Annotated in this window: 57 protein-coding genes and 1 tRNA gene (2 of these 58 cut by a window edge); 29 read left to right on the top strand and 29 right to left on the bottom strand. The window is 38.1% G+C overall.

Annotated elements, in window-relative coordinates; genetic code table 11:
- Window positions 1-556: the 3' portion of a glycerol-3-phosphate 1-O-acyltransferase PlsY gene (plsY, locus tag L2735_RS10555; protein ID WP_248984667.1), read on the top strand. Its footprint begins 62 nt before the window's first position; 556 of the gene's 618 nt are visible here — the last part of the coding sequence; its start codon lies beyond the left edge, outside the window; it ends in the stop codon at window positions 554-556.
- Window positions 557-676: 120 nt separating this feature from the next.
- Here the strand turns inward: plsY and tsaD are convergent, their stop codons facing one another.
- Complete coding sequence (gene tsaD / locus L2735_RS10550; RefSeq protein ID WP_248984666.1) at window positions 677-1,690, bottom strand: tRNA (adenosine(37)-N6)-threonylcarbamoyltransferase complex transferase subunit TsaD; 1,014 nt, start codon at window positions 1,688-1,690, stop codon at window positions 677-679.
- 239 nt (window positions 1,691-1,929) lie between these two features.
- Between tsaD and rpsU the strand changes: the two genes are divergently transcribed.
- From rpsU to L2735_RS10500, 10 genes are all read left to right on the top strand, one after another.
- Entirely contained in the window at window positions 1,930-2,145 is a 216-nt protein-coding gene (gene rpsU, locus L2735_RS10545) for a 30S ribosomal protein S21 (RefSeq protein ID WP_055024252.1), read from the top strand.
- Window positions 2,146-2,152: 7 nt separating this feature from the next.
- On the top strand, window positions 2,153-2,596 hold the full coding sequence (locus L2735_RS10540; protein WP_102529737.1) for a GatB/YqeY domain-containing protein: 444 nt from the start codon (window positions 2,153-2,155) through the stop codon (window positions 2,594-2,596).
- A gap of 83 nt (window positions 2,597-2,679) precedes the next feature.
- Entirely contained in the window at window positions 2,680-4,404 is a 1,725-nt protein-coding gene (gene dnaG / locus L2735_RS10535) for a DNA primase (RefSeq protein WP_248984665.1), read from the top strand.
- A gap of 150 nt (window positions 4,405-4,554) precedes the next feature.
- Window positions 4,555-6,384 carry an RNA polymerase sigma factor RpoD gene (gene rpoD, locus L2735_RS10530; RefSeq protein WP_248984664.1) on the top strand — a complete coding sequence of 610 codons (1,830 nt, stop codon included), beginning with the start codon at window positions 4,555-4,557 and terminating at the stop codon, window positions 6,382-6,384.
- A gap of 226 nt (window positions 6,385-6,610) precedes the next feature.
- Window positions 6,611-6,687, top strand: a tRNA-Ile gene (locus L2735_RS10525).
- Between the two features lie 175 nt (window positions 6,688-6,862).
- The gene (locus L2735_RS10520) at window positions 6,863-8,101 is read left to right on the top strand and encodes an integrase domain-containing protein (protein WP_248984663.1); all 1,239 of its coding nucleotides are present in this window, start codon (window positions 6,863-6,865) and stop codon (window positions 8,099-8,101) included.
- A gap of 95 nt (window positions 8,102-8,196) precedes the next feature.
- Window positions 8,197-9,417 (top strand): hypothetical protein, encoded by a 1,221-nt coding sequence (locus L2735_RS10515; RefSeq protein WP_248984662.1) that lies wholly within the window; start codon window positions 8,197-8,199, stop codon window positions 9,415-9,417.
- 102 nt (window positions 9,418-9,519) lie between these two features.
- Entirely contained in the window at window positions 9,520-9,783 is a 264-nt protein-coding gene (locus L2735_RS10510; protein ID WP_248984661.1) for a helix-turn-helix transcriptional regulator, read from the top strand.
- Window positions 9,780-10,214 (top strand): hypothetical protein, encoded by a 435-nt coding sequence (locus tag L2735_RS10505; protein ID WP_248984660.1) that lies wholly within the window; start codon window positions 9,780-9,782, stop codon window positions 10,212-10,214. Before L2735_RS10510 ends, L2735_RS10505 begins: the two co-directional genes overlap by 4 nt.
- Before the next feature lie 292 nt (window positions 10,215-10,506).
- A complete protein-coding gene (locus L2735_RS10500) occupies window positions 10,507-11,079 on the top strand; it encodes a YagK/YfjJ domain-containing protein (RefSeq protein ID WP_346348132.1) in 573 nt (190 codons plus the stop codon).
- 4 nt (window positions 11,080-11,083) lie between these two features.
- Here L2735_RS10500 and L2735_RS10495 read toward each other — a convergent pair whose 3' ends face one another.
- Entirely contained in the window at window positions 11,084-12,352 is a 1,269-nt protein-coding gene (locus tag L2735_RS10495; RefSeq protein WP_248984659.1) for a hypothetical protein, read from the bottom strand.
- 252 nt (window positions 12,353-12,604) lie between these two features.
- On the opposite strand from L2735_RS10495, the gene L2735_RS10490 reads away from it, so the two are divergent.
- The gene (locus L2735_RS10490) at window positions 12,605-13,219 is read left to right on the top strand and encodes a hypothetical protein (RefSeq protein ID WP_248984658.1); all 615 of its coding nucleotides are present in this window, start codon (window positions 12,605-12,607) and stop codon (window positions 13,217-13,219) included.
- Between the two features lie 737 nt (window positions 13,220-13,956).
- Here L2735_RS10490 and L2735_RS10485 read toward each other — a convergent pair.
- Window positions 13,957-15,948, bottom strand: a complete 1,992-nt coding sequence (locus L2735_RS10485; protein ID WP_248984657.1) for a tyrosine-type recombinase/integrase — start codon at window positions 15,946-15,948, stop codon at window positions 13,957-13,959.
- Between the two features lie 517 nt (window positions 15,949-16,465).
- Here L2735_RS10485 and L2735_RS10480 point away from each other — a divergent pair.
- The 3 genes from L2735_RS10480 to L2735_RS10470 all read left to right on the top strand — a co-directional run bounded on the left by L2735_RS10480 (window position 16,466) and on the right by L2735_RS10470 (window position 17,700).
- Window positions 16,466-16,702 (top strand): hypothetical protein, encoded by a 237-nt coding sequence (locus L2735_RS10480; protein ID WP_248984656.1) that lies wholly within the window; start codon window positions 16,466-16,468, stop codon window positions 16,700-16,702.
- Window positions 16,703-16,756: 54 nt separating this feature from the next.
- Complete coding sequence (locus L2735_RS10475; RefSeq protein WP_248984655.1) at window positions 16,757-17,161, top strand: hypothetical protein; 405 nt, start codon at window positions 16,757-16,759, stop codon at window positions 17,159-17,161.
- 155 nt (window positions 17,162-17,316) lie between these two features.
- Window positions 17,317-17,700, top strand: coding sequence for a hypothetical protein (locus L2735_RS10470; protein ID WP_248984654.1), 384 nt, complete (start codon window positions 17,317-17,319; stop codon window positions 17,698-17,700).
- Window positions 17,701-18,009: 309 nt separating this feature from the next.
- On the opposite strand, the gene L2735_RS10465 is transcribed toward L2735_RS10470, so the two are convergent.
- The 6 genes from L2735_RS10465 to L2735_RS10440 all read right to left on the bottom strand — a co-directional run bounded on the left by L2735_RS10465 (window position 18,010) and on the right by L2735_RS10440 (window position 23,124).
- Window positions 18,010-18,801: a DUF7225 domain-containing protein gene (locus L2735_RS10465; RefSeq protein ID WP_248984653.1), complete on the bottom strand. Its 792-nt coding sequence runs from the start codon at window positions 18,799-18,801 to the stop codon at window positions 18,010-18,012.
- Between the two features lie 18 nt (window positions 18,802-18,819).
- Window positions 18,820-19,422: a hypothetical protein gene (locus L2735_RS10460; protein WP_248984652.1), complete on the bottom strand. Its 603-nt coding sequence runs from the start codon at window positions 19,420-19,422 to the stop codon at window positions 18,820-18,822.
- 39 nt (window positions 19,423-19,461) lie between these two features.
- A complete protein-coding gene (locus L2735_RS10455) occupies window positions 19,462-20,748 on the bottom strand; it encodes a hypothetical protein (RefSeq protein ID WP_248984651.1) in 1,287 nt (428 codons plus the stop codon).
- Window positions 20,745-21,464, bottom strand: a complete 720-nt coding sequence (locus tag L2735_RS10450) for an SGNH/GDSL hydrolase family protein (RefSeq protein WP_248984650.1) — start codon at window positions 21,462-21,464, stop codon at window positions 20,745-20,747. The genes L2735_RS10455 and L2735_RS10450 overlap by 4 nt, the downstream gene beginning before the upstream one ends.
- 98 nt (window positions 21,465-21,562) lie before the next feature.
- Window positions 21,563-22,462, bottom strand: a complete 900-nt coding sequence (locus L2735_RS10445; RefSeq protein WP_248984649.1) for a helix-turn-helix transcriptional regulator — start codon at window positions 22,460-22,462, stop codon at window positions 21,563-21,565.
- Between the two features lie 14 nt (window positions 22,463-22,476).
- Complete coding sequence (locus tag L2735_RS10440) at window positions 22,477-23,124, bottom strand: HEPN domain-containing protein (protein ID WP_248984648.1); 648 nt, start codon at window positions 23,122-23,124, stop codon at window positions 22,477-22,479.
- Between the two features lie 216 nt (window positions 23,125-23,340).
- Here L2735_RS10440 and L2735_RS10435 point away from each other — a divergent pair, with 216 nt between their 5' ends.
- From L2735_RS10435 to L2735_RS10415, 5 genes are all read left to right on the top strand, one after another.
- The gene (locus tag L2735_RS10435) at window positions 23,341-23,928 is read left to right on the top strand and encodes a hypothetical protein (RefSeq protein ID WP_248984647.1); all 588 of its coding nucleotides are present in this window, start codon (window positions 23,341-23,343) and stop codon (window positions 23,926-23,928) included.
- A gap of 37 nt (window positions 23,929-23,965) precedes the next feature.
- Window positions 23,966-24,988 carry a restriction endonuclease subunit S domain-containing protein gene (locus tag L2735_RS10430; RefSeq protein ID WP_248984646.1) on the top strand — a complete coding sequence of 341 codons (1,023 nt, stop codon included), beginning with the start codon at window positions 23,966-23,968 and terminating at the stop codon, window positions 24,986-24,988.
- Window positions 24,989-25,084: 96 nt separating this feature from the next.
- On the top strand, window positions 25,085-25,303 hold the full coding sequence (locus L2735_RS10425) for a hypothetical protein (RefSeq protein WP_248984645.1): 219 nt from the start codon (window positions 25,085-25,087) through the stop codon (window positions 25,301-25,303).
- A gap of 96 nt (window positions 25,304-25,399) precedes the next feature.
- On the top strand, window positions 25,400-26,314 hold the full coding sequence (locus L2735_RS10420) for a metallophosphoesterase (protein WP_248984644.1): 915 nt from the start codon (window positions 25,400-25,402) through the stop codon (window positions 26,312-26,314).
- Between the two features lie 125 nt (window positions 26,315-26,439).
- Window positions 26,440-26,946 (top strand): YqiA/YcfP family alpha/beta fold hydrolase, encoded by a 507-nt coding sequence (locus L2735_RS10415; protein ID WP_248984643.1) that lies wholly within the window; start codon window positions 26,440-26,442, stop codon window positions 26,944-26,946.
- A 714-nt stretch (window positions 26,947-27,660) separates the two neighbouring features.
- Here the strand turns inward: L2735_RS10415 and L2735_RS10410 are convergent.
- Complete coding sequence (locus L2735_RS10410; RefSeq protein WP_248984642.1) at window positions 27,661-28,557, bottom strand: hypothetical protein; 897 nt, start codon at window positions 28,555-28,557, stop codon at window positions 27,661-27,663.
- A 797-nt stretch (window positions 28,558-29,354) separates the two neighbouring features.
- On the opposite strand from L2735_RS10410, the gene L2735_RS10405 reads away from it, so the two are divergent.
- Together L2735_RS10405 and L2735_RS10400 are read left to right on the top strand one after the other, a co-directional pair.
- On the top strand, window positions 29,355-29,570 hold the full coding sequence (locus tag L2735_RS10405) for a hypothetical protein (RefSeq protein ID WP_248984641.1): 216 nt from the start codon (window positions 29,355-29,357) through the stop codon (window positions 29,568-29,570).
- A 921-nt stretch (window positions 29,571-30,491) separates the two neighbouring features.
- Window positions 30,492-31,136, top strand: a complete 645-nt coding sequence (locus L2735_RS10400) for a GIY-YIG nuclease family protein (protein ID WP_248984640.1) — start codon at window positions 30,492-30,494, stop codon at window positions 31,134-31,136.
- A gap of 748 nt (window positions 31,137-31,884) precedes the next feature.
- On the opposite strand, the gene L2735_RS10395 is transcribed toward L2735_RS10400, so the two are convergent.
- The 3 genes from L2735_RS10395 to L2735_RS10385 all read right to left on the bottom strand — a co-directional run bounded on the left by L2735_RS10395 (window position 31,885) and on the right by L2735_RS10385 (window position 33,604).
- Window positions 31,885-32,091, bottom strand: coding sequence for a hypothetical protein (locus tag L2735_RS10395; protein ID WP_248984639.1), 207 nt, complete (start codon window positions 32,089-32,091; stop codon window positions 31,885-31,887).
- Window positions 32,092-32,285: 194 nt separating this feature from the next.
- On the bottom strand, window positions 32,286-32,747 hold the full coding sequence (locus L2735_RS20100) for a DUF4282 domain-containing protein (RefSeq protein WP_346348133.1): 462 nt from the start codon (window positions 32,745-32,747) through the stop codon (window positions 32,286-32,288).
- A gap of 191 nt (window positions 32,748-32,938) precedes the next feature.
- Window positions 32,939-33,604, bottom strand: a complete 666-nt coding sequence (locus L2735_RS10385; RefSeq protein ID WP_248984638.1) for a hypothetical protein — start codon at window positions 33,602-33,604, stop codon at window positions 32,939-32,941.
- A 272-nt stretch (window positions 33,605-33,876) separates the two neighbouring features.
- Between L2735_RS10385 and L2735_RS10380 the strand changes: the two genes are divergently transcribed.
- Complete coding sequence (locus L2735_RS10380) at window positions 33,877-35,778, top strand: winged helix-turn-helix domain-containing protein (RefSeq protein WP_248984637.1); 1,902 nt, start codon at window positions 33,877-33,879, stop codon at window positions 35,776-35,778.
- A gap of 120 nt (window positions 35,779-35,898) precedes the next feature.
- Here L2735_RS10380 and L2735_RS10375 read toward each other — a convergent pair whose 3' ends face one another.
- From L2735_RS10375 to L2735_RS10365, 3 genes are all read right to left on the bottom strand, one after another.
- Window positions 35,899-37,089, bottom strand: coding sequence for a site-specific integrase (locus tag L2735_RS10375; RefSeq protein WP_248984636.1), 1,191 nt, complete (start codon window positions 37,087-37,089; stop codon window positions 35,899-35,901).
- Window positions 37,090-37,295: 206 nt separating this feature from the next.
- Window positions 37,296-38,027, bottom strand: a complete 732-nt coding sequence (locus L2735_RS10370; protein ID WP_248984635.1) for a DUF599 domain-containing protein — start codon at window positions 38,025-38,027, stop codon at window positions 37,296-37,298.
- A gap of 118 nt (window positions 38,028-38,145) precedes the next feature.
- Complete coding sequence (locus L2735_RS10365) at window positions 38,146-39,594, bottom strand: NAD-dependent succinate-semialdehyde dehydrogenase (protein ID WP_248984697.1); 1,449 nt, start codon at window positions 39,592-39,594, stop codon at window positions 38,146-38,148.
- A gap of 306 nt (window positions 39,595-39,900) precedes the next feature.
- On the opposite strand from L2735_RS10365, the gene L2735_RS10360 reads away from it, so the two are divergent.
- Window positions 39,901-40,245 (top strand): DUF3634 family protein, encoded by a 345-nt coding sequence (locus tag L2735_RS10360; protein WP_153913625.1) that lies wholly within the window; start codon window positions 39,901-39,903, stop codon window positions 40,243-40,245.
- 153 nt (window positions 40,246-40,398) lie between these two features.
- On the opposite strand, the gene L2735_RS10355 is transcribed toward L2735_RS10360, so the two are convergent.
- The 13 genes from L2735_RS10355 to L2735_RS10295 all read right to left on the bottom strand — a co-directional run bounded on the left by L2735_RS10355 (window position 40,399) and on the right by L2735_RS10295 (window position 54,023).
- Window positions 40,399-40,944 carry a DUF3833 domain-containing protein gene (locus L2735_RS10355; protein ID WP_248984634.1) on the bottom strand — a complete coding sequence of 182 codons (546 nt, stop codon included), beginning with the start codon at window positions 40,942-40,944 and terminating at the stop codon, window positions 40,399-40,401.
- On the bottom strand, window positions 40,944-41,618 hold the full coding sequence (locus tag L2735_RS10350) for a chalcone isomerase family protein (protein WP_248984633.1): 675 nt from the start codon (window positions 41,616-41,618) through the stop codon (window positions 40,944-40,946). Before L2735_RS10350 ends, L2735_RS10355 begins: the two co-directional genes overlap by 1 nt.
- A gap of 24 nt (window positions 41,619-41,642) precedes the next feature.
- Window positions 41,643-42,167: a DUF2878 domain-containing protein gene (locus tag L2735_RS10345; protein ID WP_248984632.1), complete on the bottom strand. Its 525-nt coding sequence runs from the start codon at window positions 42,165-42,167 to the stop codon at window positions 41,643-41,645.
- A gap of 3 nt (window positions 42,168-42,170) precedes the next feature.
- Window positions 42,171-43,442 carry an SAM-dependent methyltransferase gene (locus L2735_RS10340; RefSeq protein ID WP_248984631.1) on the bottom strand — a complete coding sequence of 424 codons (1,272 nt, stop codon included), beginning with the start codon at window positions 43,440-43,442 and terminating at the stop codon, window positions 42,171-42,173.
- A 112-nt stretch (window positions 43,443-43,554) separates the two neighbouring features.
- The gene (locus tag L2735_RS10335) at window positions 43,555-44,385 is read right to left on the bottom strand and encodes a DUF1365 domain-containing protein (protein WP_248984630.1); all 831 of its coding nucleotides are present in this window, start codon (window positions 44,383-44,385) and stop codon (window positions 43,555-43,557) included.
- A 10-nt stretch (window positions 44,386-44,395) separates the two neighbouring features.
- The gene (locus tag L2735_RS10330) at window positions 44,396-45,664 is read right to left on the bottom strand and encodes an NAD(P)/FAD-dependent oxidoreductase (RefSeq protein ID WP_248984629.1); all 1,269 of its coding nucleotides are present in this window, start codon (window positions 45,662-45,664) and stop codon (window positions 44,396-44,398) included.
- 171 nt (window positions 45,665-45,835) lie between these two features.
- On the bottom strand, window positions 45,836-46,630 hold the full coding sequence (locus L2735_RS10325) for an SDR family NAD(P)-dependent oxidoreductase (protein WP_248984628.1): 795 nt from the start codon (window positions 46,628-46,630) through the stop codon (window positions 45,836-45,838).
- Window positions 46,627-47,199 (bottom strand): nuclear transport factor 2 family protein, encoded by a 573-nt coding sequence (locus tag L2735_RS10320; RefSeq protein WP_248984627.1) that lies wholly within the window; start codon window positions 47,197-47,199, stop codon window positions 46,627-46,629. Before L2735_RS10320 ends, L2735_RS10325 begins: the two co-directional genes overlap by 4 nt.
- Before the next feature lie 334 nt (window positions 47,200-47,533).
- Window positions 47,534-48,934 carry an ammonia-forming cytochrome c nitrite reductase subunit c552 gene (locus L2735_RS10315; RefSeq protein ID WP_248984696.1) on the bottom strand — a complete coding sequence of 467 codons (1,401 nt, stop codon included), beginning with the start codon at window positions 48,932-48,934 and terminating at the stop codon, window positions 47,534-47,536.
- Window positions 48,935-48,992: 58 nt separating this feature from the next.
- A complete protein-coding gene (locus tag L2735_RS10310) occupies window positions 48,993-50,204 on the bottom strand; it encodes an NnrS family protein (RefSeq protein ID WP_248984626.1) in 1,212 nt (403 codons plus the stop codon).
- A 202-nt stretch (window positions 50,205-50,406) separates the two neighbouring features.
- On the bottom strand, window positions 50,407-51,882 hold the full coding sequence (locus tag L2735_RS10305; RefSeq protein WP_248984625.1) for a cryptochrome/photolyase family protein: 1,476 nt from the start codon (window positions 51,880-51,882) through the stop codon (window positions 50,407-50,409).
- Between the two features lie 24 nt (window positions 51,883-51,906).
- Entirely contained in the window at window positions 51,907-52,866 is a 960-nt protein-coding gene (locus tag L2735_RS10300) for a YbgA family protein (RefSeq protein WP_428848304.1), read from the bottom strand.
- Between the two features lie 230 nt (window positions 52,867-53,096).
- Window positions 53,097-54,023: a polyprenyl-phosphate transporter gene (locus L2735_RS10295; protein WP_248984624.1), complete on the bottom strand. Its 927-nt coding sequence runs from the start codon at window positions 54,021-54,023 to the stop codon at window positions 53,097-53,099.
- 255 nt (window positions 54,024-54,278) lie between these two features.
- On the opposite strand from L2735_RS10295, the gene L2735_RS10290 reads away from it, so the two are divergent.
- The 5 genes from L2735_RS10290 to bamJ form a co-directional block, all read left to right on the top strand.
- On the top strand, window positions 54,279-54,761 hold the full coding sequence (locus L2735_RS10290; protein ID WP_248984623.1) for a hotdog fold domain-containing protein: 483 nt from the start codon (window positions 54,279-54,281) through the stop codon (window positions 54,759-54,761).
- Between the two features lie 113 nt (window positions 54,762-54,874).
- Window positions 54,875-56,164, top strand: a complete 1,290-nt coding sequence (locus L2735_RS10285) for a DUF418 domain-containing protein (RefSeq protein ID WP_248984622.1) — start codon at window positions 54,875-54,877, stop codon at window positions 56,162-56,164.
- A 33-nt stretch (window positions 56,165-56,197) separates the two neighbouring features.
- Window positions 56,198-56,812: a YceI family protein gene (locus tag L2735_RS10280; protein ID WP_248984621.1), complete on the top strand. Its 615-nt coding sequence runs from the start codon at window positions 56,198-56,200 to the stop codon at window positions 56,810-56,812.
- 46 nt (window positions 56,813-56,858) lie between these two features.
- Window positions 56,859-57,194, top strand: a complete 336-nt coding sequence (locus L2735_RS10275) for a DUF1294 domain-containing protein (protein WP_248984620.1) — start codon at window positions 56,859-56,861, stop codon at window positions 57,192-57,194.
- A 218-nt stretch (window positions 57,195-57,412) separates the two neighbouring features.
- Window positions 57,413-57,671: the 5' portion of a BamJ family beta-barrel-assembly machinery protein gene (bamJ, locus tag L2735_RS10270; protein WP_248984619.1), read on the top strand. The gene runs 212 nt beyond the window's last position; the window shows 259 of its 471 coding nt (coding positions 1-259); the start codon lies at window positions 57,413-57,415; its stop codon lies beyond the right edge, outside the window.

Raw genomic sequence — 57,671 nt, 5'->3', positions numbered from 1 at the left:
AAGTGCCATTCTTGTATGTAAATTACGAGGGTTGCCCGATCCGCGTACGGAAGGCTCAGGAAATCCAGGTGCAACCAATGTGCTGAGGATTGGTGGTGCCAGCTCGGCTGCATTAGTACTGTTTTTTGATATGTTAAAAGGTGCAGCGCCAAGTTATTGCAGCTACCTTTTAGGTCAAGATGCCGTATCACTGGGGTTAATTGCTATTGCTGCGTGTTTAGGTCATATATTCCCTATCTTCTTTAATTTTCAAGGCGGTAAAGGTGTTGCTACCGCTTTTGGTGCAATGGCGCCAATTGGAGGCGACTTAGCCTTATCTCTTATCGCCACATGGATTGTTTTTGTTCTCCTCACTCGTTACTCGTCACTTGCAGCAATACTGACGGCTATGCTGGCTCCAGTTTATACTTGGTGGCTTGACGATCGATTTATCATTCCCGTTGCCATGTTGTCACTGCTGATTGTGATACGGCATAAAGACAATATTCAGCGTTTAAGAATTGGCGAAGAGAGTAAGCTTTCGCGTAAAAAGAAAGCCACCAATGAGCAAAGCTGAATCCGTCATTATTTAAAGCTGGCTTAAAGCTGCAAATACTCAAACTATAAACAAAAAAACCTAAGCGATGGCTTAGGTTTTTTTATATGAGTCGGACAATAACGTGTCTTCTATATCAGATTATACCGCTTCCAAGGTATCTAATGGCCAGCGAGGTTGTCCTTGAACTTCCAAGTTTTCTGTTTGTCCAGCTTTTAAACGTTGTAACCCTGCATAAGCTATCATCGCGCCATTATCGGTACAGAATTCACCACGAGGATAAAACACTTCACCATTAAGTTGCTGCATCATTTCAGCAAGGTTTTCTCTTAAACGGCTATTGGCACTCACGCCACCTGCAACCACCAAGCGGTTATAGCCCGTTTGCTTTAACGCTCGTTTACATTTAATCGCTAGTGTATCTACCACTGCTTCTTCAAATGCACGGGCAATATTGGCTCGAGTTTGCTCATCATCCGGCTCTGCTGCAATCGTATTGGCGGTGAAGGTTTTTAACCCTGAGAAACTAAAATTAAGCCCAGGTTTATCAGTCATAGGACGTGGAAATTTATATCCAGCTTCAACACCTTTAGAGGCAAGTTTGGCAAGCCTTGGACCACCTGGGTAATCTAAGCCCATCAATTTGGCCGTTTTATCGAACGCTTCACCGGCTGCATCATCAACTGATTCGCCTAATACTTCGTACTGGCCAATACCATCAACTTTAACCAACATTGAATGGCCGCCAGATACCAATAACGCTAAAAATGGAAACGCTGGCGCATCATCTTCAAGCATAGGCGCAAGTAGATGTCCTTCCATATGATGAACACCAATTGCAGGTTTCCCCCAAGAATAAGCCAGAGAACGACCAACACAAGCACCCACCAATAAAGCACCTATAAGACCAGGACCTTTAGTGAAAGCAATCCCATCAATGTCATCAACAGTTGAGTTAGCGTCTTTCAAAGCTTGCTTAATCAAAGGCACAATTTTTCGAACATGATCCCGCGAGGCTAATTCTGGTACCACGCCACCATAGTCTGCATGTAACTTTACTTGGCTATATAAAGCATGTGATAACAAACCTTGCTCGTCATCAAAAACAGCAATTCCCGTTTCATCACAAGACGTTTCGATACCTAAAACCCGCATAGCAGCACATATTCCTAAAATTGTAAGGGCGGCAATTCTACCTGTTGATGCAAGCATATTCCAGTAAAGCTGAACTATCCTCGAGAATATGACACCGAGGTTACACAAATTCACTAACAAAGGGGGTTTACAAAAGACTATTACTCGGTGTAGAATTCCGCACCATTTTATTAAATAGCCTTGGTTAATCTACCTTAAATGGTAGTGCCAAATTAACTACACCTAAGGGGTGATGGCGTATGCCAATAATTAAAGTACGTGAAAACGAACCATTCGACGTAGCTCTTCGTCGTTTCAAGCGCTCTTGTGAAAAAGCAGGTATCTTAGCTGATGTTCGCGCTCGTGAATTCTACGAGAAGCCAACTTCTGCACGTAAGCGCGCAAAAGCTGCCGCTGTTAAGCGTCTAGCTAAGAAGCTTTCTCGCGAAAACGCACGTCGCGTACGTTTATACTAATCTCATTATGAGCCTAGTTGAACAGCTAAAAGACCAGATGAAAGAAGCCATGCGTGCCAAAGATAAGGCGCGTTTGGGGACTATTCGTATGGCATTGTCTGCCGTTAAACAGATTGAAGTGGATACCCGCGAAACTCTGACCGATGAACAGACAATAGCCGTTTTAACCAAAATGGTAAAACAACGTCGCGATTCTATAACTCAATATGAGTCAGCAGGTCGCCCGGAGTTAGCAGCAACTGAAGCAGCAGAGATTCAAGTAATTGAAACTTTCTTGCCTTCTCCTTTAACAGAAGAAGAAGTTGCCGCAATTATTGATGAAGCTATCTCTCAGGTAGGTGCATCAACCATGGCGGATATGGGCAAAGTAATGGGAGCATTAAAATCTAAGGTTCAAGGACGTGCAGATATGGGTGCCATTGGCGGCCAAATTCGCGCAAAATTAAACTAATAAAATTTTAGTGTTGAATAAGCCGTGCATCTTGCGCGGCTTGTTTGTTTTATCTACTTGGTAATGCGAGACCTATAGCATATATGGCGATACCTCGTGACTTTATCAATGAGCTTATAGCTCGCACCGACATCGTTGATCTAATTGATCATCGCGTACCTTTGAAAAAAGCAGGGAAAAACCACTCTGCATGTTGTCCTTTTCATAGCGAAAAATCACCTTCTTTTACTGTCAGTCGAGATAAACAATTTTATCACTGCTTTGGTTGTGGTGCTCATGGCAACGCCATCGATTTCATTATGGAATACGATAGGCTTGAATTTGTTGATGCCATCGAAGAACTCGCAGGTAAATTAGGACTTGATGTACCAAGAGAACAAGGTACAGGTCCTAAAAAAGATCAAGTTTTGAGCCGCGACTTATACCAACTGATGGAAGAAGCTAATCTCTTTTATCAAAGTCAGTTACGTCAGCACTCAGACAAACAAAAAGTATTAGATTATTTAGATTTCAGAGGACTTTCAACCGATGTGGTTGAGCACTTTGGAATAGGTTTTGCGCCTGACGGCTGGGATGGATTATTAGGTCGTTACCGCCAAAATCAATCTTCACAAGACAAGTTATTGACTGCAGGCATGTTAATTGCCAACGATAATGGCAAACGTTACGACCGCTTTCGCGACCGTTTAATGTTCCCTATTCGTGACCGTCGTGGTCGTGTAGTCGGCTTTGGTGGTCGAGTTTTAGGCGATGGAACACCGAAGTACTTGAATTCGCCAGAAACGCCCATATTTCATAAGGGAAATGAGCTTTATGGCCTTTATGAATTAAAGCAAAGACATCGAGATCCTCAGCAAGTGTTAATTGTTGAAGGTTATATGGATGTGGTTGCACTTGCTCAATTTGATGTTGATTACGCTGTCGCATCACTCGGTACAGCAACAACCGCTGAACAATTTCAGCTGTTAGTACGTAGTGCTAAAGAAGTGATTTGTTGTTATGACGGTGATAAAGCCGGTAAGAAAGCCGCTTGGAGAGCATTAGAGACTGCCCTTCCACTGCTTAAACCTGGTGATGTTGTTAGGTTTATGTTTTTACCACAAGGTGAAGATCCAGATACTATGGTTCGCCAAGTCGGTAAAGACGGTTTTGAAAAGTTAATGCTCGATGCGCTAGATTTGCCCGCATTCTTATTTGAGACATTAACCAATCAATTCGGTACTGATAAGAGTGCACTGGCTAAAGAAGCCATGTCACTGATTGAACGAGTTCAAGATACCGTACTACAAAATTTATTATTAGAGAGTCTTGCGCATAAGATTGGTATGAATAGCGCAGACGATTTAAAGAAAAAATTAGGCTTTGCTGTTAAACAACAGCAACCTATGAACAAAAAGGGCTTACAAGGCCGTGGTACACCATTGCGATTAGCCATTGCTTTGTTAGTACAACGACCTGATTTAGGTTACGGCTTAGCAGCCCAACCTGCATTAGCCCATTTACAAATTGCTGGCATTGATTTGCTAATTGATTTGTTAAATTTAACTCGCGAACAACAGTTTAACAGCGCACAACTACTTGAGATATATCGAGAGCACGAGCAAAAAGGTGCCTTGATAAAGTTGGCCCAATGGGACCACCAAGTGGCGGATGAAAACTTAGTTCAAGAGTTTAAACAAACCCTGATCTGGTTGAACAATCAATACATTGAACAGCGTTATCAGGAATTGAGTCTTAAACAAACTCTAACGAAAGCTGAAAAAATTCAGCTAACGAAGCTGATTTCAATAATGAAAGGCATCGCATAATTGCATTTTTTATTTTAAAAATGTTCAGTTAAGCAATGTCATGGACTAGCGTACTTTAGTTCATACAGCTATAATTGACGATTTGCTTGACACTTATGCTTCGGCAGGTGTCCAGTCGTTATTTCAGTTTCCCCAACTTGGATGATATCTATGGAGCATACTCCGCAGTCGCAACTTAAATTGTTGCTTGCTAAAGGTAAAGAGCAAGGTTATTTAACCTATGCTGAAGTCAATGACCACTTGCCAGCTGACATGGTCGATTCAGATCAGATTGAAGATATTGTCCAGATGATCAATGACATGGGTATCCGCGTTTACGAACAAGCGCCAGATGCCGATGACATTATGATGTCTGAGGACAACACCGATGAAGATGCAGCAGAAGAAGCTGCAGCAGCACTTGCAACGGTAGAGAGTGAATTAGGTCGTACAACAGATCCAGTACGTATGTACATGCGTGAAATGGGTACTGTTGAGCTATTGACCCGCGAAGGCGAAATCGTCATCGCAAAACGTATTGAAGAAGGTATTAATACGGTTCAAAGTTCTGTTTCAGAATACCCGCAAGCGATTGCGATGATTCTTGAGCAATTTGATAAGTATGAAGCGGATGAGCTTCGTTTAACCGACATCATTGCAGGCTTCGTGAACCCAGATGACGACGATGTAGCACCAACTGCTACTCACGTTGGCTCTGAGTTATCTGAAGACGAGCTTGAAGACGAAGATGATGACGGTGACGATGAAGAAGAAGAGGAAGGCCCAAAAGGTCCAGATCCTGAAGAAGCTAAAGAGAAATTCACTCAGTTACGTGAGTCTTATGAAAAAGGCTTACTCGTCATTGAAAAGAAAGGTCGTGATCACCCTGAAGCCATTGGTGCTTTATTTGTTATCGGCGAACTCTTTAAAGAATTCCGTTTAATACCAAAACAGTTTGATCGCTTAGTTAAAAGCATGCGCACCATGATGGATCGTGTACGTGTTCAAGAGCGTTTAATCCTAAAATTATGTGTTGAACAAGCTAAAATGCCGAAGAAAAACTTTGTTAAGTTCTTCACTGGTAATGAAACTGATTTAGCTTGGTTCCATGCAGAAAAAGACAGCAACAAGCCTTACGCTGAAGGCTTGAGAATGGTTGAAGAAGACGTGATTCGTTGTAGCACTAAACTTGCTGCAATCGAAGAAGAAACCGGCTTAATCATCCGTGCTATAAAAGACATCAACCGTCGTATGTCAATCGGTGAAGCAAGAGCTCGTCGTGCGAAGAAAGAAATGGTTGAAGCAAACTTACGTCTAGTAATTTCTATTGCTAAAAAATACACCAACCGTGGTTTACAGTTCTTGGATTTGATTCAAGAAGGTAACATCGGTCTGATGAAAGCAGTAGATAAGTTTGAATACCGTCGTGGTTATAAGTTCTCAACTTATGCTACTTGGTGGATCCGTCAGGCCATTACTCGTTCGATTGCTGACCAAGCGCGTACAATTCGTATTCCAGTACATATGATTGAAACGATTAACAAACTTAATCGTATCTCACGTCAAATGTTACAAGAAATGGGCCGTGAACCAACGCCTGAAGAGCTATCTGAGCGCATGTTAATGCCTGAAGATAAGATCTTAAAAGTGTTAAAAATCGCTAAAGAGCCGATTTCAATGGAAACACCAATCGGTGACGATGAAGATTCGCACTTAGGTGACTTTATTGAGGATAATACCTTAGAGCTACCTTTAGACTCAGCTACAAGCGAAAGTTTAAAGAATGCCACTCACGAAGTATTAGCGGGTTTAACAGCGCGTGAAGCTAAAGTATTACGTATGCGTTTCGGTATCGACATGAACACCGACCATACGCTTGAAGAAGTAGGTAAGCAGTTTGACGTAACACGTGAACGTATTCGTCAGATTGAAGCAAAAGCGTTACGTAAGCTACGTCACCCTTCTCGCTCTGAAATCTTGAAGTCTTTCTTAGACGAGTAATAGATACTCGAATAAGACACAGTTTGAAATATCCAACAAAAGCCCGCTTATTGCGGGCTTTTTTATTGTTATAAATCAGCGATATCTATCACAGATCTTGTATGAATTGCTTAACAGATAACCAAACGATACCAAGAAGTGAATTTCTAGCAAATTCAGTGGTGACAAGTACCAATAAACTTCGTATACTTCCCACCGCTTTCGATAGTGACGACTATCTTAAGTCGGCCCCTTAGCTCAGTTGGTTAGAGCATACGACTCATAATCGTCAGGTCCCCAGTTCGAGTCTGGGAGGGGCCACCAATTTTAGGATCAAAGACGCTTATTAGCGTCTTTTTTTCTGTCAAAAATTCAGTAACCACCTTGTTTCCTTCCTAATATCAAGTCCAGCAGGACTTAAAGACGATTTGTAAAACTCAAACTTTGATGTACCATCGATTGTACCAACAGCTTTTGGCAATAATTTTATTGGTACATTATGGCAAAAATCATCACTCCACTAAGCGATACGCAGGTAAAGCAGGCTAAAGCCAAAGAGAAAGAGTATACCCTTGCTGATGGCAACGGTTTACAACTTAGAGTGCGGCCAAACGGTTCTAAGTTATGGATATTGAAATACTCACAGCCATATACAAAGAAGCGCACCAATTTAGGTTTGGGTAAGTATCCTGATGTTTCTCTTTCTAAAGCTAGGTCACAAAGAGACGATGCCCGTAAACTTCTCGCGGATAATATTGACCCTAAAGATCATCGTGACGAACAAAACCAACAAAAAAAAGAAGCGATAGAAAATACATTTGGGGTAATGGCAAACAAATGGTATCAACTAAAACTAACCAAGGTTAAAGAGGAAACTGCCAATCACGCATTACGAGCAGTCACTAAACACGTACTCCCAAAACTAGCCAATGTACCAATCAGCACCATCAAGCCAAAAACAATTATTACTTTGCTTACGCCCATAGCAAACAAGGGCAACTTTGAAACAGTTAACCGACTATGCCGCTATATTAATGAAGTTATGCGCCTCGCTGTCGCTGAGGGTATTATCGAAGTTAATTACCTATCAGATGTCACTAAGCTATTCCCTGCCGCCAAAAAAACTAATATGCCGACCATAAAGCCTGAACGCTTACCTGAGCTTATGCGAGCCATTAGAGAAGCCAGAGTTACCCGTATAACCCAATGCTTAATTTTATGGCAGCTACATACTATGACAAGACCTATTGAGGCAGCTTCCGCGCATTGGGATGATATTGATATCGATAATAATGTTTGGGTGATACCTGCCGAGCGCATGAAAATGAAAAAGCCGCACACTATTCCACTTACAGAGCAAACCTTAACATTACTCAACACCATTAAATCAATGTCAGATGGTACAGGTTACCTATTTACCAATCATCGTGATCCATTGAAACATGCCAATAGCCAAAGTGTGAATGTCGCACTTAAGCGCATGGGCTTTTCAGGTGAGCTGGTATCTCATGGTTTACGCGCACTCGCCAGCACAACGTTAAACGAACAAGGCTTTGAGCCAGATGTCATTGAAGCCGCCTTAGCACATGTTGATAAGAATGAAGTGAGGCGTGCTTATAACCGAGCAGAATACTTGGAACGTAGACGAAGGCTTATGTGCTGGTGGTCTGAACATATTGAGCAAGCAGAAGCATCTTTCTTTATTACAAAAACTAAAGGCTTAAAAGCCGTAAGTTAAATTTGCTGGGATAGCCTAGGACTGATCATCTTAGGTGAAAAATGCTTACCTCAGCATTTTCCCAACATATTTTTGAGGTGTGACAGGGGTAGCACATGAGTAAATATAAACAAGGATTTACTATAGAAGAAGCCACATTATTCGCATTAGATTTAAGTGAATTTGACAGCTTGAACAGTATAGAATTAATGTTGGATGAAGATGAAGGTTGGAATGAACTCTATAGGGAAGCTAATGATTTATTCAACGCTCTTAAAAGTGAAACCATCATTGCTTATCTAAATTTAAAAAATAATCAAGATTCTTATGAGCCCAATACAGCAGTCAAGACAGATATACGGTTATACCAAGAGTGGTATACCGATGAATGTCAGGATAGTCTCGATTTTAGATTGACAATGCTAACAAGAGAAAGTTTATCTGTATGGTTTCGAAATATGGGCCATATTGAAAAAGCAGACCTTTTTTCACCGGCTTTTAAAACAAATATTCAAAAAGTTAATAAGTTTAAAAAAGCCTTTACAGCTGAACACTGCGCTCTAATTGCAACAGGGCTTGATTCTTATGGAACAATTAAGAATATGGAATCGATACTAGATTCTGATGCGGACATGCGGGCGCAACAAGCTATAGATGCTAATCAAGATAATTATTATGATATCGAAGTTGATACCGAACTGAGTTATGACAAAGTTGAAGAAGCTAAATCCATAAAAGAGGTTTTAGTTGATGAAATTGAAATAGCTAGTAATTGGATTAACTACAATTCCCAGTCCAGTGATTATGCTGAAATAGGTATAAATTCAAACCGTTTATTGCCTCAAGCTGAAACCGATATAGTTATATATAAACAGGTAGTAACTCGAGACAGTTGTATCGATTATGATTTAACCTTAATTACTAAAGAAAGTTTTGCTATCTGGCTATGGAAGCATGGACACGAAAAGTTGGCTACGAACGTCCTGTCAAACATAGACCAAATAATTACCCAATTAAATACAGATAACAGTAATAACTCGAAATCTTTAGATAATTATAAAACCCAAAAAAATTCACAACAAGAATGCGATATAAGAACTCCTGATTCTAGCTTAATTGATTCATTAGCCATAATGGCCTTGCTATTATCAAGAAAAAGCGGTCAATTGAACACAGGGAATAAACCTAACTACTCTCAAATCAAAGAAGCTGTTCAATCTGCTTTTATAGACTTAAATTTAATCGATAAAGAAGATAAACCATTACAAATTAGTAATTTGAATAGAGATTTAAAAAAGGCAGTAGAGCAGCTTTCAACTCGCTTCACAATTAAATAAACTGGCTAGCCAAAGCTGGCCAAACTATGTTTTGGCCAGCCACCAAATCAAACTAGATTAATATTAACCTATAAAAGTTCACCAACCACTAAGGACTTTTATATGAACCAACCCCAACCTAGAATCATCAGAAAGCCTGATGTCATTAATGAAACAGGCTTATCAAAATCCACTCTGTACAACCGCATTAAAGATGGCCTATTCCCACCACCTATCAGTTTAGGGGCTAGAGCTGTCGGATTTGTGAAGTCTGAATGTGAAGCCGTTATTAACGCAATGATAGCCGAGCAAACACCTGAACAAATCAAAGCACTGGTTACCAGCCTAGTTCAACAACGTAGCCAGAATAAAGGGTGGAAATTATGAATAAAATATTACATACCGCACCTAATGGCGCACTACCTGAAGCAACTAGCCCAGCATATAAGCTACTCCAAATACTGGCCGAAAATGGTAAGACGCCTCGTGATGAACTCTGTGAAAAGCTTGGCGGCGGATTACGTTCTTATCTACAACAGTTAACGGGTGAGTGTTATCAACACTGGTTAATTCGTAATGAAAAAGGCGTTTTCAATGGCCGTAAACAATCACTGTACTGGATTGATAGGCGACACTTTAGTTGTGATTGGGAACAAGATAAAGACGCAAGAACCATTGCCAGAAAACGCTATAAGGATCGTTCTTACTATGGCTGTAAGAACGCTTTTGAAAGGTTACAAAAAGCCGAAAAGGAAAAGGACGAAGCTGACAAGGAGTATCGGAAGCGTATAGAAAGCAAAAAGCCCACTCAGAGCTAATCTAAGCAGGCTTTAATTTGAACTTGCTGGTGGTTGTAGTTGGCGAACCGCACCACCAGCAGTAAATGGAGTATAAACCAGAAGTGTACTTATTGACCACTCACCATGTAACTATTGCAACTTATAGCTTGATTGTTAATGACCTCTATTTATTGGTTTTTAACCCTAAATATTGAACTCGCAAAATCAAACAAACCTATATAAGACAATGCTTTAGCAGTGGGTAACAGTCATTAAATTACTAGGTAATTGATAATATCCTTATCAGTATTCACTTCGTTTTAAAAGTAATATGGCCTATGTGACCAATGACCGAGCGATAACTGTAAATGAGGTAACTTGGTGGGTTAACTCCAAAGGTAGCGGTTTAGAGGTTAATTCGATTAAAGCTATGATAAATCAAGTTAATGCAATTATGAGCCATCACAGTAAGGTTCACCTGCTCCGATTCGATTTACGAATGAGCCAATATACCAACGATAATAAAATCATCACCATTTTTAACCGCAGGCTTCACCGCTGGTTAATTCGCAACTATCAAGTAAAAAGTGACCGTATAGGCTATATCTGGTGTCGTGAAATGGAAAAGGCAGAACAACAGCATTACCACTATGTATTAATGATTGACGGTCATAAGGTAAGGCACCCAATCAAGATACTAGAAAAAGTCAGAGAGATTTGGCAGCAGCATTTAGGCGGATCTGAATTCACACCTAAAAACTGTTATTACAACCTACATCGTGACAACTTTGAATCACGCCAAAAAGCAATTTGGCGCATATCGTATTTAGCTAAAGCGCGAGGTAAAGGCTATAAACCCGTTCAAACTAAAAACTACAGCACCAGTAGGATAAAATTTAAATAACGGTTTAATCCTGTATAGGATAAAAACTTGATTGCTTCAATAACTCTAAGCCAGAGAAGCATAGGCTTTTAATTTTTTCAGCCGATTTAAACTTATCTTCCAGTTGCGAAATTTGGATCAGGCAAAATTCTGGCTTTCTATCCAATTGGCGTTTCAAAACACAAAATAAATTATTGTTTAGCTGATATTCTACAGTGACAAATAACTCTGGTTGATACAAACAGTCAGGATTAAGTACGAAGCCAATTGTACTAATTTTAGGAGTATACTCTTCTAATATTGGCAGTTTTTTTGTCACTTCATCATTTAGTTCTGAGTAAGCAAAATCTGTGAAAGGTATAGTTTTAGTATGTACCCAATCAGTCGCCTCGATAAGCCCAGCAAAAGACCACTCTATTCTATTTCTGTCTAGTATTTCATGCTCCCCTCTGCGTCTAAGTATTACAAAAAAACCATTAGGGGTATTAATAATAACTATACCTGAGATGCCAATAGGATTAGGTAACAAGCTTAAAGGGGTAAACACGCCCGAAGAGTAAAATAAATTATCAGCCTCTTCATAATACTTTAATATTGAATGTTCATATAAACTTCTTAAAGATGTCGAATTGTTCGACTCGTTAGCAGATTGGCTTGATATTAGAAGATCTGGGGAGTAATGCGTGTAAAAAATATCGTAAAAACTAGCTGCTCCAAGTTCAACCTTCAGAGAGTTATCTTCTTTGTCGTATTTTAATGTCTTTAGTGTCAACTTTGGTATATCTAATGAACCTGCTTCTACTAAAAAAAGTTCATCCCTATCAAGCGCAATCCATTTATATGACGCATCTAAAATACTAGGAAAGTTATAAAATTCTTTATAATCAAAAGAAAGTGAAATATTTACTTTTTCATCGATTGGATAAATATGAAAATCCTTTCTTTTTGATACATCAATCTGACTGACGCCATCTAGCTTACATGTCCTTCTCTTTTTTTCTGACTCAGATGAAGAAAATAATGTTTTCCATACAAGTAGCGATATCCCTAAAAATATAAGGATAGATATTTCAATCACTCCACTAAAAAGACCGTCTGGAACTCCATTGATTACAGTTATTCCAAGTAGTTTTTGAGGTATGCCAAAAGTCCAAAGAATGGAGAAAGTTAGTAACTTTAAATAAACTAGAAAAATAACTAATGAGAAAATCCTGTTAGAACTAAAGATTTGAAATATGGGGTATTTAATACAAATCGAAGCCCAAGCTCTAGATAATTTCACCTTATTAATCATAAATTTTACGTCCTTTTGCATCCTCACTAATAGGATTAAGTGCTTTGAGATGCTCAATAGCTTAAATAGAAAAGTGGTTGGTTAGAAGTATATTGAACTTAAAAAATACTAGTTTAAAGCCTGTTTTTCGCACGAAAAGTTAATGGTACATCATAAATCAATAATTACACAGTATGTTGTTAACATTGATAAAATGGTAAATTACCCCCTTTAAAATTATACAGTTTACTATTGAATCGCTTGGAGAATGGGATGCCAAAAGGTCATCATTACGGTAGGTCGCAAGTTAGGCCCTACACTTCTGAATATCCCAAAATTAAGGCGATTATATTTAAGGATATGCTTACGAGACCTTTAGGGCTATTTACTCTTCATAGCAATCAGTTAAGTGAAGAGCATTCAAAGTTTGAAAGCAAAGAAACCAAGCAAGGAAAGCGTTATCTTCAGTTTGACATAAACGACACCCCGCACAGAATACTGCTAGAACTCGACAATCGTAGCGCAAGTAACAAACTGTACATTACTTGTCCTTACTGTAATAAACCACGGCAGCATCTATACGCCATCAAATACGCTTACGCTTGCCGTGGTTGTATAGGTTTACACTACGCTTGTCAAAGTGAAAGGCCGCAAGAAAGGTTAATGAGACGTATTAGAAAGCTTAGAAAAGAACTTTGGGGCTATGATTGGCCAGACGTAAACAACATGTTTGAGCAAGTAACCTACTGGCCAAAACCTAAATGGATGCGTTGGAAAACCTTTGAACTAAAGCGAAACAAGATCACTGAATTAGAGAGGCGTTACTGGGGGTTAGCTATCCCACAGCTAAAAACGATGTTTGGTGCTCAATTTATGGAAAATAATTAAAATTTTTTTTATTCAGTAAGTATCTTTTTGACATGTCACTTCACGTTGATGTACCAATAGATGTACCAATATAGACAAAATATATAAAAAATGACTATAAACAGTGACCCTCAGCCATCAATTTGAGTCTGGGAGGGCCACCAATTTTTCTGTTAGGCCTTTGATTTCAAAGGCCTAATTGAAAACCTAATCAATTCTGTTCCACTTCCGTTCCACCTTTCATTCTAATTATCCCCCTTTTAAAGTCAATCATGCGTTATTTCTCATCTAAAAATTTTCCTTTTGACCGACTATATCTGCACTTCACTTCGCTAAACGGTTGAATAGCTATTTGCACAAAATAAATCCCTGAATCCACAGTAAAATATTCTCTGCCAAACTAATTTATTGAGTGTATTTGAGGTATTAGGCAAAACTGAACTCTGTAATCCAGTTTTAAATGAGCTAAATTTCGAAATACATAAGTTTGCCATAAATTAATGCGGTAATAGCAAGACCTCGGTAATTTTCAAGCTTAGAAAAGGATATTGAACGATTAAAGATATAGATAGTTGAAATACTGTGGACTTGCAGAGCCAGCTCTAAATATACGTGGGTTTAGGGAATTAATGCCATTAAAACAGCACAGGGGACTTTGGAGAAAAATAAACTCTTTAGCTTTAACATAGCTAACATAGCTAACATAGCTAACATAGCTAACATAGCAAAGAGTGCTCTGCGCCGAGGTTACTGTCTATCTAAAACAACTTAGGCTTCCTTTGGTTTCCTGCTTCAGCCGCAAGTTGACATTGTTCAGGCGAAGCCTCTCTATAATTCTTGATATTCTTAGTGGATGTGTGGCCAAGCTGTGAAGCTAATACTTCATCATTAAATTCATCAATCCGTAAAAGAAACGTTTCTCTATAATCATGAAACCTATATTTTTTAATTCTTTTACCAGCTTTATCTCTTGTGACCCAGCCAAGAGCATCACAAAGCTTATCCCAGTAATGATAAAAGTTAGAACGATGTCCAGATTTGGACCGTGTTGAGGGAAACAAATAATCCGCCCTACCGTGAACATCAGTGAGATATTTTTGTCTGGATTTTATCAATTCAAGTGTTTCTTCAGACAAATAAATATCGACAGATTTGGCTTTTTTGGGTTTAACTTGAACCTTCTTAAGCTGAAAATTAATCTGTGAAAATTTCATCGACATAACCTGTTGGGTTCTGAAATATCCCTCTTCTTGTAATTTAACAAAGAATTCAAAATCTTTATGTTCAGTTGAATTAACCTTTTCAAGGATAGACTTAAAGTCATCATCAGGAATAAGCACATGGCGTTGATTATTTATTCGAGTTGCCCTTATAAATGATCGTGCATCCTCGTAAGCGATAAGTCGCTCATCTAGAGCATAATTAAACGCCGCCTTTAATCTAGATACAATCTTATCGTGAACGCCATTAGTATTTTTAAATGCTTCTAGGTAGCAGTTAAATCTCGCCGTAGTAAAAGTTTGAATATCTTCATCAATCAATATCACGGTTTCTTTACCCTTTGGTAATTGGACTTCTTTTGGCTTAGAGAGATGATTATTGATAAGAGAGGTCATGACTTTATATTCACCAGAACCGTCACCATAACGCTCGACAATGACATCTAAGTATATTGCAAGAACATCACCGATCTTTTGAAAGAGCTTAGAGTGCATCCTAAACTCATAACTACTTGGCGGCCTAGCCAATTTCTTTTTTATAGATAGATAATCAGTTACAACCATCAATAGCTGTTGTTGACTAGGAGACTCATGACGTTTCCACTTCAAAAGGACACATCGATGAGCTTTACCCTTATATTTATACTTATTGATTAAAGTGAGGCTATGTTTGGCTACCTCTAAATATAAGCCTTTCTCATTAATATCCGTAACTTTAATTTTCCTTGTACCCTTCGCTAATAAAGAATCAATGAGTTCGCTGTCATTTATCTGTTCTGTAGTGATTTGTTTAAATTCTTGTGTCACTTTTTGTTTAGATTGAACCGAACAGTCACTTATCTGTGGTTGCTCAATCGGCTCACCTGATAACAAATCATCTTCAGTACCTAGCAACGGGCAAAGTGAATGACCGCTGATGCCCGATTCGCTGTATTCATTAAGCTCAGGGAGAGTATTTGTATTTAATGGCGCAGCGCTTTCATTACAGGGGAAATCAGCCTCAAGAGCAGGTAATACATCTATTGAATTAACGCTACTATCAACTCCATTTAGCCCATCATGGGCAGAACTCCCTGCAGTGTCCGCAACATTAGTCATTAATGCAGGTACTGTTTCTGATGCAATGCTATCTATTTGAGTTGTAACCGTTGAATCAGATTTAGCGACCTGTTCGAAATTAGGAACTGGATCGGACTGTGATTGTTGCTTTTTATACTTGCAAACTAAATGAAATAGCTCAGTTGCTTCCAATAGCGTCACTTTAGATACCAAAGCCATATTCACTAACGAATTAATTCTGTTATCGCTAGAGTAGGCTGCAGCACTGCTTTCCAACGTTTTTAAGGATTCGTTTTGAGCCACTAGCTCGCTGTATTGAATAAAAAAATGAGAAACAGCCTTCTTTGATAGCTCTAGAGTGTTAATGAATTCAAATAAAGTTTCAATAACCTCAGACCGGGAATCCACAAATACACGCACATTACCGCTAGGTAATGTGTCGTATTGATGTGGTTCAAGGCTTGAATGCATTATTAAATCACGCTTTGGTTTGTGTTAATACCAACAGGATATGTGAAATAATAATTATCAAGAAAAAAAGATTAGGCCGGAATCAGAATTTTTACCCCCCCTTAAAATGAATGGAGACAGTATTGCTATAGGTAACTGATACCATCTAATAGTCAAAGTTAACTATAAGGTCTATTTTATCTAATTAGTATGCTAGGGGGATAGAAAAACAGTAAGCGCTCTTCCCTCTTATATCATCTATCACTACTTCCATCATTGGTTGGCTAAGTGAACCTCCCTTTCTAAGCACCTAACTTTAATTAATTCTGCTAGCAGTCAACTAGGAAGCAACAAGCATAGGGAATTAACCTGTTTTTCATGAATTCAAAATGAACATCTAACCTCTAGGGTACTCATTAATACTTTCGTTTAATTGTGCTTAAAGTGGATACTCCTTCCATCAAACAGGTACATCAGCATATTTCCCCCTGCCCGCTTCTAGTTAATAACGACCATTTATCTATTAACGAGAACATTCATGAACCAACATAAGCAGTTTACTCAAAATACGAATAAGTTAGCCCACCTATTAGAAAAGCTAACGGATGTGGTGAAGTCAGAAGCGCTGTATCAGGACATTAATATTTATGAGGATGATATAGAACTTGAAATACTTAACTTTCAAGTTAAGCAGTACCTGAGCCGTCAAGGGTTTCAAGCAGAAGACATTAATCTAGCAATGGGTTTTATTAACCAGTACATAAAAGACAGATAATTCCCCAGCGCTCAAACCTAGTTATTGATAAGGACATCAACGCTTGGAATTGCTATGAACAAGTCACAAACACAGCTTATACGAGTCTATAAACGTCAATCTAAATCGCCATGGGATGACCACAGCACTGTGTTGCTACTGGCAGACCATCAACTTGAGAATGATGAGGTTCAACTAAGCTTTAATAAATACATTTATTTACATCGAAATGTACAAGGCCAAATGATAGGTATCAGTATCAGCAAATCGCTACTTGAAGAGAACGCTGAGCTCGAGAGTCAATATCTGACAGGTATTGAAGCTTATATGATGCTATTGATTTACATCGACGACATTGCCGCTTTTTGTGAACGATTCAGAAATGAGTTTGTAAGTATTTTTGGGGTATATCCGCATTATTACTTCGAAACAGCTGAGCAATGTTGGTCTGATTTGATTATTGCTGCTGACGCACTGTAATCGCCATCTAGCGAACCTAATTGGGTTCGCTTTTCTATTAATCGTTACATGTTTTTTACTCACCCAATTGACAATAACTTCTCATAACAATCAAAAATTCCCCACTCGCAACCTAGTTAATGGTGAGGCCACAAACCATTAATTAGGAGCTATATATGGATCAATCTATGATTTTTCGTTTACACCCAAAGTCTAGCGACATTGAAAGCTGTTCACTTTTACTATTAGCAAATGCTGGCAGTAGCAATGAGTCGACAAGATTTTGTTTTTCTCGATACATCTATCTTAATGTCGATGCTGAGTGGAACATGTTGGGGATTAACATTAGTAATTCCATTCTGGATAAGCACGCTGATGTCGGCGGACAATACTTAACAGGAACCGATATGTTAAAGGTACTAGTAATGTATAAAGACGAGATAGCCATGTTCTGTGAGTTGTACTGTAGTCAATTTTCAAAAATCTTTGGTTTATGTCCAACAGATTACTTTGAATTTGCTGCACCAGTCTGGGCAGAACACGTTAATGCATTAGAGTAATGTTATTAGCAACCAACTAACGAACCCTTCTGGGTTCGTTTATTTAGGCTAAAAATACGATAGTTGATATGTCGTTAGTTAAAGACTAGGTTGAAGCGGCTAACTCACAGTGCACTCACTTAAATGTTATAGCGCTTGAGGGCATATATTAGTCTGCCCTATAACTCTTCTTTAGACATAGAAATCATTTAGGGCAAAAAATCTAAAGGTTGGCTTGGGGTTAGTTGAAAGTGCAATAGGGGACCTTCAACTATTTACCTACACAATAGCTGAACTGTGCCGAGTCCTCAATGTTCACCTTAGTGTTTTTTATGCTGAAGTTAATTGACTAGCTTTAAGAATATCTAGTTCATATTTGCCGCCATATTCTTTAGCAATCTCTATAGCTTCTGAGACAGGCCCATGGTAGATAACTGAAAACTGATTATTCAAAAACTGAATGAGCATTAATTCATCGACCAAATTTGCAGTTTTAGGGTTAATAGAAACGAAACCAGTTTTTTGTGCTGTTGTTTTTACACTGATCTTTTTACCATTTTCAGCAATTACATCAAAACCGTGCTGATTTGGCACTGATGATAGATGCCCATTGGTTAATAAAGCGCACTTAAATTCACCAATGCGACCGATTAAATGTCTAAGTTCTGTTGGCTTACAACCTAACAAGTTTATTTCCACCTCTAAAAGTTCAATATAGTCTTGGTAAAGCTTATCAATATGTTTTTGATTTAATTTCCAAGCATCACGAAGTTCATGTTCTGGCATAGGTGCTGCGATTGGCGACGTTAAAGCAAGGTATTCGCCATTGTTCCATTTACCAACTATCAAATCTTCATTTTTCCCTCTTGGCCTTTGATAAACCCACCCTTGATACTTGAAAGATTTACCAACAAATTTAAACTCACCAAAGCCCATATAAATCAATATATTTTTGTTATTTCCAATACCATTATTAATGCGGTTGTAACAATAATCTGTTGGAATGATTGATGTAGGATTTAAACCATACTCTTCTGAGCATAGTTCTTTGATTTTTTTTGTAGTAAATATAGTAGTGTTTTGTTGACTTAAAACTAGCTCAACTTTTTCAAAAACAGTCATTATAATCCTTAGTTTCAATTATTTTAGTTTCTTACATACTGAATAAACCAATTCCGCTAACTCACCAACAGTCTCGCATTCATAATAATTACCAAAATCATTATCTAATGCTTCAAAGGTCGATTGGCTAACATCGTTGACAACGTTAATACCGACTAACTGTGAGAAGTCTGTCATGTACATCATGGATATAATCATGCCTTTATCCTCAATGCCACCAACAGGATTCCCTTCTTTATCTTTTCCACAAAATACTCTGCCGTAATTTACATCCTCAAAAGAAACGCTTAATTCTTTTGCCCAGACTAAACGTTCTATATCATCCACCAAACCACTCTGCTCAGTAATATTCCCTTTGGGAATACAAAAGTAATAAGAAAGTAATTCAATCAAAAACAAAGTTACCTGCTGATAACTGGTTGCTGCTGATAAATGAATACGAGGGCATTGACTCAGTACCTCTAACTCTTTTTCCTTTGTTAGTACACCCTCACTAAATAGCGGTAGCACTGGTGATGTAGGGCTAATTTTTATATAAATAGGTTTTGGGGTTTGCTCTTTTTGAAGTAAATCAAAAATTTCAAGCTCTTCTTTTTTGCCTGGTTGCTCTGAATAACTCATATAAACCCTTTTCTAAAATAATTTTTCAGTCCAATTCTGCTACTGAAGTAATGCTTTAATTTGGCTTTCAATATAATTTTTTTGCTTAAAAAGGTTTTGCAGCTGACAATATTTATTGTCTAAGTTTTGTGCAGCTGTAGAGTCAATTTGAGGTATCTCAAGCAAGTTAATTTGACGCTGAGTAAGGCGCATTTGAGTTAACTCATTAATTGAGAAGTCTCGGAAAGTATATTCAAGTAAAGTTTGCCCAGCTTTTGAGGTCAAGAATAAAAATAGTCGTTTACCATCCCATAGACTGAGTCCTTTTGCCTGAAAAATACTAATAACTTCTGAACATAAAATGGGCTGTGTATATGACTCGGGATAGTATGCCACTTTCACATGTTTTCTATCAGCACTTTTAAACAACAATACACTGCCAGGCTGTGCCCAACTGCTCCGTTTCAAATAGCTTCTTTTTCGAATAACTCTTTCAACAGTGTTAGGTTCTACAATGCCAAAAAGGTTAATTGACTTTTGGTTAATTAATTTAACCTCGACTTCTTCTGTGGCATACACCTGAGTTTCATTACTTTCTATTTGGCAAGAAGGCCTTGCAGTTACAAAAGAAGCATTTATAGACCGCCACTCTGAATTATCTACCGAATAAGTTGCTTCTATTTCATTTTTTAGTACCGCTAGATTGTGTTCGAACCCTATCAAATGCATTTTGTTACGAAAGTAACGTTGAACCAGAGGGTGCCATGGAAGACATAGTGTCTCCATTGTGTCTTTATCAGTGGCAATCTCTGCATTAGTAGGCGACTTATCCTCTGCTTCAATTAAAGAAACGCATTGGCTAAAGTCATTCCAAATATTTAAAATATTGTCAGAATTCTTACTAAAAAAAATACTATTAAGCTCACTATTAATATTTTCAACATTAAAACTTAACTTGTAATTAAAGAGGCTACCTTCGGTTTTAAACTTTACGTGCTTTTGATTTTTTACCGCAATTGTTCCCACCAAGTCCGACTCAAATAACTCATACTGAATAGAAAAGTTATCCCAATCGTTAAGTGCTTCTTTTAGCTTATATAAATTTTTAGGCGATATAAATGTCTGCTGGAAACTTTCAACGAAAAACAAGCGCCCAACCGGTGTTAGCTCAGTATGACCAGGCGCCATGATTGAAAACTCGGCTTGAGTAAAAACTCCCAAATCATAAAAACAAGAAATTGATGAATTAAGCCATTCAATTGCTTCACCAACAGTATAGTTTCCTTGTTTTTTTTGAAGGGCTATAAACTTGTCACGCTTATCAAACCACTCTTTTGATAAACTCACTCACGTACCTCCCACATCATATTGTTATTTTGCTTATATTGATTAAATATCGCCTGAGCGATTTTCTCAGCACCTTGTTTTGATGGCTCGATTGGTGATAACGGTGCGTAATCGTCTGCATGATTGCAGATCACACGCAAGTCAAGGACTGTTAAATTTCGCTCAGCAGCCTCTCTTAAAATGACCTCATTAAATATTGCTAATGCAACTGACTCAGCATTTGAAAGGTTCGGAATGCCGTCATATATGGTACAGATAGTAAGGTGAGTAAACTTTCCTTGTACCAAATTAAGCATTTTCTGATAACCATATCGAAACTTTTCACGAACTTGCATCAATATATTTAAAGCATCACCTACGGTTGAAGTCCCTGTACTAAGAAGCCCTGGAGTGTTATATCCAAGTAAGTCATTTCCGCCACAAGAGAGAAAAGCATGTTGCTTATTAAAGTTATACTTTGATTGTACTCGCGTCATTTGCCTTGAAACATTTGACATGACATGACCATCCACTGCTAATAATTTAACTTCTGTAGTGGTGCTACTCATATCATGATTAGACTCCAAAACTTTTGAAATGATTAAATCATTTAATTGCTCTGTAACAGACTCACCAGATTCAACATAGGGTGCGTTATCAAAGATAGAGTCTCCTAATAAGACAATCTGATCGGGTAAATACTGTGCTTGTCTTTCATTAACATTATTCTTAATCATTTTATTCCCTTATGTGAACAATATGCTGCTCACTCTAAAGGATAAAATGCCACCAGGTAAGTGCCCTAAAATGTAGCCTGTCGCCTAATACTACAGGCTTACTTACCTTTTAATAATCCGTGTTTACTGAGTAATATGCGGAGCTCATCTCGATTTTTAATGCATATCTGCTGATAATTTGGCTCAGCATTAATACTCTCGAGATTAAGCCCTAATGAGTCCATTAAATAATTGATCAATGCTAACCTTGAGGGAATTACTAATTGCCCAGATTCCATGCAAAAATCTGTTTCGATCAGCTTCTTTTGAGTTTCTCTCAACCGCGGGTCTGCCTGCAAAACAAGATCTATTGGTGTACACCAACCGATGTCCTCTTCAAGTGGATTTGGTGAATAATCCATAATATCGGGCTCATTAATAAAACGGCTTAAAACAAAGTCACGATAAGCCCTATTCTTTTCACAGTAAGCCCTTACATGCCATCTTAGAGGTGTATCCACCAAAGAGTGAGGTGCGATAACCCGTGACTCAGGTTCTGGTGAGTTCATAGATACATAATCAATTTCTAATCTGCGCCCCTCACTCATAGCCCTGACAACAGCTCTCATAATTTCTGGTTTAATAAATCTTGGTGGTGGTATGACTGTACTCACATCACGCAAGCCTAGTGCAGAATAATTGCTTTTTGATAATAAGTTCTGATTCAACGTCAGCAATTGGAGGTATTCACTAACATGCCCTTTTGTAAATATTGGCTTAAAGTGCTCAGAGGGTTTATATCCTCTCAACTGCATGTCATATTCCAAATTATTTTCTGCTAGCTCTCTAAGATACGTATTGATGTCCCTTGATGCTTGTTGACGGCCAATACCAAACCCATCACAAAGGTGTTTAGTCGTAATTCGTCCTTCCCAATAAACTATAATCTCTATTAGTTGATATCGTAAAAACGTTTGCTTATTAATATTCAAATCCATAGATGTGAGTATGTTGCTCATAGAGGCTCTCAAATTTAAGATATCACGGGGTAAATAAAGTCACCCCAAAGCTCATCAGGATTGCTCATCATTACTTCAATTAAAATTGGAACAACACTGACTAAAATTGCAGTGCAGTCTTGAAGTTGTTGACGATTCACTTTTCCATTCCAGGTCGCACCACCATGTATAAGTTGGTTTCTAAGCGTATAGAGTCGACTAAATATGATAGATAAGACAATTTCTGTTTGCTCACTGGCAAGTGCATGGTGACTAGAACGAATAGATTTTGAACGCTGATTTCTCCACTCCTTCTGGGTAATCTCACCATTTTGTGCATCCCAGTAGGATTCAAATATAAATTCATTGTTCAAAACAACACGAATTGTATTTGTGTATTCCTGCCAAATAAAATCATTAAGTCGGTTATTACTGTCTAACATTACGATTTTATAAAGAAAACTTTGAAATTTACCACGTTCAGTCATTAAAATTGAACGATCGATATGCTGTGCATAGGCAGCATTGAATGATATCCAGTAAAAGATAAACTGACTGTCTAAGTCTTCAGAGAGCTCAGCCTTGTTGAGCCAACTTAAAGCTCTGTGAACACGAACGGCTAATGATTTAGGATGCTGCTCCCTTGTGGCTCGATGTTGAGCCTTAAGTCTTTCGTATTGCATATCAATCCCTTGAAGTATTTGCAGATTCATAGCCTACATTGCAATAGAAAAAGGTCAAGGTGTTAAGAGCTAGATCAATAAATGGTATGTTAACTTCTCAAAAAGTGACATGTACTAAAAGTTGACACTTATACAAATTAAAAAGTGGCGTTAAGATAGATACGAGTTTCATGAATATTGGAAAATATGAAAAAACAATAAATATAAGGAATTTAAATGACACAACAGGCTCAAAGTTTTTACACGAATATTACTCTTAACGATGTTCAACTAGCAGCTATTTACTATCCAATTTTGATTAATTTAGCTCGTCACAAGCATTGTTTGACTTACGGAGAATTAGTTAAACAAGCTAAAGACTTACACCCAGATATAGAGTTTGTTCAACGAGCTATCCCTGTATCCACAGGAAGAAAATTGGATATTGTTCGTTTATTCACTTCAGAACGAGCACTACCCGATGTCACATCTCTCATTATAAATAAGACTTTAGGAGAGTGTGGTAACGGGGTTACAGAGCACTTTAATCCAGTAAAATTGAGGGAAGAGGTATTCGCTTATGACTGGTCAACCGTATCTGAAGAGTTTGATATGTATATTGAGGCCGCAGAGCAAAAAGCGACGCCACAGGTAAGACTTACACGCGAAGAAGCCAAAGAAATGACGATTAAGTATTTTCAAAACAACAGAGCTATCTTGCCGCAAGCTATATCACGTCACAGAGATGATATCATCAGCCTTACTTTAGAAGGATATGACACTAAGGATGCATTTGAGTTGATTAGTCGTAGCTTGAAAGAATAACCAAAAACACTTCTCCATGACTGGTTGAGAACATACTATGACGAGCGACAACGGTACTTTGTGCAATGCAAAAATATTTTGTGAAGAGTTATGGAATAACTATGACTCTAAATATCCAACCTTTTCTAATCGCATTAACCCCATCTTTTTATATATCGCAATATATCAACACCTCACGGCTCAACGTTCCTTAGCCGATAGCACTGGTCGAAAGTTACAACTAGAGTTGATTGAATCTTTTGAAGCATGGATACCAAAAATTGAACAAGCTAGACATATTGATTGGATTGAGCTTCACACTGAAATAATCGACTTAATCCAAGACAAAACTGCTGATTATAGCTATGGCACAAAGCAATCAGGAAGCTACATTCGAGACGTCTCAGAAAATGGTTTATGGGACTCAAATATCAATCACCAACTATTTCAAATGCTGCCTGTGTCGGTTTCTAATTTTGAAAAAAATAACCACAACCTCGAAATCGTTAGGCAAGTAAAAAATCAATTATCTAAATTGTATTCATTACCAATAAATGATTCGATACCTGGTGAAAATGAACTGTTTGAACTACTCACTATTGAAGTGTCACACTTACTGATTGGAACTCCTTGCCCCCTCTGTAAACTTGATAAATTAGACACTTATTTATATCTATTTCAATCTTCAGCTTTAAGGGAGAGTAAATCAAAACGGGAATGTGCCCAACTTGCATCATCTATTCAAGTGTTAGTTAATGATATTCAGAAAAAGGGAAGCAAACCCCGCCCTATTGAACCTTTTTTGAGAATGGGCTTTGGTTATTCTGTTCAATTAGTTAAAGACTATAACCAACTTATTGAATTATTAGATAGCAAAGTTTTCTCCGTTAGCAAAGAGGATATTTCAGATGGTATTGAAGTCAGCATTTGGCGCTACCCAAATAAACAAGACTCACTCAACCTCATTACATTAAAGGGGGATGGAAAATTCATCCTATTCATCGAGAATGAAGACATTAGCTTTAATAGTGCGAGTGCGGCGACAGAATACATAATGACAAAACTCACAAAAGCTAATTAAAAATGAATGAGGTAGAAAGTTTTACCGTTCTGCCCAGCTGCATAAAAAAATATTTCAACAAAAACATTCATGAATTTTCCTTAAGTCGAGAAAACAATGACTCAAAAACTAGTTATAGAATTAAGTGAAGAGGCAACCGAGAAGTACTTGGAATTAGCCCGTCAACAAACCTCAGACATGGTTGAGGAAGATTGTGAACCCGAAGACGTTTTGCTAAAGATTATTATTGCTGCAAATAATATTTACGGTAGTGAAGCATTGTTTGGGGATAAAGAGTTAGGAACCGTATCAGTTGAGTTAATCAGCTTCCCATAATCATGGCAAATTACAAATATGGAATGAATGCACAAAATGCAATAACAAGCCTGAATAATAAGATATAAAATAAATAAGTTAACTTTGGATGCAAAATTGCAATATTACGACATTATTGGCGATGTACATGGACACGCCACCAAATTAGAAAACCTCCTACTAAAAATGAATTATAGGTTGGTTGATGGTGTTTTTTGTCATGAGACACGTAAAGCTATTTTCGTAGGCGATTACATTGATCGTGGTGGTGAAGAGGAAAAAACCATCCATATGGTAAAAAGCATGGTTGAATCTAACAGTGCTCTAGCAATCATGGGAAATCATGAATTTAACGCAATTTGCTATGCAACAAAAAAACCAAATAGGCAAGATCAATATTTACGCGAACATTCAGAGAAAAATCACAAACAACACCAAGCATTCCTTAAAGAGTTCCCCTTTGGCTCTCAAAAGCATGAACAGGTCATAAAGTGGTTTAAAACTCTACCAATATTTCTAGAACTTGAACATATTCGAATAGTTCATGCATGTTGGCATCAACCTACCATCAATAAACTTAATGATTTACTGAACAAAGATAAGACTATCCCAGATGAAATGTTTATAACAGCATCTCAAGAGCACCATAATCATTACCAATACATTGAAAATGTTGTTAAAGCCTTAGAGCAAGAGCTACCTGATGGTATAACTTTTAATGACAAGGACGAAAATTCCAGATCTGGAGTTAGAGTAAAATGGTGGTCGAACGAAACGCCTACTTTTAGAAACCTAGCTCTAACTGTTCCAGGTGAAAATATGGAGTCTATTCCCAATTCGTTAATTGATGACATTTATCTATACGACAATGATAAACCGGTATTTTTTGGACATTATTGGATGAATGGTAAACCCTCTATCCAGTCAGATAAGGTTGTTTGCACAGATTATAGTGCTGGCAAAGGCGGAGATTTGATTGCTTACCGCTGGAGTGGTGAGCGAAATTTAATTAATAAAAACTTTGTTTATTAACTGATTAGATTTTTCACAATATATATCAAAGTAAACTCGCGCCTTACCTAAGAGTTTAATAACGTCTGAGAAGTCCAGTCGACTTTTTTAAGATATTTATTTATCCGCAAAATATAAGGACATCTATGAAAGTATTTTTTTCACACGGAAAAGAAAGCGGACCTTGGGGAAGCAAAATTACAAGGCTTGCTAATATAGCCAAAGAGTATGGTTGCGATGTTGATAGTATAGATTATACAGATACACTTGATTCAAAAGTAAGAATAGAACGGTTAGTAAATATTTTAAAGAATACGGATGACGACTTCTTACTTGTAGGCTCAAGCATGGGAGGCTACATTTCATTGGTTGCATCTCAACAAGTTGATGCAAAAGCATTATTTTTATTGGCCCCAGCTTTGTATATGCCAGGCTATGTAGAGGATGATTTTAGAAACATAACAAATGTCGAAATTGTTCATGGTTGGTCTGATGACATAATTCCTGTAGATAACTCATTTAAATTTGCTAAAGATAACGACTGCCCATTGCATTTAATTTCAGGTGATCACCGTTTGAATTCATCGCTAGGTGTTGTTGAAAAGTTATTTGCACAATTTATCAAGTCTCAAATTTTCAAGAAAGCGTATTAGCTTCAAGCTGAACGATGAGTAAACCTTCTAGTGAACTTTGTCAATTCCTGCTAAATTTAATTTAATACATGCTACTTCAGCTCTACTATCGGGATGACAATGAATATATCCCTAGCACTGACCCGACTTGAGGTTATCAGGAAGAACGCCTTCTCACGATTTTGTTCCCATCCAATGGACTTCGTTACATTGTCAGATTAGCTACTTTATTTAGAGTCATCTGGTGATACAGATGGTTCACTCTTATCGTGGTGAACAACGCTTCATACGACTTCACGTCGCACGGGCAAAGTGAGTTACTGTTTCCACAATTTACCTTAACCACCATTCCAGACTATACTTTTCAAACGATTAACAAGGATTGTTAAGAGGTCGCATGGAGCATATTGATCTAGGTTTAATTTGGGCCGCTATTGGCCTATTGTGTGTACTTTTTTCTATTATTTATTACTTGTCATCAGGTGATTAGTTGAAGCTTTTCTGCTTTCATCCTACATAACTAGCTTAATTTCCCTAGCTTCAGGCTTACTTACTATTGCAGGGGAAATCATGGATGCCTCGGCAGCAGTGAAACGGAGTTATTTTTAAGGATAAAATTAATCTCTGGTGATTCTTCCATTGTGTTGAATCTACCTCGCTCCTCCGTAATGCCTTATTGGCTTTACCTTGAAAGACGCTCTCTGAGTGTCTTTCTCGTTTTGTGGCACTTAAAATCTATTGATAAAAAACGCTTTCTAGTTCATCCCATAATACGGTTCGATATATGATTTTGGTTTGTAATAGCCTGACGTTTTGAGGTGTTAACAGTGTTTTACGGGTCTTTTTATCTACTCGAGTCACCATCTCTTCAAATAGTTGGTTATGCAGTCGCTTAATATCGCTAAATACCTGTAAAGATTGCGAGAACAACATCACCTTGTCGTAATAGCCATGATTAAGCCCGTAAAGCCACTTTAATAAAATGGTCTGTCGTGCCGCTTTGGTTTTAAAGGAATGTTCTAGTTCAATTGCAGCAAGGCTCCCCGATAACTCTAGAACAATACCGTCTACGTTTCTGACGTCATTTGATTTAAAGAGTCGCTTAAATTCAGGCTCGGTGACTAATGAAATCCAGTACGGATTATCCTCACCAGTTTTAACTTTATTATTAATGCCCCGCAGTTGAATATATTGCATCATTAAATCGTGCATGATGGTGTTCTGATTAACCCTTAATGCGGGCTTGTCGCTTGTGCGAAAATAGACAGCAATGGATAACAACTCTTCTGCATATTTTGCGCCCGCGTAATCCAAGACATACACACGGTCGTCAACAGACCGATGTGTTATCACTAAACTGAGTAGTTTTTCTTTCACAAGCTTGTTGAGGTGTTCGAGAGCTTGTCGCTTGTTAATACCATATACAACCGAGATGAGGGTTGGTGAAGTGACACCAAATCTAGCAACCATTTTGATGGTCAACTCCCGTCTGGCTTTACCCGTCTGATTATTATTTTCCCCTGGTATATATTTCATGGGCATGAACAAATAAGGTTGATATTTTTCGGCCTGTTTCCCTGATGAAAACACGGCGGTATTGATGGTTTGTTGTAGTTGTTGATACTCGTTCATATGGATATTTTTTATGCTTTGATTTTTAGGTATCCATAACTAGTTTCATAGAAGACGAAGTTTCATCTTTTATCTGTAAGGTACCGATATTCATGCCGTTAAAGTAAGTTATCCCACTCGGGATGAAAATAGCGATGAACATCGCTACCAAGCCAGCCTTTGGCTGATGAGTGATTCACTTTGTGAACCTCTCATATGCTCTGAAGCGCCCACCCGCTCTGATGACTCGTCATCGGCGCAGGTTTACGATCTACGCTCTAGCACTTCACAGCATCAAACGCGCATGTATTTCGCTACGCTCTGTACTAACCGCATTTTCACCGCTTATGACGAGGGGATGTGTTCCACATCATTTCCCTCTTTCATCGCTATGATTTTCTGACGAAAACCACACTGGTTTAGCCCTCAATTTGTGCCAAATATGAGACTAAATTTTGCTGAGGCAAAATTAAAATTCGGTTAGTACAGACCAGCTGTACATGCGCGTGCTGCTTCTCGTCATTACTTCGTAATAACTCACATCCGCGTTTTGAAAGCCTGTTTCACAGGCCGTTTTATTGCAGAAAATCGTGCCGATTTTTGCTAAACAAAGCAAAATTCTATCGAATAAATGCAAAGAAAAAAAAGCTGAAAAACGATTTTTTGAGTCTTGAAAGAGTCTAGGTATCCGACGAAGTGAGCAAAGAAAGGGAAAATATTTATTGCTGACCTTGCAATAAAATAAGTTTGCAATTCAACTTTTTTTCATTAACTTAAATTTAGAACAGTAATTAACCTTCATCATTAAAGGACACATTATGACTTCTAAAAATAACGCCCCTATTACCAATATTGATGGTACACCTATGATCTCAGACTCTGGTGTCGACATCAAAGGTAACCCATTCGGTATCACTGAAAGCAGTAGTTCAATAAGCACTTGTGATACTGATATTTCATCAAGCTTCGATAGTTTTGATTCTTGTTCAAGTTTCGACTCAGATTTTGATTCGGGGTTTGATAGTGATTTTTAATCAAAAAAATGAGGCGTTTTATGCTCGTTACACGCCAGCACTTATTTTACTCATCTCGACTATAGTTTGTGTGACGATGTTTTGGATAACCAATAACCTTTTATTTACGTTACCCTCATACTTATTGCTTTTGAAATTCGAAATTGGAGAATTTGCTTATCAAAGAAGGTACAAGGGGAAAGGGCTCCCCGAGGATTCTTGGTTAAAATGCCGCTACTTACTATTTAAGTTTATTTAAATTCAAAATGTGCCAGGCTATCAGCTTAAATTCATTAAGCTGATACCTGTAAAGGAGGTTCCATGGAATTCTTACTACCGTTAACAGTCTTAATCGTTGGCTGCCTCATGATTTGTAAAAAGTGCGCTGAAGCCGAGGCAAACAAAGAATTTGAAAATAAAAATGAAAGGGATAATAACTAGTTAAGATCAACTATTTTCCTAGAGCATAGCTGGCTTGTTTTTGTGAGTGAGTAAGTTAGTCAATGCTCTTGCTAATTTAGCGCTTAGCTTTTTTCTAAAGCTATTACTAAACCCCTAATATGTGTCCACGCTTTTGACTTATAAATCACCATGTAATATTTGGGTCAAAGGATCAATTTTACATGGAGCTTTTAGGGGAACTTAGACTTAAATCCGCCTCCCTTTTTAAGGTATTACGCTATAACTTTTAAGCACACTTAAAATATACATTAATAAAAATTTAGCTTTAACTTTAAGTGAAGTGTGCCAACTACCTTGAAAAAGACCGAAGGTGTAGCACATATGTATTTTGGGGTGAATACGTTGTTGTGAATAGGTGTAATCAATTGTTGAATTTACTTTTAAATTGAGATTTGTATCTTGTTTTCTAAGGAAGACAACCTTTATAAATAAAAATAAACAGTATTCTTAAGCAACTTCGTTTTTGTTTGAGAGAAAAGTATGTACGTCATAGTAACTAAAAATTTAAAGGCATTTAAAGTTAGAATTGCTAAGCATGTTATTTATGCTCATAAAAACCGAAAGGGGCAAGTGTATATTGGTCAGAGCCTATGTATGGTCAATCGATGGGAAGAACACAATCAAATTGCTAAATCTGAGTCACACCCTGAACGTGATCAAACATTCAAAAAGTCTCTTCGAAATGACAAAAGTTGGCAGCACTATGTTATTGCAATTGCTAACAATCAAGAAGAGGCTGATGAAGCCGAGTCTTCTGCAATTAGTTTTTATAAACCCTCATTAAATTCTCATCCTGGAAAAGGTACTCCCAAAACTGATAAATATGGCTTTTTGCCATTAAATGGTGATGGTCGCGAAATCTCACTTGAAGCAAAAACTGTTACCCGCTACACAAAGCAAGAGCGATATTCTGACAAAGAAAGAAAAATCATCAAATGTAAAGTGATTCGAAAAACTGGTAAATCCCACATTAGCTTTGAATGTATTAGTGATGGTTATAGAGTGACGATTTCGCATGAAAAAAGACTTGGTTTTAAAGTCGGTGACATTGTAACTATTTCAAATGCTGCAAAAGGAAAGGGCATATATACAACTACAGATTATAGTGAAGTAACTTTATTCTAGTTGCTGGCAGATATCAATAATGCCCCAATTAGGCTATGTAACTGTTTTTAGAGAGTAAGAAATAGCATGAAGTCACTATTGTTTATAGTTCTAGTCGGTTGGGGTGTACTCTGGTTAGCTCATTTCTTAATTATGTCCTTACTTGGGTATAGTCGTAAAAAGGTTTACACAGCTCGCTATACTACAGTAAGAGGTCATAATAGAGTTGGTACAAGAGGTGTGAGGAGTCATAGAAGAAGGCTCGCTGATAGTATCAGCTATGAATGGGTAAAAGAAGAGTCACGAAGTTCACAATCTACTAAAACGTTTCGACAAGGTCTTGAACAAGAAACAAAGCGGGAAACTGATCAAGGTATAATTAAATACCTCGAATCCGGTGAAATCAACCCGATCAGTCCCCCCAAAGCTTATCTGAAAAGTATTGGGAAGTAGACTCATAAAAGTTTTTTTTCTAAGTTGTCTTATCGGTCAACTCACACTTTATCGAAGTGTGAGTTTCTATATTTGTTCAAACGAAGATGGAGTTGAAACTACAGGCATGGACATTTGCCTGAATCTAGCGGGGACGCTGTTGCAACTTCATGCTGTTGTTCACATCCCTAAAAGAAATTTTAGGTAATATTTAATACTTGGCCTTCAACTAATCAACTTCAAACTAAGCTAAAGTCTAAGCGCCAAAACGACAGAATGTAATCAACAGTCATTTAAAACCAAACAAACTTTGGGGGACAAGTACGAAATAATATTTTTAGATAGAATTTCCATCCCAATCATGATTAGGATCAGGTATAAAAGTTAGCCCTATCCCGTGGTTAGCAGAGGCCGATGAAATGAGCCATCCGCCTGGAACTTTAGCTCTATATGTAAATTGACTAGATCCATTTTCACCTTTATTTTTAAGTGTTTCCCAAAATATCGTGGGTGAATCCCTTGTGCCACTTGAAAATAACCCCATTTCTTTCTCCTCATCCTGTACTTTGTATAATAGTTTAGCGGGAATTCCGATTAGCATCTATTGAACTATTATCAAACACTAATCAATTACAGCTTTATTCATAATTTTAATAACTTACCATAAATAAATTAGTAAAAAAATGTCCCGCTGTTAGTAACAGCGGGACTCCAGAAGGAGTAATTAACTTTAATGACTTACTTGCGAGCATCAAGGTTAAACTTCGGTATTGGTTCCCTTTCTTTTGAAGGAGTAAAACCTGATTTAGGCTCTAAATTTTCTGTATTCGAGTTAGGAGACTCAACCTGATCAGACTGTTCTAAATTATTTTTCTTTAGCACAGGTGGTACGGTCATTTTTCGCTCACCTGCAGCATAAGAAGACGAGCTGAGAGTTTTTAGTTTGAGATCTGGATTTTTTGATATTATTTGAAGACTTTCATTCATTTTGAATAAAACAATTACTAACTCACAAAAAATCCTTGCGGTTATAGCACTAGTACCAGTGATAAATAAACCAAGCATGAGTGAATAAAAACTTACCCCTTCATAGCCAAAAAAAATTGTAGAAACTCCAGAAAACCCTGCAGAAATTAACAGAATCCAATATACAAAAGTTATTATCTTGGGTGTTAGCATTGATTCAAATAGAAATACCAGAATTCACTTTAATTCCTTTTATAATTAATTTTTTGTGAACTTCAAACTTGGAGCAAATTTATCATAAGTATTATGGTTATTTACTCTAAAAACTTACTAATTATTCAATAAGCAGACTTATATAAAATCAGCTTTAATATAAAATTAAAGCTGATAACTATATTTATTATTTCTAACAGAGTTGTGACTAATTAGAGTGACGTACTCTTACCTGTAGCATCAGCGATTTCATCTACAAATAAACCTTTCCATTTTTTAGGAATATATTGATCTACAATTTTAGTTTCTAGATTCTCATCAGCAAGATCAGATTCAATTCCTTTCATTGTTCTAGGAATAACTTGGCTTGAATCACCAACAAGAGATTTAGCTAAGGACTGACTTAAAGCATCAACGGATAAACCACCACTTCTCTGCTCAAAAGTCGTGTATACATCAACATGATAACCTTCTTGATACTGTACAACGCATACAAAAAATGAGGTTCTCTCACCCAATTCATGCTCGTTATCATCAGATTTCATTGTAAGTATTGGGTCTTGGCAACTTGGAAGCTTTAACATAGCGCCTTGAGATTGCATTAAAGCTCCGAATGAGCTATTTCCAAATGGAGATGTTAATTTGAATCTAGTTGCTTTTTCAGGCAATTCTTGAGGGGGAATACCACGACTGACCGTTAGGCTATCCATCGACTTTTCAACAGAGCTAACGACAGTATCAAGAACTAAGTCTCTAATTGAGGAATCTCCTTTAACGTCAATAATTAGATATGCCTGTTCGGTAGATTTTTTTTCTGCTGTTGAAGCACACCCACTTATTAGGCCTATGGCTGCTACGATAAGGATCAACGTCTTCATTTTCCTAAATTTCCCTTTAGTTATTAGTTTCTACTCAGATAAATTTCACATGATTGCTTAAACCTTCTTTAAACAATCATCACTATATTCAACCGTAATCCACTTTTATTTGGCCAGCATAAAATGTTGATTTTTCGTGAAACAATAGTGAATAAGTGTGAAAACACATTTTAATTAGTAACTTAGGTTAGTTTCACTTGACCTACAAAATAGAGCCTTTACCCTAAAAAGATAATTATTCTCAAGTACCGAAAGCAACGCTCTCTATAGATATGAAATACAAAATAAATGGATTTATACTGTCTACTGACATTCACTTTGCAACCAGAGGTGAAGAAAAAATCAATTTCACCTATCAGGAGACAGCAGCTTTAAAGTTATTTTTAGCATCAGAAAACGGTTTTGTAGACGCTCAAACTTTAGAGAAGACCGTGTGGGGAGAGCGAGTTGTTACTCAAAATTCATTACGTAAGCTAATTAGTGCGATACGGTTGAAGTTTGGAGACAAAGAGTCAATAAAAAACATCAGAAATAAAGGTTACCAACTGACCTTTGAAGTGTTTCAAGAAAATGTTAATAAAGCGCCAATAAAGCTTTCGAGCACAATCCTTGTTATTCCCTTCATGGTATTGATTTTAAGCATGGTTAGCATTCACTATGCCGTATCAAACAACAGCTCTACTCCGTTACTTCCAAAAGTGTCACAGCAAACAGTTTTTGAGTCACACGATTATATTGTCGACTATGCCAAATTTAATGACGCTTTGTACGTTACAACACGAGACTCGAAAACATCCAAACTTTATAAAACCGTTAACCGTCAAAATACGACGCTTTTATCTGCTAATTACCCTGGCGCGTATAGAGGTATAGAAATTCATAGCAGCGGACGGACTGTAATGCATGTTGTGGAAGACTCAAAATGTAAAATTAAAATTTTTGCTAAACCATTTGAATATCAGATAGATGAAATCCCATGTAATAGGCAAAATGCATATCCTTCATTCGACTGGATTAACAAAAATAAGTTTTACATCACTTTCAATGTAAACCCATCAGATTCAATCAAACCCTATACTTATGATATTGAAGAAAAATTATTACAGAAAGTCACTACTACTAATTTTGATTCAGGAAATGGCAAACGTTTCATTGATGCTTTTATCAAAGGTTATGGTGACGGGATGTTTTCTATGAGAGAAAATAATTTAGATGAAGTGTCTCTTATCTACTTTGAAGGGGATAATCGAAAAACCTTACTTAAATTTCGAAATAAACCCTATTCAATTGCAGTATCAGAAAACGATTTATTTTATGTGGGTAATAATAATGAGCTATTAAGGACAACATTGACTGATGATATCCACTCTCAAGAGTTAAATACATCTTATGTTCTTGCTCCTCAAACCGTTAAGATTTCTGATCCACTTATGTTAGAAAATGAGCTTTATTTCGCTTTAGGAAATGCAGCTCAGGAGTCAATATTAAGCCATTCAGGAAATTTTAATTATAGCCTTGCAAATACAATAATTGATTTTACCTATACCACTAAGGTTCTTTCAATATTAGCTATCACTAATAGTGGTTATGTAGTAGAGCAACTTAAAGATGGTACTGTTTTTAACTCTACTTATTTTGATACAACGCTAAACTTAAGACAAATAGCTTTCCATAAAGGAGAAGTCTACTTAGCGGGTAGCTCAGGTGTATATAAACTCGTAAACGGCAAGCTAATCAGCATTAGTGATATAAAAACCATCAAAATTGTTTCTAATGGCCAATGTTTCATTGCAGAAGCAGAGAAAGGCATTTATCAATTTGAAGCTGAAAGCAACTCTTTTAAATTGTTCACAGAACAAGGTGTAAGAGCCTTTTCTAGCGAGCAAGGTTGTTTATTTGTAGATAACTTATCGGGTTATATCATTAATGAGAAACGGGAAAAGATCGCCAAACCGATCTTAGTTAAATATCTATTTGAGCATAAAGGTAAGCTTGCCCATTGGCATTATGTCGGAGAGCACACTCATATAGTAGATGTTGAGTCTGGTGAGATTATTGCAAAATTGCCAAATCGTGCATTATACAAGCGCGTCATATCTTATGAAGATGATATTCTTTATTTAGGACAAAAAGATGTTCGCACTTCAATTGTCAAAATAAAACTTGATGAATAACAAAATATTAATTTACTTCCAAGCGAATCTGTTTATAAAGAGCTAAAAGTAAAACTGATTTTGATTGTTCAATAAACTTTCAAAATCAGTTGGCATTAGCTAATCGAATTTAATCAAGAATTACACTAATTTTTTGAATGCACCATCAATAGCATCCCTTACCTGAGATACATTCGTATGAGCATATACCATCGTATGCTTTAGTGAGGTATGGCACAGCGCTTTTGAAACCACACTAATATCTGCCCCTGATTGAATCTGCCAAGTTGCAAAGGTTCGCCTTAAATCATGGGGTCTAGGTCTTATGTTAGGGTTATCATGATATAATCCTGCAGCTTTAATTGCTTGCTTCCAGACTAAATCGCCCCCAGTGATGTATCCATACTTTGACTTTGGACCTGCTGGAAATACAAATCGAGTTTCATAGGATGTTTTCTGACGGTTCAATATAATATCCATCGCCATATTGTGAAGAGGAATTTCGTAATGCTGGCTAGTTTTAGTACGGGTAGAAGGAATTAACCAAGTCCCTAAACTCAAATTTAAATCCCCCCACTCCATTTGCTTTACGTTCGAGAGCCTTGCTCCGGTGAAAAGCGCTAAGCGATAAATATCGGCAACATCTTGATTAGAAACTTCTTTAAGCGCCTTAAATAAACGCCCAGCTTCCTCATGAGTTAGATATCGATTACGGCTGACACTAGGCATTTTTTGAATTCGGTTAAATGGATTAAATTGAATTTTTAGTTGTTCTTCATAGTCGATAACGTAATTAAATGCTGCCCTGAGGCCACTTAACGCTTTGTTATGAGCGCAGTACCCTTTTACCTCTAAATCTTTAAAAAAAGAACGTGCAAACTTTTTACTTAGTTCATTAACGTAATGTGAGCCTATTAGTGGCTTAACATGATTACGATAGGCAACTTCAAGAGCATGGGCCCTACCAGCAATTGTTTTTCGATAACAAAGTTCATTTTCATTGTACAACTGGAATATGTCATTAACGGTGACATATTTTAAAGGGTCTTTTTGAGATTCAGCTTCAAAGATTAAAAGAGGCTCTTTTAATTCAGAAAGGATATTATCAGCTAAAACTCTCGCCATGCTCACAGTCAGTTGATTCGCTTCACCAAGCTTTCGCTTTATATCTTTCCCTTTGTGCTTTGCTCGAAAATAATAGCTCTTTTTACCCGAAGGGCGAACGATTAGTTTTAGGTGCGCGCACCTTTTATCGACATATGTTTGAAGTGATTTTTTATATGAAAGATTCTCGATATTAATATCGGTAAATAGCATTGAAATTTCAGACATGTTCCACCTTTGTTCCACTATTTCTAAAGTTAATAAAAGTGGAACGGGGTGGCACAGAACCAGTAAAGACAAGGTTTCTGTATGCCGCAAACCCAGTAAAACTGTTAAACATTGCCCTTTTATAGTCTGGGAGGGGCCACCAATTTTGATAAGCCGCTTAAAGAAATTTAAGCGGCTTTTTCATGTCTATAATTCCGAATTTTAAATTAATTACTGGATTCACGTTCTCTTATTGATTTAGCAATCTCTAGATGAGTTTGCGCTGCGGTAATTGCTTTAACTGCACGTGACTTAAACTCTCGTCTATATAAGGTATAGACCACCAGCAAACTTGCGATGATCAATAAGATAGGGTTCCAAAACCAACACAGAGCGGCCATAGAGAAGTAATACGATCTTAAACCGTAATTGTAGGAATGAGCGGCTTGATCCCCCACAGTGGCCATTTGACGGGAATAGGCGGCTAAATCGGTATTAGAGCCATTAGGATCATATGGCGCAGCGCCAATCATGACATTTAAAAAGCCATACTGGCGCATAGACCAAGTAAATTGAAAGAATGCCAATACAAAAATACCCGCAAGTAACGCAAGCTTCACCTGCACTAATGCATGATTAGGCTCTGCAGCAAAAGGAATTGATGTAATCACATCTTCAAGCCTTTCGACTTGAGCAAAAAGCGTTAGCACACCCGCTAAAACCAGTAGCGTAGTTGATGCAAAAAAAGCAATATTGCGCTCTAAGTTTGCCAGTAATGATGCTTCCCCAACACGGATTTCTTTCTTCATCACCTCGGTCATCCAATGGATCCGGTGTTGATGAAGACAACGCGCTATGCAATCAGTTGTTTTAGCTTTTGTACGTGCAAAGAAGGTGTATCCCATCCAGCACATAAAAAAACAAATTAACGCTAAAATATCTAGTAGGGAAAAAAGCATAATACTCAATGGTCTATTTAAGATGTGTTTAATTATGCAACACATTAGCCGTTGCATAAATACCTAATCACTAATTTAAAACTAAACGATTAAGTAAAGCTAAACTGATATTTAAACGCTAAACCGCCAAACAAACGTATTTCATTTCAAGGTACTCATCTAAACCATGTCTTGAGCCTTCTCGGCCAAGCCCCGATGATTTCACACCGCCAAATGGAGCGACCTCGGTTGATATCAAGCCTGTATTGACTCCTACCATGCCAAACTCAAGTGCTTCAGATACTTGATAGACTAAACTGATATCACGAGCATAAAAGTATGCAGCTAAACCAAAGTCAGTATCATTTGCCATTTGAATGACTTGTTCGACAGATTCAAATTTAAAAATAGGTGCCAGTGGTCCAAAGGTTTCCTCTGATGCCAATAACATTTCCTGAGTTGCGCCAGTGATTACAGTAGGTTCAAAATACATACCTTCTTTTTGGACTCTATTACCACCCAATAAAAGCTCTGCGCCTAATTCAAGTGCATTTTGAATATGAGATTCAACTTTTACTACTGCATTGTTATTAATTAATGGGCCAATGTCTGATTGGCTATCTAAACCATTGCCTACTCTTAGTGCTTTTACCGCTGCTACAAATTTATGAGTAAAAACCTCAATCACTTTAGATTGCACATAAATTCGATTCGCGCACACACAAGTTTGGCCAGCATTTCTAAATTTAGCTTGAATAGCTCCCTGCACTGCGGCATCAATATCTGCATCATTAAATACAATAAAAGGCGCATTTCCACCAAGCTCTAACGATAACTTCTTAACTGTCGGGGCACATTGCGCCATCAACTTAATGCCAACCGGTGTTGACCCTGTAAAAGAAAGCTTTCTAACAATTTTGTTGCTACATAGCTCATTGCCAATTGCTTTAGCATCACCAGTGATGACATTAAACACCCCTGCTGGCACTCCGGCTCTATGGGCAAGCTCTGCAAGTGCTAACGCACTAAAGGGCGTATCAGGCGCGGGCTTAACTACCATAGTACATCCAGCTGCAAGCGCTGGAGCTGCTTTACGGGTTATCATCGCTAATGGGAAATTCCATGGCGTAATAGCAGCAGTAACACCTATGGCCTGCTTGATCACAGTGATACGTTTATCTGCTTGGTGACCAGGAATAGTTTCACCGTAAACCCGTTTAGCTTCTTCAGCAAACCATTCAATAAATGATGCCGCATAACCGACTTCCGCTTTCGATTCTGCTAAAGGTTTACCTTGCTCTAAGGTCATGATTAACGCTAAGTCATCGCGGTTATCAATCATTAACTGATGCCAAGTTAATAATATTTGCTGACGCTCTTTGGCCGTTTTGACTCGCCATTGTGTTAAGGCATTTTCAGCCGCAGTAATCGCAAAGTTTGCCTCTTCTGCCGTCATGACAGGGACTGTGCCTAATATTTGGTTACTAGCTGGATTAACGATGTTTTCAACATTGCCGGAATTAGCGTGATGCCACAGACCGTTGATATATGCCTGTTGGCGAAATAAGCTTGGATCTCGAAGTTTCAGCATGACGGCCCCATAGTAAATAGCAAATAGCAAATGGCGAATTGATGATATTTAAACTAACTCAACTTAAGGCTTTAAAGCCTTAGATAACGCATTCAATATTAGCGAAGTTCTCTCTGGATAACGAGGATAAATACGGTTAGTTAAATCTAAAAAACTTCCAGTAAAAATAACCTTGAAAGTTCAACAAGTCCTAGACTCCATTACAAATGTGAGCTTGATTATAAAGCTACAAATAAAATTGCATTCCTCAATTAGCGGAGTATCTTAAATATTATAGATATTGTCATATAGAAGGAATTAAGCATGCTCGAAACGGGGTTTAAAGTATTCTTTGTTTTAGTTTTTTTCGTTATTGCCTACAAGCTCATCTTTTCAGGCGCTCGAGGTTTAAAAGTTTTTGAGATGCATTTTAAAGACGGAAAACTCAATAAACACTCAGGTAAAATTCCTGAACGTTTTTCAAGAGAATGTAAGTCGATTGCCAAACATGAAAAACTCACATGCACGGTGAGGGCAGAAAAGCTCAATGGTGTGCGACTGCATATTTCAGCCAATGTTGATGATAAAATTTCTCAACGGATTAGAAACGTGTTTCCCTTTGAATATTATGATAAAAAACAACCTGATAATTCAAAGCTAAAAGGTTAACTCCAGCCTTATATAACTAAATTTAAACGCACTTCAAAAACAAAAGCGGCATTGATATATCAATGCCGCTTTGCTGTAAAAATCATGACTGTCACTTTCTGATTAATCACATTTTGAGTAACCAAGCTAAGCTCGATTTTACAATGATTAAGGTTATTTCACTTTTTGGATTACTAATGTCACTTCAGCCACGGTTATACCAAATTTGATAATATCGCTTTTATTAATAATGGTATTTTCATCCACTAAGAACATCCAATCATCAAAGTGAACCTCGTATTCTGAATCATCCACGACTAGGTTCATATCATAAGCCCAGCGTAATGCACTGCCTCTAGCTTCGCCCTCAGCAATTCCCAAGATGTCATTCGCAGTACCTTGATATTGACCATTCCCTAAGTCAGTGATTTGCCAAATACGAGTTTGTTTTTCACCATCATCATAAATAAACCATTCGTTAATAACCCCTTTATTACCTTCCCAACTGGCTTCCATGGTCACTGTAAATTTACGGGTCACCGTACCAGAGTGATCTTGTACTATGCCAGAGGCGGTTAACTCGCCATCAAAAAAGGTTTGCAAGTTAAGTACTGGAGTGGTTTTGTCATAGTCCTCAATGGAAGCAGAAGAACATGACATTAAAAACAATAAACTGACCAGCAATAGGCAATACTTTGAAAGGTGTTTAATCGAAGACATTATTTATCCGCTCCTATTAACTGCTTACGTAATTTAGGTCTACTGGTTTTCTCTGATAGCCATATACCTAAAAATGCTTTCGAAAATCCTGCCTCTTCAATTAATGGCAAGGGTTTGTCATTGAAATAAAACTGACCTAAATCATGGTTGTGCATCATAAAGCTCAACTTATCGCCTTCTTTAACATCTGGCCAAGCTTGCTCTATTTGTTGCTGTAACCTAGGTATATCTTGCTCCGCAATCCCGATATGTTGCCACTGGTCTACCGTTGCTTCGACAAGATCTTCAGCTTCGATATCTCTGTGGTATTGGATTTCAAGCTTAAGTGGGAATTGATTGTGTTGATAATCACCGTCTACAGACATTAACTTAGCGCTATATATTGAAAACCATAGTAAGTTCATGTCGGCCTCACCGACCATTTGTAATGGTGACAGTGATTGCTGATGGGATTGAGTCGAATATTTCAGCTCAGATCCTGGTGTACTTTCAAGTTGGTCAGCAAGGGCCTTTTTTGAAACTAAAGCTGATACCAAAACTAGCATCAAAAATAAAAATGACATTTGAATTAATGGTGTTCTAAAAACAGAGTTTGATAAAACAGGCTCTGATATAACAAGATTTGATAAAGAAGCTTGCACTGATTTTTCAAGCGCTAAGTTTACTCTTTTCATCAGCGTTAACTCCTGTAGGAACGGTTACACGAGCTTTTCAAAAGCAACTCGTGAATGTTTTAAACCAATTGTTTTGGCAATCCAAAGTAATAATGGAAACATGAGTGACCACACCATCAACAATATCAATCCTGAAAATACAGTGCCGTTAGGCAAGTTAACAGCCTGTAAGTTGGCGCCACCAATATAACTTAAACTGCCAAAAACACCGCCAAGTAATGCCTGTATAGATATAGGAAGGCGATTAAACAATGCAAGGCTGTAGTTGAGGGATATGGCAAAGTAGCACCACAATAACCCTAACCAAAACGGGAACACCGTAAACTCAAACAAACCAAAAAGTGTTAATACCGTATCGAGTGCTATGCCTATCACGCCGCAGACAACTAGAACTTTAAAATCGAATTTCTTTTGCTTACTGACCACGAAATGCCAAACCACTAACAAAATGGGAATAACAATAAGCTGGTTACCCGCAAGTACTCCCGCCCACCAAATCACCTGAAAAGCCAGTGCGTTGATAATGTTGGTATGAGCGGATAACTGCATGGTTTATAATCCACTTGCCAATGTAGTGCGATACTCAGGGCGCACGGCAACTAAATGTACCGTACTTGTGGTGCGCTCTAAAAAACCACCTTCACAATAGCTTAAGTAGAATTTCCACATTCTGATAAAGTCATCGCCATAACCTAGTTGCTTAATCGTTTCTTGCGCTTTATCAAAACGTTCATGCCAGTGGTAAAGCGTTTGTGCATAGTCTTTACCCATATCATCAACTGACCACACCACCATGTCAGTTTGCTTAGCAATGTGCTTATTCATTTCACTCACCGAAGGTAAGCAACCACCTGGGAAGATATAACGCTGGATAAAGTCGACACCTTTGCGATAACTGTCATAACGTTGGTCGGCAATGGTAATCGCTTGAATCAACATTTTTCCTGATGGCTTGAGTAACGTTTCCAATTTCTTAAAAAAGCCTGGTAAGTATTCATGTCCTACGGCTTCAATCATTTCAATAGACACCACTCGATCATACTCACCCTCAAGTAATCGGTAGTCACTTTTTAACAAGGTCACCTTATCTTGCAAGCCTTCTTGATTGACTCTTTCAACTGCATAGTCGTACTGAGCATCTGAAATAGTCGTGGTTGTCACATTGACATCAAAATGCTTGGCAGCATAAATGGCTAATGCTCCCCAACCTGTTCCAACTTCTAAAAGAGTCTGGCCAGATTTAAGCTCCAAGCGTTCACAAATAGTTTGCAACTTGTGAATTTGAGCTTCTTCTAAACTCGCATCTTTATGAGGGTACAAAGCACTTGAGTAGAGCATTTCTTTATCAAGAAACTGCTCGTACATTGCGTTACCTAAATCGTAATGCGCTAGAATATTACGTTTAGAACCCGAGGTTGAGTTGCGGTTAAACACATGGGTTAATCGGTTCATGCCAACACTAAACCATGAAAAATAACGCTCGATATTGTCGAGTAGTGCTAAGTTACGAGCGAACAACTGCACAACTTTGGTTAGGTCGGGACTAGACCAGTGACCTTGAATGTAAGCTTCGCCTGCCCCAATTGAGCCACCCCAGATAATTTGTTTATAAAAGCTTGGGTGTGACACCTGAATACTTGCATGTAAGTCAGATTCAAAATCTCCGAAACTTAAACTTTGCTCCGCAGTTGCTTGGTTGTCAGAATTTACAATAGTTAAATAGCCGCCAGAGAGGTGCTTTAACGCGCGTAATAATATTTTCTTTGCAAAGCTGTCTGAAATCGTTGCTTGCACTACATTCGCATTAATCGCTGTATTTTCCATATATCTCTCCGCTTCCTACTTTGTCGCAATTTAATAATGATATCTTTCAGTACGTAACAAATTTACTTTTGGTTTAAATAATCTCACTCAGATCGTTAATTAAGCCGTTTAATCAAGACTGAGGGTGCGCAATAAAGGGGATTTTTTTGACAAATAATTTCAATGCTTGCCAGTAAATCCCCCACATAATTTTTAGTGTCATGACAGGAAACCCGACTAACATTTTACGAATGTTATTAGCGTTAAATTGCCTTCTTTTGAGCTGAAGGCTTGCATCAAATAATTTGTTGTTCGCATCATCTCTATTTTGAATCGTGACATTTAGCCGCTTACTTGGGGCGACAACTTGCCATTGATAATGCATATCTAAATTCATAAATGGCGAAACGTGAAAGACTTTATCTGTGGTTTGGGTTTGCTCTAGGTTGACCAAATAACAATGGCGCTGATCCCATGGGGTGTTACTGACTTCAGCCAACATATAAATGGGCTTGTCATCTTGATAACAAAAATAGAAGTTAACGGGACTAAAGTAAAAACCGAAATGACGAACTTGGCCTGCAAAAATAACGCTTTGGCACTCTTGTGATGCTCCAAGCTGTTTAATCGTCCACAACACCCGCTGCTTAAGCGCCTGCTCTGGTGAGGTTTCATCACTGACAGAAACACTCATAAGATTTAAGTCTTTCTCTGTTAACCTTGCATCAGAAAATTGCTCAGCCAAACAGGTTAAATAATCATCAGGGTTAAATTTTAACATTGACCATTTAGCTGTACCGAAAAACCGACTCACTTTATTTAATGCTGTGACTTCATCTAAGTCGATTGCCAATAGCGCCATTTCATAAGCAAAACTATGATTTTTAGGTGTAAAACGTCGATGACTCACCTCACCTTGATATACACCACTATTAAAATCATCTTGGATAGTTTTTGTCTTCATAAGTTGGTACTCAAAGACTTATACCAAAGTTATTACACACATCTAGGCCACTACGTACCCCATCTTCATGAAAACCGTTGTACCAATAAGCACCAGCAAAATGGGTATGACGAACGCCGCAAATACGGCTTCGCTCTTTTTGCGCATTCATACTCGCATCATTAAATACCGGGTGGGCGTAATTAAACTTACGTAAAATTTTACTGCTATCAATGGACTCAGTTTGATTTAAGGTGACGCAAAAAGTAGGCGCATCTTTAGGTAACTGCTGCAGAATATTCATATTGTAGGTCACGCTAGCAGGCTTACTGGCAATATCTTCAGCATCTTTACCATCTAAGCGATAATTCCAACTCGCCCACGCCGCTCGGCGTTTCGGTAAAAGGTTCACATCAGTATGCAGTACCACTTCATTGTTTTGATAAGCCATGGCACCTAATACTTCTTGCTCATCTTCTGAAGCATCTTCTAACATCGCTAATGCTTGATCGCTATGACATGCCAATATCACTTCATCAAAATACTGCACTTCACCATTGTTGACTCTGATGTTTACTCCATCCTCTTTACGCTCAATGGATGTCACCCCAGAATTTAAAAATAATCGCTCTTTAAACGGTGCGATTAGTGCAGGAATATAGCTGCGAGAGCCACCTTGAAGTACATACCATTGAGGGCGGTCACTGATATTAAGCAAACCATGATGATGGAAAAAACGAATGAAGAAACGTAATGAGAAAGCGCGCATATCATTAATGCTGGCAGACCAAATAGCCGCGCCCATTGGCAAAATATAATGCTCGCTGAAAAAATCAGAAAATCCTTGGGAATCTAAAAACTCACCCAAACTGTTTATTTGATAGTCTTCTGACTCGTAAATAGCTTTACATTGGTTGTTAAACTTTACTATTTCAGCTAAAAAACGGTAAAAGTCTGGCTTTAATAAATTACGGCGCTGGGCAAACATGCTCCATAAAGTGTGGCCGTTATACTCAAGTCCTGTGCGAGTATTTTGAACGCTAAAGCTCATCTCTGTTGGCAATGACTTAACATTTAAGCGACTCATCAACTTTTGAAATCTTGGGTAAGTTCTATCGTTAAAGACAATAAAACCACTGTCGATGGCATATGGCTTTCCTTCAACTTCAACATCAATGGTTGCAGTATGACCACCAATATAATCATTTGCTTCAAACACTGTGACTTGGTGCAATTCACTGAGTAAATGTGCACAGGTCAACCCTGAGATACCCGAACCAACTACGGCAATTTTTTTCATATTAATCCTTCAGGCTTTTCGTTTAGTTATTATTTTAATTGTTGTTTTAATTATTCTTAAAAGTACGGTGTTAAATCGCTTTAAACAATTTGAATGTCTTTACTGCTCTACTAAACAGTTGTAGTTGATAACCAATGCTTAATCATCGTTCATGATGAATCGCATTAGCCATCAAGCTTTATCCGCACTGGGTGTCAGCATGCGAGAAACAACCGCTTTGGGTAAACATGCTATGCACTTCAGTAAATAGGTAAATCGTTTAGGAAAATGTATCTCGCTTTGGCCTTTATTCATGCCATTGATAATTTCAGATGCGGCTTTATCTGCAGAGATTTGCATCGGCATCGCAAAATCGTTTTTGTCAGTTAGTGGCGTTTTCACAAAACCAGGGCAAATGACGCTAACGCCAATGCCATGGGCTTTTAAATCTAAACGAAGGCTGCTCGCCAAATAATTAACCGCAGCTTTTGATGCTCCGTAGGCCTCAGCTTTAGGGAAAGGTAAATAGGTCGCGCTTGAACTCATTAACCCTACCCGACCATTAGCCCCAATTAACGGCAAAAAATGCTCTAAGCAATATCCCATAGAAATAACATTAGTTTGAATCACTCGCTCAAATAGCGCACCATCAAAATGAACTGGGTCATTGATGTACTCACAGCTGCCAGCATTAAGTATCACCATGGTTAAACTCAAGTTATTTTGCTTAAGAGATGTTGCAAGCTTTAATGCTGCTTGCTGAATTTGCTCTTTATCGTTGATATCAAAAACAAGTGGCGTCGCGCCTTTAATGCTATTTAACTTTTGTTCATTTCGACCACAAGCAAATACATAAAAGCCTTGTTCAACATACTGCAGTGCTAACGCAAGACCAATACCTGAGCTTGCTCCGGTAATGAGTACAGCCTCTTTACTCTTAGTTGTTAACTCATGAGAAGTTGGTGAATCCGACAATGAGCTATTCATGACGATGCCTTTGTTTTCACCATGCTAATAACTTTGCCTAACAGTGGCAATTGTTCATATAGCATTTGCCCTAAATCAAAATAGTCTCGATGCGCGGTTATTTTTTCAGAAAAAGAAAGGTGGCTCATGCCATCTACAGTGATAGGGTTTCCACCATTGAGTTTGCTATGGCTGTATGTCATACACCAAAATACAGAAGCTTGCGAAGATGTGGCGTTAACCTGCTTAATATCAAAATCAATACTGTCTACATTTTCGTATAGATTAGCGAAATAGTTTGTTAAATCGTTTAGACCATGTACTTTATGCAGAGGATCTTGAAAAACCACATCCTTGCTGTAAACCTGTTTAAGAAGATACAATGAATTTTTATTAAGCGACTGGTACATATTAATAAAGTCATCAATAATTTGTGGCTGAACTAAATCATTACCAAGTTCGTCTCCAGGCTCAGCTACCTGCTCAGTGACCCGCCCACCAGCCTGACTTGTTTTAGTTGGCTTTATTTTAGTGGGCTGTATTTTAGTGGGCTTAAGTAACTCACTAACGTTATTAGCGCTACTGTGCATTAAAATCTCCTTGAACCATCTCATTAAACATCATGTTTATTTTTATTGTGATTTAGCAACCCTGACTTATTTAGATTTTTAACAATAAAAACGAGTAGTTATCTACTGATATTAATCCTTGTTGAAATGTTTGTCTTAGAAATAATCAAACAAAAATAAAATAATTTATTTACAAGTAAATACGACAGTTAGCAGATGACAGATCAAAAAAAAGCACTTAGATTGCTCTAAGTGCTTTTTCAAAAACTAAACTAATAATTATCGTTGAACAACAGCATTATCATCTACTGATGTCTTAGTTGATGGTTATTAGTTGATGGCTATTAGTTGAGGGTTACTTGTAACCTCTTACTGCAATTGGATTCCAGTTTTTTTCAACTTCATCTTTAATGAACATCTGTTTAGCTTCAGACAATTTAGCTTCATTAATGCCTACTGCTGCATGAGCTGATTCCTTTGAGCTAATATCTGGATACTCAACGTCAGTGACCTTCAAGCTTTCAAGCACTTGTGCTAATACCGCTCTCGCCATTTTAGCTTGCGATGTCGCTCGGGTTAACAACATACGCCCTTCATCTGGGTTATGTGCATATAAGCCGTGTGATGCCATCGCAAAATCCCAATGCCATTGACCGTGACGAATCGCCATAATTGCACTGTTCATTTGTTCCCAGTTTGCGCCAGCATCCCAAGCCGCTTTCGCTTCGTAATGCGCTTTTACCAGCAAACCTTCTACTTCGCGTGCCATGGTTTCAATTTCATGCTTATCTGCATCTAATTTTGCCGTAATAGCTTCTTTACTTTCATGGCAACCAATACAGGTTTTATCAAAATGCGGCAGAGCTTTATCTACTTTATGATTAGTAAACTCTTCACCTTTTTCATTTTCTTCAACCGGCATATGACAAGTGATACAGGTAACATTAGCTTCAGCATGCTTGCTGCGACTCCAATGCTCAAACTCTGGATGGCGCGCTTTTAAAATAGGCGTTTTAGATATCGGATGGATCCATTCGTAGAAACGACGAGTATCGTAATACTTCAAAATATTGTCAGTATCGCTGCCAAAAATCCAAGGCATATTCACGATATTACTTTTTTCCGGTTGGAAGTAATACGTCACATGACATTGGCCGCACACTTGAGCGCCTTGCATTGAAACATTTTGTTTCTCAAACGGAATACCTGTCTTTTTCATTGCGTTTTGCGCATGTGGGCGTGGCAATGCAAGCTCTGCACTGCCATCAACATGACAATCGGTACAGTAAACAACGCTGTTTATTTCAGTGCCTAAATCAGTAAAGTTAGATGCTGAATAGCCTTCAAAACCCATTTCTTTAATTAGACGTGGTGCGTCAGGTGTTTTACAGGTCCAGCAACTTGCTGATGTTCCCATCTCACCTTCTTTAGGTGGCACCCCTGTTCGTAATGTTTGGGTAACATCAGCCACGGCAAATTGGTGACCGCGAGGGCTATGGTACTCTTTAGCAAAAGATGAACCGGCCCATAAAATGATATTAGCGGGATAGCTAGCTAACATATCTTGTCGTTCTGTTTGCTCTTCTGTTTCAGCCCAAGTTTTAAATTGATCTGGAAACTTAGCCTCATTAATGTCAGCTTTAGCAATGGCTGTAGCAGACGCTGTAGCCCCAAAAATAGAAATTAAGATAATGCTAACGCTCTTGCTTAATCGGCTAACTGCTATTTGTTTCTTAGCAAACAATGCTAATTGCATATTCACAAATCTTCCTTTAAAAATTATCAAAAAATGGCTTAATAACGTGAAATCATTATTAACCAGGACGTCCATCAATTCGAGGACGCGATAAAATTGGACTGTAATGCCACACAAAAAGTCCAAAAGCTAAAAACCAAAAACCACCAGCTAACCATAACCACGTTTGTGTTTGAGCCGGAAAAATCAACGGCATCACAGCTCTCAAGAAAGCTGCAATCGGTAAGCTAACAAACGCTAATACCATATTGGGGCCTTGATATATGTTTCTACTGGTGTGACCGAGTGAAACCCGTGAAATCATCGATAAACACAATGAAGCTAAACAACCAATAGCAAACAAATGCAATAAGCTTCGATAGGCAAACTCGTTGTTAATAAACCAACCTAAACCTAGCAAAGCGATAGGCAAAGATAAATACGATAAATGCAGAGACCATAACATAGGCTCTTTCAACGTTTTATGGGGCAACCATCGACTCATTCGAATCAAATGCAATAGGCCTGCACTGAGCAGTAATACTTGCTCAACAGCAATAGGGAAAACCTTAAATATCGCTTGTATAACCAGTGCAATCATTAATACTAATAGGCCTTTTTCCAGCGCAAAAATAGGTTCAGCTTTCGTTTGCTTAACCCGCATTGCGGTAAAAAAGGGAATCACTCTCCCGCCAACAATGGTAATCAACAATGCCAGCCAAAATAGCATTCCTTGCCAAATTTGATTAGCTAATATGAAATTACGTTCTTGTAATGCGTAATAACTCACAAGATTCACAACCAGAGCAACGCTAAGCATGATCGAGAAACCAATATTTTGCCATTGTTTAACACGATAGACACTGCGCCACATGGTAAAAGCAGCTATTCCTAAAAATATACTGTCGAATATTGCTGGTAAAAACAGAGGAATATCAAATGGAAGCAAAAGCAATAATCTAGCCAGTAACCAGCTGCTAAATGTGAATGCTAAAGTAGGCCCTTTAAGGCTAGGTTGATTAGTCCAAGTTTGCACTGCAGTCAGTAAAAAACCGCACACAATCGCCATAGCAAAACCAAATAACAACTCATGAGGATGCCACCACAACGGCAATACATTCGACCAAAAATTGCTATTAAATAAACTGTATTGAGGTGTGTACCAACCCATTAGCCATAATGGAATATACAACATCGCAAGCGCCGCGCCGCCTAAAAAGAAAGGCCTAAATGCTAATCGCCAGATTGCCGCGGTTTTTTCTGTTTCTGCTGGGTCGTCAATATTTAGCATAATAATCAAACCTTTTTGATAAAACATTAAAGATGCATTTAAAATATATATTTATTGTATGTGGTTATGCTCAATCCAGCAATCATAAAAAATGATTACGCTTATTAGGCTAGTCAAATCTGTGATCTCTCGCAAAGAATGTCATTAGCTATAGGACAATAAAAAACCACCCGAAGGTGGTTTATGTGTTATATATCAGTGATTAACGCTTTAATGAACTCAGAACTTCAATTGCACGTTTTCGTGCTGAACTATGCTCAACAATCGGTGAAGGATAAACCGAGCTATTTTCAACAAGCTTTTCCGTAAATAGCCCCATCGTATCCTGCCTAGAGTCATCAAAACGTTCAATATATGTCGGTTGATGAATGGCTTTAAGTGGTAGGTTTTTTAACTCAGGTACATATTTTTTAATGAAGCTCGCATCTGGGTCAAATTTACTACTTTGATTCATTGGGTTGAATACTCTGAAATATGGCTGTGCATCACATCCTGTTCCAGCAGACCATTGCCAACCACCATTGTTGGCTGCTAAATCACCATCAATTAACTGCTGCCTAAAGTACCGCTCGCCCCAACGCCAATCGATGAGTAAATGCTTAGTGAGAAAACTGGCTACCACCATTCTTAACCGGTTATGCATCCAGCCCGTTTGGTTAAGTTGTCTCATTGCAGCATCTACAATAGGGAAACCTGTACGCCCTTCACACCACGCCGCAAATTCAGTTTTTTCATTACGCCAGACCACATAATCGCCTTTCTCATTAAAGCTTTTACCTTTAGAAAGGCGAGGAAAGGCAACTAACAGATGACGATAGAACTCTCGCCACGCTAATTCGTTTATCCATGTTTTAGCTGGACTTGTATCGTCCACTAGCCCTTCAGGATAATAGTTCAAAGCTGCAGCTAAACATTGCTTAGCGCTTATCACACCAATGGCTAAATAAGGCGACAACTTACTGGTGTTATCGAGTGCTGGAAAGTCGCGTTCTAATTGATACTCTTGAATCTTGTTTAGGCAAAATTGATCAAGTATTCGTTTTGCCTCACCTTCACCAGCTCGCCACAGCTTACTTGAACGCTTAGTTGCATCAAATTCGATAGTTGCAGGTATCGGAAGTGCAGCGCCAATAGGAGCAGGAACAGATAAAGGCGCGATCATTTTACTTGCAGCAATTTCACGCCACTTTTTAGAAAATGGCGTAAACACCTTGTACATTTGCCCAGAAAGGTTATTTACTTCACCCGCATTGATAATGCAGTCTTGAGCCACAAAAGTGATTGGCAAACCTATATCAAGTAATTGCTGATCGCGTTTTCGCTCATTAAACTCTGGTTCTTGGCTCGCAAATATTTGCTCAAATTGATTATCAACGATAAAGCCTGGCATCCAATCCATCACATCATCAAACCATGGCAAGGTCACCACATTAAGCTTTACACCAAGCGATGCTAACCCTTGGGCTAAAATATTCACATGTCGCTCAATGAAGTCGATTTGAATCGGCGCAACATCATGGCTTTGCCACTGCTTAGGGCTAACAATGTATAAGGCTTCTACCTGAGCGATAGAGTCAGGCTTCGTGGTTAGTTGCTGACGAGCAAAAGCGAAGGCTTCGCAAACAGCTAGGTTGTCAGCAAGACGTAAATCTTGCCTAAACCAAATGAGAGTTTTCATTTACGCGCCCTCACAGCAATAAAACTAATACGCATATCTCAGTCTTAACGCCTCTGGATGAGGATTAAGATAAACTTGGCCTTCTATATACGGCGTTGGATACTCGCGTAAATAGTGATTAATCAAAGTAATAGGCACCAAAAGAGGGAGTAATCCTTCACGGTACTTCATGATTGACTCGGTAAGTTCTTGCTTCTGCTCTTTAGAAAGGTGCTTTTTAAAGTAGCCCTGAATATGCTGTAACGTACTCGTGTGATTTTTTCGGGTCGCTTTAATCTTCAACGCCGTCATAAAGCCAACAAAGTAGGTTTGCGCAGTCGCATCTACATCATCAATTTTCGCAAGAATTGGCCCTAAATCACGGTACCATTGAGGGCTATGCGCCATTAAAAGATATTTATAACGCGCATGAAACTGCATTAACTTGTGCTTAGTCCAGCCTTCAGCTTGTAAGGTATGCCACTCATGATAGGCATAAACACGGGTGATAAAGTTTTCTTTAATCACAGGGTCATGTAAGCGCCCTTCTTCTTCTACAGGTAACTCTGGGTAAGTATCCATCAACCTTTTTGCAAATACACCCACGCCGCTTTTGGTACCATTATTGGTGCCGTACTTGTACTCAATCACCCGTTCCATACCGCAGGTTGGAGATTTAGCACATAAAATATAACCGCCAATAAAGTCGAGCTCGCCAACACGTTTCTTGCTGTACTCTTCAAGTTTATCGGTGACATCAATACTACCATCAGCACTTTTAAGATAAATTTTATCGCCATCGCGTTCCTGACGGATAGTTTTACGAGGAGCGCCCATGCCAATGGCCATTTCAGGACAAACACTGATGTAGTCAAAGAAAGGTGCTAGATCGATATTGCAATAGTTTGAGTTTTTATGGCCACCGTCAAAACGGACTTTTTGTCCTAACAGACAGCTGCTGATACCGATTTGTATTTTTTCAGGATTAAAGATTTCTTGATTCACGATACGACTCCTTGTGGCTTAAACAACATTACGTGCTGTAACGGTTTTCAGATCACTTGTGTGTATTGATATTAGCCTTTAACTTATTAAAATTTAATAAAAAGAAATAATTTTATTTTGTTATTTTGAAATGATTAACTTTGAAAGGTGACGTGATGGGTAAAACAATATTCATTATGAAGAGCTATTTACTCGCTATAGCCAGTAAATAGCCCGTTAAAAATTACCTATTAAGCTTTATGGGCTGAGCGTTGACCGAACTTCTCTAGTCCCCAAACTAAACCAACCCCCACGAATAGGCACACAACTGCAGCAGCTAATTGTGAAGACTCACCGGTAAGCTGTTCAAACTGCATCGGTGATAAGTTTTGCTCGGTTAATGGTACTTGTTCGCCTTTAGAGTTTTCACGCCATGTGATGACTTCTTTCCAAGGCCAAATTTTACCTAAAGTGCCCAACATTAATCCGGTTAAAAACAATAATGTTTCATCGTGAAATTTACGTAGCATCGCTGAAAGCACATGACTGAAACTCAGTAATCCAACCACGCACCCCATGGCGAAACATGCAAGTAGTAGGATATCAAAGCCCTTCGCCGCAGCTAATACAGCAGGATAAAGGCCAAGCAGCAGTAATATGAAGCTGCCTGAAATACCCGGTAAAATCATTGCACATATAGCAATGCAGCCAGCAAAGAAAAAGCTTGTGTAGCCTGCATCCAACTCAATTGGGCTTAACACTGTAATAAACCAAGCAAAGGCAACACCTAGTACAAACAACACACATCGTAATAAATTGATGCTTTTGACTTGTTTAAGCATGTGAATAACAGAAAACAAGATTAAGCCAAAAAAGAATGACCAAACAGGGATTGGGTGATTGGTTAACAGCCATGAAATCAGCTTAGCAAGGCTGAATATACTCGTCAGGATCCCGCCAAATACGGCCACTAAAAACGGGCCATTAATGTGCATAAACGCAGCTTTAATGCCTTGTTGTTTTATAATGCCGATTAGCGACGGATTAATCTTTTTAATGCCATCTAATAATGGCTCTAAAATCCCTGTAATAAACGCAATGGTGCCGCCCGATACACCAGGCACAACATCTGCTGCCCCCATCGCCATTCCTTTGAAATAATTTAATAGTTGCTGCAAAGCCAATCCTTAATCAAACATCTGAAACTAAATTTTAATTATCTGGTGCTGTGACAAGCAAAACTGTCAGAAGTGCCAAAAGTGTTTAGCCGAATTATACCTGCAACTTTGCCTGAAACTAATTAATCTTTTATCAATTTCATCCGCTTATGTGAAATCAGTTACAGGAATGTTAAGCTAAAGCTCAAAGAACTCATCAGACCAGATGAACAATAATTCTAAACAAACAATAATTCTAATAAGAAAAGGATTGATATGAGCAGCACAAAACCCAACCATGTATTAGCGTTATACAATAAAGTCACTAAGTACCCTTTTGGACATAAGATTTTTTCCATCATGGTCTCAAGAATGGCGCCTTACTTTGCCACCGTAAAACCACTTGTGACTGAACTTAAAGAAAATCGCTGTGCTTGTTTAATCAAAAAACGCAAAGCCGTTCATAACCATATCAAAACGGTACATGTGATTGCGATTTGTAATGGCCTAGAAATGGCGATGGGCGTTATGGCTGAAGCTTCGGTGCCTAAGCATCTTCGTTGGATCCCTAAAGGCATGTCAGTGGATTACACCGCAAAAGCCGGCAGCGATATTTTATGTGTGGCTGAAGTCACACCTGAGCAATGGCAAGTGGGTGACCTATTAGTACCAGTCAACGCTTACGATACTGACGGTAATGTCGTGGTAAAAGGCACCATCAAGTTATGGATTTCTGAAAAACCACAAAAGTCGCTTTGACAACCTGAAACTCCCCCCCCCGTTACGAAAGCTTAACCCTGTATCTTTTTTGAACGCAGGCTGTTAGGCTTTTAGTTTACTATCACCTCAAAAAACACAATAAAAATAAAGATATGAATAGCGAAAAGGATTCTGCAGCTCATATTAGTAAGCCCGCTGTTGCTGCTAAAACGTATACAATCTCTAATACAAGCCCCAATACAGCAGCAAATACAACCGCTGACTCGTTTAGCCCACGCCCTAATACGATTAATGAAAGTCATGGCAATCGTAATACCAATATTGATGCCTTGAGAGGTATAGCCATTTTAGGTATTTTGTTCATGAATATCTTTTTTATGAACGACAGTTATTACGGCTATGCACCTCATTTACCCCAAATACAATCTGACAAAATACTGGAGATATTCAGTAACTTCTTTCTTGAAGGTCGGTTTTTAAGCTTGCTATCAATACTGTTTGGCGCAGGGTTATTAATACAATACCGCCGTTTTGAAGCAAATGGATTACCTGCTTATCCATTGATAAAGAAACGCTTAAAATGGTTAATCGTTTTTGGATTAATTCACGGAATTTTCATCTGGGGTGGCGATATCCTACTTACCTACGGTATCAGTGCATTTGTGGCACTTAATTATATTAACTCCGATATAGACACTCTTAAAAAACGTGCTAGCCAATTCATCTTTGCCGCATTAGCTTTGGTGGCTTTATTTAGCCTAACGATAGAGGATGAGCAATACTTTAGAGGCTCTGAATTACACCTGCAGCAACTTAACGACTGGTCATCGGCTTATATCAATATTGTGTTACTGCAATTGATGCAAGTGGGTTTTATGTTGCTAATTATTCCGTTTACTCTAATGTGGTTTGCTGCAGGGTTAATGATGTGGGGAATGGCACTGTATCGACAAGGTGTATTTGAATATGGCTTAGATAAAAACACCTTATTAAAGTGTATTTTAGTGGCAGGCACTTTTTCAACAGTAGACTCAATACTGAGCTTTTCAGCAAATCCTGTCCTAAAAGAGTTCTCGTCTGTTTTAATGATGCTGAGTGCGTTTGCCATGGCATTCATTTATATTCATCTTGTGGTAAAAGTCTGTCAAAACAGCGAGCAAATCCTCGCACCATTTCAAGCCGTCGGTAAACTCGCCTTTAGCTGTTATATCCTGCAGTCCCTTATTGGCGTGGCGATATTTAGATATGGCATCAATTATTACTCAGCAGATTTGTACATGACACTGAATAGAGCCGACTATTTCCTTATCGCAATAGTCATAACACTGTTACAGTTAGTGTTAGCACCAATGTATCTTCGCTACTTTAAACAAGGTCCGTTAGAAGCGTTATGGCGCAGTCTAGTGATGAAAAAATTGCCCGCCAATAATCGGTTAAGTTGATATACATACCGAGTAAATAAACCAGGAAGGCTCATGAATCCGTTTACAAAATTATTGATAACCAGTATTGCGCTTTTATCTTTAACTAGCTGTGTAAGTTGGGTTACACCTAGCGTTGAGTCTGAGTTAGTTGAACTGCAATCTGGTGAATATCAATTAGATGAAAACCACGCTGCATTAATATTTAAAATCCAACACCTTGGCTTATCTACTTATGTAGGTCGCTTCAATCAATTTGACGCAGCGCTTAACTTTGACCCTAAGAATATGTCTGCAGCAACTTTGAATGCCGTGGTTGATATTAACTCTATTGATATTAATAACTCGGATTTAGCCGAAACATTACAAGAAGATACTTGGTTTGATAGTACTCAATACCCACAAGCGGTTTTTACTAGTCATACCGTTACACCGATATCTGATACCAGCTTTAACTTTACTGGCGATTTAACCCTGCGAGGTGTAACCAAACCGGTGACATTTAAGGCGACCTTTCATGGCGGTGCAGATAATTGGATGACAGGTAAATATACCGTGGGATTTAGCGCAGTAGGACAAATTAACCGTTCTGACTTTGGTATGAGCAGTTACATTCCAATCGTTGGCGATGAAATAGATTTAGAAATTTATGCTGAGTTTTTAAAATAACTATACGTGCTGAGTTTCTAAAGCAACCATAAATAAAGAAGCCATTATGAAAATTTTCGGTCTTATTAGCTTAGCCATCATGTTAATCGTGGGCTTTATGATTTCAGTTAATTTAGGTTACTACTTAGTGGCAGTTAACGTTATCAGTGCCTTTATAACATGGCGTGATAAACGTGCTGCCAGTAAACAACAATGGCGTATACAAGAACAAACGTTACACGGCTTTGCACTCATTGGAGGTTGGCCTGCTGGTATCATTGCTCAGGAAATATTTAGGCATAAAACTCAAAAAACACCCTTTAAATGGGTGTACCGATTGATGATTCTAGTTAACTTCTCTGGTGCATCTTTATTGGCTTATATCACTTTTTTTACTCAATAGTGTCACATTTTGCAGTTAATTCCGCTGCCAGATAAAACCTAAGCACAACAAATCAAGCTTTCGCTTTACCCTGCTAAATTCAATCAGTAACATGCACAGTTAGGTTATCTACAAGCGTTTATATCAAGAGCTGTTATTAGACCTCCTCATTGGTGCCTTTGGTTCAGCTTTGAGCTTTCAGCGATATAAACTTAAAAATATACATAGGAATAAATACTATGAAACTCGTTTTGGCTGTATGCGTTATCGCAGGACTCATCTTTTACTTTTTCACCCAATCAAATAATAAAAAAGCGGCGCAAGAGAATATCGTTAAAGGTGATGCTTTCTTACTAGAAAACCAACAAAAAGAAGGTGTGGTGACAACACTTTCGGGTCTGCAATATTTAGTGATGCACAAAGGGGAAGGCACTGAGCATCCTAAAGCGACCGATACAGTTACAGTGCATTACCACGGCACCTTAATTGACGGCACGA

Source organism: Shewanella olleyana (genome assembly GCF_023283825.1).
GTDB lineage: Bacteria > Pseudomonadota > Gammaproteobacteria > Enterobacterales > Shewanellaceae > Shewanella > Shewanella olleyana.
The sequence above is the reverse complement of the archived record's forward strand: the minus strand, read 5'-3'. Positions and strand labels throughout refer to the sequence as shown.

Bases quoted from the DNA above. Each gene is read 5' to 3' on its own strand.
- tsaD (WP_248984666.1), bottom strand. From the start codon at position 1,690: ATGCGGGTTTTAGGTATCGAAACGTCTTGTGATGAAACGGGAATTGCT.
- rpsU (WP_055024252.1), top strand. From the start codon at position 1,930: ATGCCAATAATTAAAGTACGTGAAAACGAACCATTCGACGTAGCTCTT.
- L2735_RS10540 (WP_102529737.1), top strand. From the start codon at position 2,153: ATGAGCCTAGTTGAACAGCTAAAAGACCAGATGAAAGAAGCCATGCGT.
- dnaG (WP_248984665.1), top strand. From the start codon at position 2,680: ATGGCGATACCTCGTGACTTTATCAATGAGCTTATAGCTCGCACCGAC.
- rpoD (WP_248984664.1), top strand. From the start codon at position 4,555: ATGGAGCATACTCCGCAGTCGCAACTTAAATTGTTGCTTGCTAAAGGT.
- L2735_RS10520 (WP_248984663.1), top strand. From the start codon at position 6,863: ATGGCAAAAATCATCACTCCACTAAGCGATACGCAGGTAAAGCAGGCT.
- L2735_RS10515 (WP_248984662.1), top strand. From the start codon at position 8,197: ATGAGTAAATATAAACAAGGATTTACTATAGAAGAAGCCACATTATTC.
- L2735_RS10510 (WP_248984661.1), top strand. From the start codon at position 9,520: ATGAACCAACCCCAACCTAGAATCATCAGAAAGCCTGATGTCATTAAT.
- L2735_RS10505 (WP_248984660.1), top strand. From the start codon at position 9,780: ATGAATAAAATATTACATACCGCACCTAATGGCGCACTACCTGAAGCA.
- L2735_RS10500 (WP_346348132.1), top strand. From the start codon at position 10,507: ATGGCCTATGTGACCAATGACCGAGCGATAACTGTAAATGAGGTAACT.
- L2735_RS10495 (WP_248984659.1), bottom strand. From the start codon at position 12,352: ATGATTAATAAGGTGAAATTATCTAGAGCTTGGGCTTCGATTTGTATT.
- L2735_RS10490 (WP_248984658.1), top strand. From the start codon at position 12,605: ATGCCAAAAGGTCATCATTACGGTAGGTCGCAAGTTAGGCCCTACACT.
- L2735_RS10485 (WP_248984657.1), bottom strand. From the start codon at position 15,948: ATGCATTCAAGCCTTGAACCACATCAATACGACACATTACCTAGCGGT.
- L2735_RS10480 (WP_248984656.1), top strand. From the start codon at position 16,466: ATGAACCAACATAAGCAGTTTACTCAAAATACGAATAAGTTAGCCCAC.
- L2735_RS10475 (WP_248984655.1), top strand. From the start codon at position 16,757: ATGAACAAGTCACAAACACAGCTTATACGAGTCTATAAACGTCAATCT.
- L2735_RS10470 (WP_248984654.1), top strand. From the start codon at position 17,317: ATGGATCAATCTATGATTTTTCGTTTACACCCAAAGTCTAGCGACATT.
- L2735_RS10465 (WP_248984653.1), bottom strand. From the start codon at position 18,801: ATGACTGTTTTTGAAAAAGTTGAGCTAGTTTTAAGTCAACAAAACACT.
- L2735_RS10460 (WP_248984652.1), bottom strand. From the start codon at position 19,422: ATGAGTTATTCAGAGCAACCAGGCAAAAAAGAAGAGCTTGAAATTTTT.
- L2735_RS10450 (WP_248984650.1), bottom strand. From the start codon at position 21,464: ATGATTAAGAATAATGTTAATGAAAGACAAGCACAGTATTTACCCGAT.
- L2735_RS10445 (WP_248984649.1), bottom strand. From the start codon at position 22,462: ATGAGCAACATACTCACATCTATGGATTTGAATATTAATAAGCAAACG.
- L2735_RS10440 (WP_248984648.1), bottom strand. From the start codon at position 23,124: ATGCAATACGAAAGACTTAAGGCTCAACATCGAGCCACAAGGGAGCAG.
- L2735_RS10435 (WP_248984647.1), top strand. From the start codon at position 23,341: ATGACACAACAGGCTCAAAGTTTTTACACGAATATTACTCTTAACGAT.
- L2735_RS10430 (WP_248984646.1), top strand. From the start codon at position 23,966: ATGACGAGCGACAACGGTACTTTGTGCAATGCAAAAATATTTTGTGAA.
- L2735_RS10425 (WP_248984645.1), top strand. From the start codon at position 25,085: ATGACTCAAAAACTAGTTATAGAATTAAGTGAAGAGGCAACCGAGAAG.
- L2735_RS10415 (WP_248984643.1), top strand. From the start codon at position 26,440: ATGAAAGTATTTTTTTCACACGGAAAAGAAAGCGGACCTTGGGGAAGC.
- L2735_RS10410 (WP_248984642.1), bottom strand. From the start codon at position 28,557: ATGAACGAGTATCAACAACTACAACAAACCATCAATACCGCCGTGTTT.
- L2735_RS10405 (WP_248984641.1), top strand. From the start codon at position 29,355: ATGACTTCTAAAAATAACGCCCCTATTACCAATATTGATGGTACACCT.
- L2735_RS10400 (WP_248984640.1), top strand. From the start codon at position 30,492: ATGTACGTCATAGTAACTAAAAATTTAAAGGCATTTAAAGTTAGAATT.
- L2735_RS10395 (WP_248984639.1), bottom strand. From the start codon at position 32,091: ATGGGGTTATTTTCAAGTGGCACAAGGGATTCACCCACGATATTTTGG.
- L2735_RS10385 (WP_248984638.1), bottom strand. From the start codon at position 33,604: ATGAAGACGTTGATCCTTATCGTAGCAGCCATAGGCCTAATAAGTGGG.
- L2735_RS10380 (WP_248984637.1), top strand. From the start codon at position 33,877: ATGAAATACAAAATAAATGGATTTATACTGTCTACTGACATTCACTTT.
- L2735_RS10375 (WP_248984636.1), bottom strand. From the start codon at position 37,089: ATGTCTGAAATTTCAATGCTATTTACCGATATTAATATCGAGAATCTT.
- L2735_RS10370 (WP_248984635.1), bottom strand. From the start codon at position 38,027: ATGCTTTTTTCCCTACTAGATATTTTAGCGTTAATTTGTTTTTTTATG.
- L2735_RS10360 (WP_153913625.1), top strand. From the start codon at position 39,901: ATGCTCGAAACGGGGTTTAAAGTATTCTTTGTTTTAGTTTTTTTCGTT.
- L2735_RS10355 (WP_248984634.1), bottom strand. From the start codon at position 40,944: ATGTCTTCGATTAAACACCTTTCAAAGTATTGCCTATTGCTGGTCAGT.
- L2735_RS10350 (WP_248984633.1), bottom strand. From the start codon at position 41,618: ATGAAAAGAGTAAACTTAGCGCTTGAAAAATCAGTGCAAGCTTCTTTA.
- L2735_RS10345 (WP_248984632.1), bottom strand. From the start codon at position 42,167: ATGCAGTTATCCGCTCATACCAACATTATCAACGCACTGGCTTTTCAG.
- L2735_RS10340 (WP_248984631.1), bottom strand. From the start codon at position 43,442: ATGGAAAATACAGCGATTAATGCGAATGTAGTGCAAGCAACGATTTCA.
- L2735_RS10335 (WP_248984630.1), bottom strand. From the start codon at position 44,385: ATGAAGACAAAAACTATCCAAGATGATTTTAATAGTGGTGTATATCAA.
- L2735_RS10330 (WP_248984629.1), bottom strand. From the start codon at position 45,664: ATGAAAAAAATTGCCGTAGTTGGTTCGGGTATCTCAGGGTTGACCTGT.
- L2735_RS10325 (WP_248984628.1), bottom strand. From the start codon at position 46,630: ATGAATAGCTCATTGTCGGATTCACCAACTTCTCATGAGTTAACAACT.
- L2735_RS10320 (WP_248984627.1), bottom strand. From the start codon at position 47,199: ATGCACAGTAGCGCTAATAACGTTAGTGAGTTACTTAAGCCCACTAAA.
- L2735_RS10315 (WP_248984696.1), bottom strand. From the start codon at position 48,934: ATGCAATTAGCATTGTTTGCTAAGAAACAAATAGCAGTTAGCCGATTA.
- L2735_RS10310 (WP_248984626.1), bottom strand. From the start codon at position 50,204: ATGCTAAATATTGACGACCCAGCAGAAACAGAAAAAACCGCGGCAATC.
- L2735_RS10305 (WP_248984625.1), bottom strand. From the start codon at position 51,882: ATGAAAACTCTCATTTGGTTTAGGCAAGATTTACGTCTTGCTGACAAC.
- L2735_RS10290 (WP_248984623.1), top strand. From the start codon at position 54,279: ATGAGCAGCACAAAACCCAACCATGTATTAGCGTTATACAATAAAGTC.
- L2735_RS10285 (WP_248984622.1), top strand. From the start codon at position 54,875: ATGAATAGCGAAAAGGATTCTGCAGCTCATATTAGTAAGCCCGCTGTT.
- L2735_RS10280 (WP_248984621.1), top strand. From the start codon at position 56,198: ATGAATCCGTTTACAAAATTATTGATAACCAGTATTGCGCTTTTATCT.
- L2735_RS10275 (WP_248984620.1), top strand. From the start codon at position 56,859: ATGAAAATTTTCGGTCTTATTAGCTTAGCCATCATGTTAATCGTGGGC.